General features: G+C 47.3%; 44 protein-coding genes, 1 tRNA gene and 1 pseudogene. 27 read left to right on the plus strand and 19 right to left on the minus strand.

What is annotated here, in order from left to right:
- The first annotated feature begins 227 nt into the window (after positions 1–227).
- Positions 228–1484: a hypothetical protein gene (locus D8Y20_RS08965; protein ID WP_121542905.1), complete on the plus strand. Its 1257-nt coding sequence runs from the start codon at positions 228–230 to the stop codon at positions 1482–1484.
- A 192-nt stretch (positions 1485–1676) separates the two neighbouring features.
- Complete coding sequence (bamC, locus tag D8Y20_RS08970) at positions 1677–2294, plus strand: outer membrane protein assembly factor BamC (RefSeq protein ID WP_161957609.1); 618 nt, start codon at positions 1677–1679, stop codon at positions 2292–2294.
- A 534-nt stretch (positions 2295–2828) separates the two neighbouring features.
- Here the strand turns inward: bamC and trpC are convergent.
- From trpC to trpE, 5 genes are all read right to left on the minus strand, one after another.
- Positions 2829–3623: an indole-3-glycerol phosphate synthase TrpC gene (trpC, locus tag D8Y20_RS08975; protein ID WP_121542909.1), complete on the minus strand. Its 795-nt coding sequence runs from the start codon at positions 3621–3623 to the stop codon at positions 2829–2831.
- Between the two features lie 40 nt (positions 3624–3663).
- Entirely contained in the window at positions 3664–4113 is a 450-nt protein-coding gene (locus D8Y20_RS08980) for a GxxExxY protein (protein ID WP_121542911.1), read from the minus strand.
- A complete protein-coding gene (gene trpD / locus D8Y20_RS08985; RefSeq protein ID WP_121542913.1) occupies positions 4110–5138 on the minus strand; it encodes an anthranilate phosphoribosyltransferase in 1029 nt (342 codons plus the stop codon). Before trpD ends, D8Y20_RS08980 begins: the two co-directional genes overlap by 4 nt.
- A 175-nt stretch (positions 5139–5313) precedes the next feature.
- Positions 5314–5880 (minus strand): aminodeoxychorismate/anthranilate synthase component II, encoded by a 567-nt coding sequence (locus D8Y20_RS08990; RefSeq protein ID WP_121542915.1) that lies wholly within the window; start codon positions 5878–5880, stop codon positions 5314–5316.
- Entirely contained in the window at positions 5877–7337 is a 1461-nt protein-coding gene (gene trpE / locus D8Y20_RS08995) for an anthranilate synthase component I (RefSeq protein ID WP_121542917.1), read from the minus strand. The genes D8Y20_RS08990 and trpE overlap by 4 nt, the downstream gene beginning before the upstream one ends.
- A gap of 116 nt (positions 7338–7453) precedes the next feature.
- Here trpE and D8Y20_RS09000 point away from each other — a divergent pair.
- Positions 7454–7529: transfer RNA gene (locus D8Y20_RS09000), tRNA-Ala, on the plus strand.
- Positions 7530–7864: 335 nt separating this feature from the next.
- On the opposite strand, the gene D8Y20_RS09005 is transcribed toward D8Y20_RS09000, so the two are convergent.
- Entirely contained in the window at positions 7865–10423 is a 2559-nt protein-coding gene (locus D8Y20_RS09005) for an ATP-binding protein (RefSeq protein WP_161957610.1), read from the minus strand.
- Between the two features lie 215 nt (positions 10424–10638).
- On the opposite strand from D8Y20_RS09005, the gene D8Y20_RS09010 reads away from it, so the two are divergent.
- Together D8Y20_RS09010 and cysE are read left to right on the plus strand one after the other, a co-directional pair.
- Positions 10639–11895: a pitrilysin family protein gene (locus tag D8Y20_RS09010; protein WP_121542921.1), complete on the plus strand. Its 1257-nt coding sequence runs from the start codon at positions 10639–10641 to the stop codon at positions 11893–11895.
- A gap of 145 nt (positions 11896–12040) precedes the next feature.
- Positions 12041–12784, plus strand: coding sequence for a serine O-acetyltransferase (cysE, locus tag D8Y20_RS09015; protein ID WP_121542923.1), 744 nt, complete (start codon positions 12041–12043; stop codon positions 12782–12784).
- Between the two features lie 101 nt (positions 12785–12885).
- On the opposite strand, the gene D8Y20_RS09020 is transcribed toward cysE, so the two are convergent.
- The 4 genes from D8Y20_RS09020 to D8Y20_RS09035 form a co-directional block, all read right to left on the minus strand.
- A complete protein-coding gene (locus tag D8Y20_RS09020; protein ID WP_201265597.1) occupies positions 12886–13158 on the minus strand; it encodes a hypothetical protein in 273 nt (90 codons plus the stop codon).
- A gap of 76 nt (positions 13159–13234) precedes the next feature.
- Entirely contained in the window at positions 13235–13846 is a 612-nt protein-coding gene (locus D8Y20_RS09025) for a hypothetical protein (RefSeq protein ID WP_121542925.1), read from the minus strand.
- Positions 13847–13953: 107 nt separating this feature from the next.
- On the minus strand, positions 13954–14742 hold the full coding sequence (lgt, locus tag D8Y20_RS09030) for a prolipoprotein diacylglyceryl transferase (RefSeq protein WP_370050659.1): 789 nt from the start codon (positions 14740–14742) through the stop codon (positions 13954–13956).
- Positions 14739–15506 carry an undecaprenyl-diphosphate phosphatase gene (locus D8Y20_RS09035; protein ID WP_121542929.1) on the minus strand — a complete coding sequence of 256 codons (768 nt, stop codon included), beginning with the start codon at positions 15504–15506 and terminating at the stop codon, positions 14739–14741. Before D8Y20_RS09035 ends, lgt begins: the two co-directional genes overlap by 4 nt.
- Before the next feature lie 150 nt (positions 15507–15656).
- On the opposite strand from D8Y20_RS09035, the gene sppA reads away from it, so the two are divergent.
- The 16 genes and pseudogenes from sppA (at position 15657) to D8Y20_RS09110 (ending at position 33912) form a co-directional block, all read left to right on the plus strand.
- Complete coding sequence (sppA, locus tag D8Y20_RS09040) at positions 15657–17498, plus strand: signal peptide peptidase SppA (protein WP_121542931.1); 1842 nt, start codon at positions 15657–15659, stop codon at positions 17496–17498.
- Positions 17499–17925: 427 nt separating this feature from the next.
- Positions 17926–18339 carry a hypothetical protein gene (locus D8Y20_RS09045; RefSeq protein ID WP_121542933.1) on the plus strand — a complete coding sequence of 138 codons (414 nt, stop codon included), beginning with the start codon at positions 17926–17928 and terminating at the stop codon, positions 18337–18339.
- Positions 18340–18427: 88 nt separating this feature from the next.
- Complete coding sequence (locus D8Y20_RS09050) at positions 18428–19720, plus strand: TolC family protein (protein WP_121542935.1); 1293 nt, start codon at positions 18428–18430, stop codon at positions 19718–19720.
- Positions 19717–19914, plus strand: coding sequence for a hypothetical protein (locus D8Y20_RS09055; RefSeq protein WP_121542937.1), 198 nt, complete (start codon positions 19717–19719; stop codon positions 19912–19914). The genes D8Y20_RS09050 and D8Y20_RS09055 overlap by 4 nt, the downstream gene beginning before the upstream one ends.
- Positions 19911–21365, plus strand: a complete 1455-nt coding sequence (locus D8Y20_RS09060; protein WP_121542939.1) for an efflux RND transporter periplasmic adaptor subunit — start codon at positions 19911–19913, stop codon at positions 21363–21365. The genes D8Y20_RS09055 and D8Y20_RS09060 overlap by 4 nt, the downstream gene beginning before the upstream one ends.
- 120 nt (positions 21366–21485) lie before the next feature.
- Positions 21486–24707 (plus strand): efflux RND transporter permease subunit, encoded by a 3222-nt coding sequence (locus D8Y20_RS09065; RefSeq protein ID WP_121542941.1) that lies wholly within the window; start codon positions 21486–21488, stop codon positions 24705–24707.
- 125 nt (positions 24708–24832) lie between these two features.
- Entirely contained in the window at positions 24833–25261 is a 429-nt protein-coding gene (locus D8Y20_RS09070; protein WP_370050661.1) for a DUF411 domain-containing protein, read from the plus strand.
- A 70-nt stretch (positions 25262–25331) separates the two neighbouring features.
- Positions 25332–25856 (plus strand): hypothetical protein, encoded by a 525-nt coding sequence (locus tag D8Y20_RS09075; RefSeq protein ID WP_121542943.1) that lies wholly within the window; start codon positions 25332–25334, stop codon positions 25854–25856.
- Entirely contained in the window at positions 25849–26355 is a 507-nt protein-coding gene (locus D8Y20_RS09080; RefSeq protein WP_201265598.1) for a hypothetical protein, read from the plus strand. Before D8Y20_RS09075 ends, D8Y20_RS09080 begins: the two co-directional genes overlap by 8 nt.
- Positions 26348–26479, plus strand: a pseudogene (locus tag D8Y20_RS13930) (YHS domain-containing protein); the annotation flags it as partial. The gene D8Y20_RS09080 and the pseudogene D8Y20_RS13930, both read left to right, overlap by 8 nt.
- A gap of 45 nt (positions 26480–26524) precedes the next feature.
- Positions 26525–26839 carry a hypothetical protein gene (locus tag D8Y20_RS13830; protein ID WP_236075371.1) on the plus strand — a complete coding sequence of 105 codons (315 nt, stop codon included), beginning with the start codon at positions 26525–26527 and terminating at the stop codon, positions 26837–26839.
- A gap of 99 nt (positions 26840–26938) precedes the next feature.
- Complete coding sequence (locus tag D8Y20_RS09090; protein ID WP_121542949.1) at positions 26939–29488, plus strand: heavy metal translocating P-type ATPase; 2550 nt, start codon at positions 26939–26941, stop codon at positions 29486–29488.
- Between the two features lie 26 nt (positions 29489–29514).
- Positions 29515–30279 carry a cytochrome c biogenesis CcdA family protein gene (locus tag D8Y20_RS09095; protein ID WP_121542951.1) on the plus strand — a complete coding sequence of 255 codons (765 nt, stop codon included), beginning with the start codon at positions 29515–29517 and terminating at the stop codon, positions 30277–30279.
- Between the two features lie 34 nt (positions 30280–30313).
- Entirely contained in the window at positions 30314–30946 is a 633-nt protein-coding gene (locus D8Y20_RS09100) for an HPP family protein (RefSeq protein ID WP_121542953.1), read from the plus strand.
- 218 nt (positions 30947–31164) lie between these two features.
- Positions 31165–31620 (plus strand): DUF411 domain-containing protein, encoded by a 456-nt coding sequence (locus tag D8Y20_RS09105; protein ID WP_121542955.1) that lies wholly within the window; start codon positions 31165–31167, stop codon positions 31618–31620.
- Positions 31621–31647: 27 nt separating this feature from the next.
- Positions 31648–33912, plus strand: a complete 2265-nt coding sequence (locus D8Y20_RS09110) for a heavy metal translocating P-type ATPase (protein WP_121542957.1) — start codon at positions 31648–31650, stop codon at positions 33910–33912.
- A 135-nt stretch (positions 33913–34047) separates the two neighbouring features.
- Here the strand turns inward: D8Y20_RS09110 and D8Y20_RS09115 are convergent, their stop codons facing one another.
- Positions 34048–34545, minus strand: a complete 498-nt coding sequence (locus tag D8Y20_RS09115; RefSeq protein WP_121542959.1) for a GNAT family N-acetyltransferase — start codon at positions 34543–34545, stop codon at positions 34048–34050.
- Positions 34542–34922 carry a DUF1778 domain-containing protein gene (locus D8Y20_RS09120; RefSeq protein WP_121542961.1) on the minus strand — a complete coding sequence of 127 codons (381 nt, stop codon included), beginning with the start codon at positions 34920–34922 and terminating at the stop codon, positions 34542–34544. The genes D8Y20_RS09115 and D8Y20_RS09120 overlap by 4 nt, the downstream gene beginning before the upstream one ends.
- Before the next feature lie 41 nt (positions 34923–34963).
- Here D8Y20_RS09120 and D8Y20_RS09125 point away from each other — a divergent pair, with 41 nt between their 5' ends.
- Positions 34964–35320 (plus strand): cupredoxin domain-containing protein, encoded by a 357-nt coding sequence (locus tag D8Y20_RS09125; RefSeq protein ID WP_201265599.1) that lies wholly within the window; start codon positions 34964–34966, stop codon positions 35318–35320.
- 11 nt (positions 35321–35331) lie between these two features.
- On the plus strand, positions 35332–36882 hold the full coding sequence (locus D8Y20_RS09130; RefSeq protein WP_121542963.1) for an FTR1 family protein: 1551 nt from the start codon (positions 35332–35334) through the stop codon (positions 36880–36882).
- Between the two features lie 28 nt (positions 36883–36910).
- Here D8Y20_RS09130 and glgC read toward each other — a convergent pair whose 3' ends face one another.
- From glgC to D8Y20_RS09165, 7 genes are read right to left on the minus strand one after another with little or no spacing between them, the layout of a single operon-like run.
- Positions 36911–38146 carry a glucose-1-phosphate adenylyltransferase gene (glgC, locus tag D8Y20_RS09135; protein WP_201265600.1) on the minus strand — a complete coding sequence of 412 codons (1236 nt, stop codon included), beginning with the start codon at positions 38144–38146 and terminating at the stop codon, positions 36911–36913.
- Positions 38147–38203: 57 nt separating this feature from the next.
- On the minus strand, positions 38204–38671 hold the full coding sequence (gene rimI / locus D8Y20_RS09140) for a ribosomal protein S18-alanine N-acetyltransferase (RefSeq protein WP_201265601.1): 468 nt from the start codon (positions 38669–38671) through the stop codon (positions 38204–38206).
- Between the two features lie 11 nt (positions 38672–38682).
- Complete coding sequence (gene topA, locus D8Y20_RS09145) at positions 38683–40932, minus strand: type I DNA topoisomerase (protein WP_121542965.1); 2250 nt, start codon at positions 40930–40932, stop codon at positions 38683–38685.
- A gap of 54 nt (positions 40933–40986) precedes the next feature.
- Complete coding sequence (gene dprA / locus D8Y20_RS09150) at positions 40987–42090, minus strand: DNA-processing protein DprA (RefSeq protein WP_121542967.1); 1104 nt, start codon at positions 42088–42090, stop codon at positions 40987–40989.
- A 36-nt stretch (positions 42091–42126) separates the two neighbouring features.
- Positions 42127–43200 carry a LysM peptidoglycan-binding domain-containing protein gene (locus D8Y20_RS09155; protein ID WP_236075369.1) on the minus strand — a complete coding sequence of 358 codons (1074 nt, stop codon included), beginning with the start codon at positions 43198–43200 and terminating at the stop codon, positions 42127–42129.
- Between the two features lie 53 nt (positions 43201–43253).
- Complete coding sequence (gene plsY / locus D8Y20_RS09160; protein WP_236075370.1) at positions 43254–43871, minus strand: glycerol-3-phosphate 1-O-acyltransferase PlsY; 618 nt, start codon at positions 43869–43871, stop codon at positions 43254–43256.
- The gene (locus D8Y20_RS09165; RefSeq protein WP_121542971.1) at positions 43868–44821 is read right to left on the minus strand and encodes a complex I NDUFA9 subunit family protein; all 954 of its coding nucleotides are present in this window, start codon (positions 44819–44821) and stop codon (positions 43868–43870) included. Before D8Y20_RS09165 ends, plsY begins: the two co-directional genes overlap by 4 nt.
- Positions 44822–45017: 196 nt before the next feature.
- Between D8Y20_RS09165 and D8Y20_RS09170 the strand changes: the two genes are divergently transcribed.
- The 4 genes from D8Y20_RS09170 to D8Y20_RS09185 form a co-directional block, all read left to right on the plus strand.
- On the plus strand, positions 45018–46793 hold the full coding sequence (locus D8Y20_RS09170) for an ATP-binding protein (protein WP_121542973.1): 1776 nt from the start codon (positions 45018–45020) through the stop codon (positions 46791–46793).
- Positions 46790–47422, plus strand: coding sequence for a response regulator transcription factor (locus D8Y20_RS09175; RefSeq protein WP_121542975.1), 633 nt, complete (start codon positions 46790–46792; stop codon positions 47420–47422). The genes D8Y20_RS09170 and D8Y20_RS09175 overlap by 4 nt, the downstream gene beginning before the upstream one ends.
- A gap of 120 nt (positions 47423–47542) precedes the next feature.
- On the plus strand, positions 47543–49660 hold the full coding sequence (locus D8Y20_RS09180) for a PAS domain S-box protein (RefSeq protein ID WP_161957611.1): 2118 nt from the start codon (positions 47543–47545) through the stop codon (positions 49658–49660).
- Positions 49661–50023: 363 nt separating this feature from the next.
- A partial coding sequence (locus D8Y20_RS09185) for a PAS domain-containing protein (protein WP_121542979.1) occupies positions 50024–51740 on the plus strand: 1717 nt, incomplete at its 3' end.

The raw sequence follows: 51740 nt of genomic DNA on the forward strand, positions 1-51740 counted from the left end.
GATTTTGACCTCTATTATATATAACGTAAAACTCGGTTGAAAAAAACATACTGTGTTAAAAAGACACACAATAAAGTGTGGCGCATTGACCCAGTGATCTGGATCACACTATAGTTCGGCCATCCAGTCCCGATAACGGGCGACTTCGTTAAGAGGTAGCTAGTTAAAGGAAAGGTATTTGCACTGGTCCCACGGGATCAAATTTAATTTTAATAGGAATCTACAACATGAAAAAAATGATTTTTTCTGCTGCTGCTTTCGCTGTTGTTGCTGTATCTGCTGTTGCAGTTGCTCCAACTACTTCTGAAGCTATTCCAGCATTCGCACGTCAGACTGGCGCTGCTTGCTTGTCTTGTCACTTCCAGAGCTTCCCATCTTTGGCTCCAATGGGTCGCGCATTTAAAGAAGGCGCATTCACTGACGTTGGTGAACAGGCTCTAGTTGAAGATGAAATGCTTTCAATCACTTCTTCTGTAAACATGACTATGGTTCTGCGTCCTAACTTCGTATCTCAGTCTGTAAACGGCGTTACTACTAAATCTGCACTGATTGCTGACCAAGTTCTTATGTTTGGTGGCCGTGTAGGTACTAACACTGGTACATTCGTAGAATGGGCTGGTGCTGCTGCTAACTTCCAGTTGCTGTCATCTGTTGATGTTGGCGACATGAAAGCTGGTGTTGACTTCTGGTTCGCTGGTTTCGGCGAAACTTCAGGTATGGAAATCGGTTCTACCTTCGGTCAGCACGGTGGTCTGTTAGGTGGTAAGGCTGTTTCTGCTTCTAACACTATCTCTGCTAATGTTGGTGATATGGCTGGTGTAACATTCTTCGCTGCTAACGACATGATCAATGCTTCTTTCGGTCTGATCACTGCAGGCGCTGCATTCACTGGTGGCTCTAACGGTTGGAAACTGGCTCCTATGGGACGTTTGTTCGTTCATCAGGAAGTTGGTAACTTCGAACTAGGCTTAGGTGCTGGTATTACTTCTGGCCGTACTGGTGATGCTGGTACTGTTGCTGCTGTTGGCGGAGCTGGTGCAGCTATTGGTACTGTTCCTGCATTCAATGCGACTGCTTTAACTACTACTTTGGAAATGAAGAAGTGGATGATTGATGCACAGGCTCAGGGTGAATTGGGCGACATGCAGGTTGGCGTTTATGCCGATTACGCAAAAGCTGGTGCAGGCACTACAACGCGTGCTAACTTGTTCAGTAAGCTTGGTGGCCAGTCTTCCGGTTACTCTATCCGTGCAAACATCAAACCTTTGCATACTGTAATCGTAAATGCTGGTTTCGGCATTCTGCGTGATGCAGACCTTCTTGGTGCTGTAACTAAGACTACACAGTTCCAGGTTGGTGCTGAGTATGAAATCTATCAGAACTTCGTTGTTGCTTTGATCTACAACAACACTAAAAACACTACAGCTGCTAACGTAGTAACTAAGACTAAAACAACTACATTCGATATCGAAGCACTGCTATAAAACAGTACTTCACCTAGTGTGATAAAGAGGGAGGCTTCGGCCTCCCTCTTTTTTTTTGCCCTGAATATAGGTAACTTGTGCATTGTTACTTGACCGCAGGGCTGTGAGCAGTTGGAATTCAGCGCTATGAAGACTCTCATCAAATATTCCTTTTTATGTTCGATACTCTTTTCCATCACTGCGTGCAGTAATATGCCTCAGTTATTCTGGGACACCGATGATGGTAGCGGCAAAAACAGTTCATCCATATATGGTACAAAAACAGAGAAGAAGGCTGAGGCACGTGCGCCCTTGGAGGTGCCGCCTGAGCTTCGGGCTGATATAGCGTTGCCGATGGCTAACGAAGTTAGCACCAATAGCAGTCAAGAACGGTTGCCTGAAAAATATACCAAGGCGGTAGCCGGAAAGGCAGTGGCTTTAGATGCACGCGCCTATACTGCAACAGCAGATCAAGTGTTTTCGGCGGTTGTAGATGCAATGACATCATTAAATATGCCGATAGAATCAGTGGATTCACCCAGTGGCATCGTAACTACCGATTGGGTACAGAGAGGTTTGCACAATAATAATATATTAGGAAGCATGCTTGGGCAGGGCAGTAACGTAACACGCCATCGTTATGTTGTGCGGGTTTATCGTATAAAAACCGGGCAACAAGAAAAAACCCGTTTAGAAGTGCGGGCGCTCTTGCAGCGGTTTTCCAATAGACATTGGGTGAGTATGCCCATGAATCAAAAACATACGGCTGCATTTTTTACAACGGTTGAAGAGCAACTTGGCCGTTTGCAAGGTAATACGGTAGCTCCTTAAGCAAAAAAACATTCACCGCAATCCCCCAGGGGAGTCTCTCTCTCGTAAACTCGATTCACCTTCAGTACGCAGAGTTTGTCCCAGGGCACGTTCTCTTACGCAAGCGCAATTCACCTTGTCGCAGAGTAAGTCAAAAGCAACAAAATAGAGATGGCTGTTGTTAATGATTATGCCGATTTCAGTCTGACAAGATTATTATAGTTAAATACTCTAACTACTAAAGTCTCCACTCCCCTAAGACACACTTCTTCGTGGTGGGAGAAGGTCTAAAACAACGGCGAATGTTATGTTGTTTGTTTTTACTTTGCGTTAAGGTGAATTGCGCTTGCGCAAGAGAGACTCCCCTGGGGGAAAGGTACGCAAAGTAAGTCAACGGCAATTCTTATATAAAGCGAATTCAACGACGATTGTCAGGTTATATGAATGTTTCTCATGGTGCTTAAACCACCCTCCCAACGATGGCTCCTCTTACTTTCTTCGTTTTTGATTTTACTCTGCGAAACTTTGCGTACTTTGCGGTGAATGCTTTTGACTTTAATCGCTCACGCTGATCAATTGTTGAAGTGCAGTGCCCGGGTCAGGTTGACGCATCAGTGATTCTCCGATCAGAAAGCCATATACACCATTGTTATTCATAAGCTGAATATCATGCGGCGTGAAAATACCGGATTCGGTGATCACTGTTTTATCTCCATCTAACTGTTGAAGTAGTGAAATGGTTGTTTCCAAACTTGTTTCAAAGTTGTGCAGATTACGGTTATTGATGCCCATCAGTTGGGTGTCTAAGCGTAAAGCGCGTTCCAGCTCCTCAGCATTATGTACTTCAGGCAATACAGATAAGCCCAATTCATGTGCGCAGGCGGTGAGCTCTGCAGCCAGTGCATCATCAAGCATGGCAAGAATGACCAGAATTGCATCTGCTCCCATCGCCTTGGCTTCAATGATTTGATAGGGATCGAGCATGAAATCTTTGCGCAGAATAGGCAAATCAACGGCCTTTCGGATGGCTCTCACATAATCATCAGCGCCCTGAAAATATTTCACATCTGTGAGCACAGACAAGCAGCTTGCACCACCAGCTTCATATGATTTGGCGATGGCGACCGGATCAAAGTCTGCTCGAATAATCCCCTTGGATGGACTGGCTTTTTTCACTTCAGCAATCACTGCATTCTGCTTGTTATGGATCTTGCAATTTAAAGCGCCAGCAAAATCCAGTGGAGTGGCCTTGTGGGCAAGTTGAACCAGCTCCGCTTCAGACCGCTCAGTTTTGCATCTTGCAACCCAGTCTCGTTTATAAGCAGCGATTTCGTTCAGAATTGAACTCATAATGTATTACCGCAGAGGACGCGGTGGACGCAGAGGAAAATCATAATCGATGTACCATCCTTTTGATGCCATCTTTGAGATGAACAGTATTAAAATTTATCAGCAGTCCCAATGATTTATTGGCTAACTTAAGATATGTGAGTAATTGAGCTTGATGAATCGGTTGAAGTTTATCAACTGACTTGAGTTCGACAATGATGGCATCTTCAACAAGTACATCCAGCCTATAACCGCTATCAAGTGTTAAACCATTGTAGTGAACCGGTAATTGAATTTGAGTTTTAACTTTCAATCCGCGTTGCTTCAGTTCCTGTTGCAAACATATTTCATAAATTCTCTCCATCAATCCTGGGCCCAAGGCTGAATGCACAGCCATTGCCGCATCGATAATCTCGCCACTGATCTCGTTTAACCTCTGCGTCCCTAGCGTACTGGAGGTGAATTGCGTAGCAAGAGATACTCCCCTGGGGGATTGCGGTGAAAGGGTCATGATTGTTGTTGTGTGAAATCAATCAGTGCATTCAGTGTGTGTTGGACCTTGCCGGAGTCGATGGCGTTTGCAGCCATGGCCAGTCCTTCGCCAATACCATTGACTTTGCCAGCCACCCAGAGTGCCGCAGCCGCATTGAGCAGCACAATATCACGGCCTGCTCCTGCCTGGCCTGCAAAGATATGTTTGAGGATGTCTGCATTGGTTGCCGCATCATCGCCAGCCAGGGCTTCAGGTGCAGCGTAAGGCATACCAAAAGCTGCCGGATCAATTTCAAAGTGAATGGGTATCTGACCTGCTTCAATAAGAATGGCGTCAGTGATGTCGGTGGTGGTGATTTCATCAAGCCCATCTCTACCGTGTACTATCAGGGCGCGTTTGCTGCCCAGTTGTAGCAGTGCATTGGCCACCAACTCAAGCTTGTCTTTGCTATATACCCCCAGCACCTGGTAATCAGCGCCGGCAGGGTTGGTCAGAGGGCCGAGCAGATTGAAGATGGTGCGAATACCCAACTCACGGCGCACAGGGCCGGCATGACGCATAGCAGGGTGTAGATGTTGGGCAAAGAGAAATCCGATTCCTGTCTTATCGATACAATCAGCAACCTGTTCCGGGCTGAGTTCAAGGTTCACACCAAGTGCTTCCAATACATCGGCAGCACCGGACTTGGAGGACATGGCGCGATTGCCATGTTTGGCAACTGGCACGCCACAAGCAGCGACAACGATGGAAACTGCCGTGGAAATATTGAATGTTTTGGCGCCATCACCACCTGTGCCACAGGTATCAACGAGGCCGATTGCTTTAGGAACGATCTTGGTTGATGCCGCACGCATGGCCTTGGCTGCACCGGTGATGATGTCGGCGGTTTCACCTCGCATGGAGAGCCCCATCAGAATGGCTGCAATTTGAGCAGGGCTTATTTCGCCATTCATCATAGAGCCAAATACAGTCTCTGTGGTTTCACCTGTAATTGTATTTCCCTGCTGCAAATTCCTGATCATCTGCAATGCCGTATCACTCATGGCAACCTCCAATTTGATTTACCGCAGAGGACGCGGAGGACACAGAGGTAAGAAACATAAGGCCAGGCGCTGCAGTGCTGGTAGAACCGCTCATTACGGTGCAATCAATCTCATTCAATGCTTTTACTCCGCGTCCTTAGCGTCCTCTGCGGTAAATGCTTTTGACTTTGCAGCATTACGCTTTGACCGCAAGAAAGTTTTTTAGCATCTGGTGGCCGTGTTCAGTCAGGATGGATTCCGGATGAAATTGCAGACCAAAGGTCGGGTGTTCCCTGTGGCGCAAGCCCATCAGTTCACCTTCTGCAGTCCATGCTGTGCGCTCCAGACAATCAGGTAGTGGCTCGGGCACAATTAATGAATGGTAGCGTGTTGCCGTGAATGGAGTTGGCAGGTCGGCGAAGACCCCCGTGCCTACATGATGGATGAGACTGGTTTTGCCATGCATTAATCGTGGTGCACGAATGACTTGCCCACCAAAGACGGCTGAAATGGACTGATGGCCCAAGCAAACGCCAAGGATAGGTATCTGACCTGAGAATTCACGGATCACCTGCATGGAAATGCCTGCTTCAGTAGGTGTGCGGGGGCCGGGTGAAATCAAAATACTGTCAGGCTGCATGGTTTCAATATCACCCAGACTGATTTTATCGTTGCGAAATACCTTTGGCGTTTCGCCCAATTCCCCTAGATATTGCACTAGATTGAAGGTGAATGAATCGTAATTATCAATGACCAGAATCATGCTGTAGTTCCTTCTGTTGTGTCTGCCGGTTTGTTGTCAGGTGTGCTGGCGGACTGGGCTTCGGCCAGTGCTACGGCGCGGAACATGGCGGTGGCTTTATTGACACACTCCTGATGTTCTTTTTCAGGTACGGAGTCTGCCACAATACCAGCCCCGGCCTGAATATGTACCTGACCACCATGAATAACGGCCGTACGAATGGCAATGGCAGTGTCCATGCGTTGTCCACCAAAGCCGATGTAACCAACCGTGCCAGCGTAGGGGCCGCGGGCGACAGGTTCGAGTTCATGAATGACCTGCATGGCACGTACTTTGGGCGCTCCGGATACGGTGCCTGCCGGGAACGTTGCCGCTAAGAGATCAAGTGTATCGGCATCATCATGCAGATCACCCTCAACCTGAGAGACAATATGCATCACATGCGAATAGCGTTCGATCATCATCGATTCGGTGAGTTCGACACTGCCGTAGCGGCATACGCGGCCCAAATCATTGCGGCCCAAATCGACCAGCATGACATGTTCAGCCAGCTCTTTGGCATCGGCCAGCAGATCAACTTCGAGTGCTTTGTCTTCTGCTGCTGTTTTGCCGCGTGGGCGGGTGCCGGCAATAGGGCGAACTACAGCTTTCTCTTTTTCACGGCGTACCAGAATCTCGGGAGATGAGCCCACCAGAGTAGTCTCTCCAATATGCAGATAAAATAGATAGGGTGATGGATTAATGTGGCGAACGGCGCGATAGATATCAAAGGGAGCACAGGCGAGGGGTTTAGAGAAGCGCTGACTTAATACCACCTGAAAAATATCACCGGCAAGAATGTATTCACGAGCTTTGGATACCGCCGCTTCAAAATCAGCCTGTGATGTTTGCGCAACAGGGGCTTCGCTGAGTGTAGTGTCTGCATCAAGGTTGAGTACTTTGGCCATCTCGCCTTCCGACAGGCTGGTCTCCATACCGTTTAGTACCGTTTCTGCCGCATCGGCCTGATCGGCGGGCATGCGTACACAACAGGTTAGTGTGCCTTTAAGGTTATCAAAGACCATAAAACGATCGACCAGTAAAAATGCAGATTCCGGTGCATTGACTGGATCAGGCAGGTCTGCCGGAATATCTTCAAAGTGGGAAACCAGTTGATAACCAAAATATCCTACTGCTCCTCCGGCAAAGGGCAGGTCATCGGCAGCGATATATTCTTGTGAAATGACCTGCTCACGCAACCAGTCAAGAATGCCACCTTCAAAGGTCTCTTCGTGGCCATCACGAAAGCATAAGGCGGTTTGAGCACCATTGGCGGTTGCACGACAGGCAGGACTGATGCCTAAAATGCTGTAACGACCCCATTGCTCACCACCTTCGGCGGATTCAAACATGAAACAGTCGCCACGATTGACCAGGCGTGAGAAGACACCCGGTGGTGTTAAACAGTCAGCCGAAAGGGTGCGGCGAAACAGTTGCATCGCGTTTTGTGCCGAAGAGGGGGGAGAAATTGATGAGCTCATGTTGACAAGGTTACCTTGCTGTGGCGAAATGCGCGGCGTTCGGGACAAGGTAGTGATGCTTTGTTCAGAATCATGGGGCCATAGCTCAGCTGGGAGAGCGCTACGCTGGCAGCGTAGAGGTCAACGGTTCGATCCCGTTTGGCTCCACCAATTACTTGTAAAGCCTTATTCCGAAAGGAATTCCTACAGATGGTAAAAAAGTCAGCGCCCGCTCGTACAGAGTGGGCGTACTTATTTGTGCTACAAGATATCGTCTTATAGCTAAGGGAAAATGGAAGTTTCTTCATCGTAGCGAACAATATATTTATTACTATCGACGGGCTATACCTGAATTGCTATGGCCAGCCTTCAACCATAAGTGGAATACTAAAAAAATATCTGCTTATTCTTCGGTATCGCCCTTTTAACACAAACATTAAGAAGTGCTCTTGTTGGCAGTGATAGTGGAAGTTGTTTTATTTATTGAGAAGCACTGCAGCTATTTTCTAGGTTTTTAGTTTGTGGGCGAGCAAGGCATAAACGGCATGACTTAAATCAGTGAGCTTAAATGGCTTACTTATCAGCTTCGTGTTTTCATCAAGTTGTAACTTCTCCATGGATGAAGATTTGTCATAGCCCGTTATATAGAGGACAGGTATTTGAGGTTTAATCTCTCTTATCTCTTTTACCGCCATATAACCATTAATATTTGGCATGACAATGTCAGTTAGCATAAGACTGATTTCGTCTTGATGGCTTTTAAACACTTCTATGCCTTGTAAGCCATCATGGGCAGTAAGTACATGATAGCCGAGGCTAGATAACAACTGCTCCAATGTGGTTAGGACAGAGTTATCATCATCAACCACCAAAATGGTATAGTGATCTGTAGCTTGTTGAATGGATTCAATTTCAGGAGACTCGATAGCTTCAATCTCTATGGTTGGCAGACAGACTGTAAATGTTGTGCCTTTACCAGGTTTGCTTTTTACGGTGACAACGCCGGCATGACTTTCGACAGTGCCATAAAGTGTTGATAAGCCCAGGCCTGTCCCCCTTCCTACTTCTTTTGTTGTGAAAAAAGGTTCAAATATATGGGGAAGGTTTATGGGGCTTATTCCATTTCCGGTGTCTTCTACGACTAGCGTTGCAACTTGTGATGTACAAATCTTACAAATGTCCTTTTGCGCACAGTTATTTATTGACGATGCCTTTAGGCTTACAGTGATTGTCCCCTGTTCTTGATTGGAGAGGGCATCGCGAGCATTACTGACTAAATTCATCAGCACTTGTTGAAGCTGTGTTGCATTACCGTGCACAATGAGTCGTTCGTGCGTGAAATTAATGATGAATTTAATATTTTCAGGCACACCAATTTGAGCCGTTTTTGCAGTTTCTTTCATCAAATTTGTGAAAGGAATGTTTTTCATCTCTACCTGGGCTTCCCGCGAAAACATTAATAGCTGACTGACCATGTCGGCTGCGCGATGACTTAATTGCTCAATACTGGAGAAATATGCCTTAACTTTTTCGGGTGAAGATGCCTTGCTTTTTCCGAGGTAGGCTTTCCCCATAATGCCTGCTAGAAGGTTGTTAAAATTATGCGCGACACCACCGACCAGTGTGCCAACAGCTTCCATTTTCTGGGCTTGATGCAGTTGCTCTTCGAGGTGTTTTTGAGCACTTAGATCTTCATTGGTTCCCACAAAATGTGTAATTTTACCATCAGAATTAGTGATGGGTGAAATGGTCAGTGAGGCGGGGTAAAAGCTACCATCCTTACGTCTGTCAACAATGTTACCTCGCCAGGTTTTACCAGACAGGATGGTGTGCCACATGTCTTCGTAAAAGGAAGGGTCCTGTTGGCCGCTGCCAATAATTTTTGGGTTTTGTCCCAATGCTTCATTCGCCTCAAATCCGGTAATTTTAGTAAAAGCAGGATTGACGTATTCAATGATGCCATCGCTATTGGTAATAAGGATGGCTTGCCCACTTTGTTCAAGGGCAGTGGATAATTTGCGTTGATGCGTCTCGATATGTCGTTTTTCATGCAGGTATGCAAATAATAGCGTGAAGAATATGGTGAGTAGTATTGATGCAAAGAGAATAACCCAACGAAGCTTGGTGCTATGCATATTTAAAAATGCCGAGGAGGCACTAAAGTGTAATTTTACCTTACTGTCTATAAATACAAATGATTTCTCCATTGATATGGGTGATTCAGTTAGCGTTGTTTTATAGGAATAAACTAAATGTTCTTTGCCATTGTGCGTGTCGAAAACCTGCAGATGGATTCCATGTTCAGGATAATCGCGGAGTGAATTTTCAAGCATGGCTCCCACATCCATATCAACGACGATAAAGCCCAGGTGCATCTTGGTCTGATTTCTTGAATCTAAACTCTTGAGGTGTGGCAAAAAAATAGGTGAAACAATACTGAATACAGGCATGTTATCATCGTAATCACCATCGTGGTGTATGGTCGTTGGTTCATCCGTCATGATGGCTTTTGAGAAGGCATCTGAAAATTCTGGTATTCGTGATAAATCCAGACCGGGAATCATATCTGGAGATTTTACAATTCGACTCAAATAAATGGGGTAATGGTTATGATCCTCTGTTGTGTTCTGAATATTTTCATCGTCATTGTCATTGTTTGAACGGTCATGGATATGGAAAGAGCTATCCGGTGATTTTTTAACCAGCTTTTCAAAATCTTCTCGCTGTTCAGGTTTGATGAGGGGTACCCAAGCGAGCGCAAGTGTTGCTTTCTCCTTCCAGGGTAGCATGTTTGCAAGCGTATTAAATGTTTGTGGGGACACTGTGTTCTTTTGTTCAGTTATCAGTATATTTTCCAGGGCCTGTTTAAAATTGCTGACATTTTTGTATGCGGAGTTCCATGCATGGGAGATCAGAATAAAATAACTATTGGCGATGGCGTCAAATTCGCTTTGAAGTCTTTTGTCTTCGGCTTGTTGTACTTGGATAAAAAGTAAACCGGAGAATATCAAGCCAATGAGGAGTGGAATAAGAGTCCGTTTGCTAAATTTAAACTTATTCTTCAAAGTCTTTCTCTCCCTTACATAATTGAAATAATGAATAGTCAGCATAAGCTATGCCATCAATTCATGACATTTGAAACAGATGCATGCAACAGCTACAAATCGCGGCTCACCGGCGGGATGGTGTTTTAGAGAATAGTGAAGAGGTATATCTGCGAACATAGCTGCCTCTATCGAATACTGTTTTTTTAGATGATATATATTTTGAAGGGGCACGAATGAATCATTCCTTTTATAGTGAAACACAGATTGACAATGGGCCACTGGTGTTAAGTCATGCCATGCCGCATAGCCAGAGTGTGGCACTGGGCATTTTTATCAATGTTGGCAGTCGCGATGAAATCGAACGGTTATCTGGAATAACCCATGCATTGGAACATATGTTGTTCAAGGGAACAGATCAGATGGATGTGCATCAGTTGGCAGAGAAGTTGGATGATCTGGGTGGAAATGCCAATGCCTTTACATCACGCGAACGCACCTGTTTTCACCTGCATGTGTTGCATGAACATTGGCTTGAAGCACTCGATATTCTCATGCAAATGGTGCGTGAGCCGGCTTTGCCGGAAGCTGAATGGCAGCGCGAACGCGAAGTGATTTATGCCGAAATGGCCATGGTTGAAGATACACCGGAAGAGTGGGTGATGGATCAGCATCTGGAATCGCTGTTTCCAGATCATAGTCTTGGTCGGCCTGTTTTGGGCACGCATGCCTCACTGTCATCGTTTTCTACTGAAGATTTATCGAATTATTTGCAGCATTGGTACAATGCTCCGCGCCTGTTGATCGTCGCAGCAGGAAACATTGATCACAATGCCTTGATTGATGCGGTCGGAGACGTTTCCTGGGGGGGGAAATCAGAAGCTGAAGCGCGCATTGCTGCAGTCCCGATGGCTTCAGGCGTACAGGCTCTGCCTCGCGCCGGAGAACAGGCTCAAATTATTGCATCCTTTCCGGGCATTGTTGCGGCATCCGAGCAGCGACCTGTTGCATGGTTGGCTAATCAGGTGCTGGGGGGAGGGATGAGCTCAACCCTGTTTCGTGAAATCAGGGAAAAGCGTGGTTTGGCCTATGGTGTGGGGTCGCATCTTAATGCGTTGAGTGATACTGGTACCTGGAGCATTACTTGTGGCACAGAGCCAAAGCGGGCTGCTGAATGTGTCGATCTATTGTCCGGCTTGCTGCACGGTTTTGCATCACAGATCAGTAGTGATGAACTCGAGCGTTCCAAACGTCAGCTGCAGGTGCAGTTTCGTATGGGACTGGATTCGGTTGAGGGTCAGATGCTTTATCTGGGCTCACGACTGGATGAACAGCATCTGCTTTCTCCTAGGCAGTGGTTGGAACGGGTGCAGGAGGTGGATGTTGAAGCGGTGCGTTTGTGGGCCTCGGAGCAGCTTTCAACATCGGCATTATGGAGTGTTGCTGCCCCTGAGCAGTCGCTGGCTCAAATTTGTGATAGAATTCGCTTGTAGCACTCAATTTGCCAGCAACTTTTCAGATGATTGCGTTGAAAAATGCTCACTTACAAAAGTAAGCTGCGCTTTTCTGCCTTGTCCTCTGAGAACATCCGGCAATCTGAATGGCTACAATGTTATGTAAAGGATCGTGAAAACTAAGATGATGAAGATGATTAAAGAAGATATTCGCACGGCCTTTGACCGTGATCCCGCTGCACGTTCGTCGTGGGAAGTGCTCACATGCTATCCTGGGTTGCATGCTATCTGGATGTACCGTCTGGCCCATCACTTGTGGGCCGTATTTGGCTGGCGTTGGTTGGCGCGTTTTGTGATGCATCTGGCGCGCTGGTTTACAGGTATTGAAATTCATCCGGGTGCAACTATCGGGCGTCGTTTTTTTATTGATCACGGCATGGGGATTGTGATTGGTGAAACCACGGAGATTGGCGATGATGTGACACTCTATCATGGTGTTACCTTGGGTGGGACGACGTGGGAAAAGAAAAAACGTCACCCTACCTTACTCGATGGTGTCATTGTCGGAGCCGGTGCGAAGGTGCTCGGTGCGATTACGATCGGGAAGCAGTCGCGCATAGGTGCGAATTCGGTGGTGTTTCGGGATGTGCCCGAACATTCCACCGTGGTGGGTATTCCCGGCACCGTAGTGGCGACGACTGAATCGCTGATTGAAGATGGTAAAATTAATCTGGATCATCATCTATTGGCTAACCCGGTGTCGGAAGCGCTGGGGCATGTGTTGAAAATGATTGATGATGTGAATGCGCGTGTTGATACTTTTCATCCGAAACCTGAAGGTGAAGAGGCGGATACTGTGGATGAACTGGATAAAGATCGCCTGTCCGAGCAAGAAAAGCTGGAACGTTTTTTAGGTGGTGGAATTTAACAAGTCTGTCTTCAGTTTGACGTTTTCACAGCCATAGTTTGATTAAAAAAAAGAGGGCGAGACTAATGTCTCGCCCTCTTTTTTTGTTCTAAACGGTGTGACTAGCGTGGTAAAATATTGTCGCCTTTACCTGCATCTGCCGGTGCATCATCACTGTTGATAAGCACAGTGATAGCGCCACGAAGTGCTGCACTCATGGTGTGATCCACAATTGCATTGGCGGTAGTTTTACCCTTTGGAGAAACGATATCCATGGCGGAAGCTGATGCCACAGGAAGCCCGTAAGTCTGCATGTCATACAGTACATTTTTCGGACTACCATTTGGATAAACGCGATCCCAGATGCCTGCAATTGGAGGTGCAGCAATTGGCATATTGATGTTGGTTGTCAGGATTTTTTATCGGAGAATGTAGATAAATAACGTTTGGAGATGGTGAATTTATTCGTGCTTAAGCCCAATGGTCTGTGCTATTTTTCACTTCGCCAGCCATGGTTTGCCATTTATATTGATCCACTCCTGTCTGTATTCTCGATGGGTCTATGGCGGGTAGAATTTCAGTGTGTTGCCTTGCCACTGTTGCGGATGTCGGAGGCGTTGAACTTATCTGGGTAGGCGCGGGCATTGCCCTTGTGGTGATCGTGGTTGATTGAACAGGCGTTTTTGAAGGAGCAACGGCCGCCATCACATGGGCTCCAATATCTTTACCTGTAGTGGAGTCCACAAACACATTGGCAACGGCAGAAACGAGGCTGGAAAGCATATTACCAAGTACGCCTCCATACAGCGTGTCACCAGCAATACGAGAGGCATAGCCCATTTCATCACCAGTAATCTTTCTGTAAATAGTCGAAATAATCGGGATATGTTGCAGTGGGTTAATCGCGTCAATGATGTCCCAAAAGCTAAAAGATTCTTTTTCCCACACGCCAGATGTTGCACTGGATGTGTTGTTCAATGTTTGCGGTGAAACGGGTTCCGGCACTGCTTTGGCAGTGTGTGGCTGCGTATTGGAGGCCCTGATGGGCGCGAATGTCCCTGTGGAATGGGAAATGGCTTGCATGCAAAACTACTCGCATAGTTGATGCCATAATAAACTATAAATATTTCAATGACTTGAGATGTTTGTTGTTCAAGCGAAGGGCAGCTTTTTCCGGATGTTGGTAATTCTTACCGCTTATCCTTAAAGAGCAACCGCAGCCAGAGACTACCTGCCATAATCATGGTTGAGGATAATAGCATGCCCATGGTGACAGGCCCGAACAGGAATCCGAGTTGTTCATCCGGTTGTCGAAAGTTTTCGCAGATGATGCGGGCAATAGCATAACCAATCAGGAAGATGGCAACACGAGCACCGGCCGGCCATTCTTTATTGCGCAGTGACCACATGACGATAAATAGTACGATGCCTTCCAGCGCCATTTCATACAGTTGGCTGGGATGACGAAGTTCAGGGCCGACATGAGGAAACACCATACCCCAGGGCACATCAGTGACTCTTCCCCATAGTTCGCCATTAATGAAATTCCCGATACGACCAAACATCAATCCAAGTGGTGCGACGGTGAAAAATCGATCTGCCAGACCTAAAAAAGGTAGATCATGTTTTCGGCAATAAAACCATCCGGCAATGACCGGGCCAACCATGCCACCATGAAAGGACATACCGCCTTGCCAGATATACAGAATTTCAATCGGATGACCGAGGTAATAACTGAAATTATAGAACAACACATAACCGATGCGGCCACCAAGTACGACACCGAGAATAAGTGTAGTGAATAAGCCTTCATAAGCATCGCGTGAGATGCGGGTTTCCCATAAACCAGCTGTTTGCAGTTGTCTGCGCACCAGATACCAGGTGCCAAAAAAACCAGCGATATACATCAGTCCATACCAGTGAATGGCCAGAGGCCCCAGTTGAAGGGCGACAGGGTTAATGCCGGACCAGACCATTATAGAACCACCCATAATAGGAATAGACCGAACAGGATACGATACACGCCAAAGGCGACAAAGGTGAAGTGTTCAAGGAATTGAATAAACAGACGCATCACCAGCCAGGCAGAGATAAATGCCACTACAAAGCCAACGCCCAGCACCAGTAAGTTGGCGCCGGTGAAATCCTGATAGTGCTTTAACAGATCAAAGCCGCTGGCCGCGAGCATGACTGGCAGCGCCAGCAGGAATGAAAATTCAGCACTGGCTTTGCGTCCTAAGCCAATCAGTAAACCACCAATAATAGATGCGCCTGCTCGGCTGGTGCCGGGAATCACCGCGAAGACCTGTGCAATGCCAATCCATAAGGCATGTTTGTACTGGATATCTTCGATATGCTGGATCGGGTACGCTTTGTCGCGGTGTAAGTATTCAACAATAAGAAAAATAATGCCGCCGATAATAAACATCGGAGCCACAACTTCGACGGTGAACATAGATTTGATCTGTTTATGAAATAGCAGGCCAACAAAGCCGATAGGGATAAACGCCAGTGTTACCTTTAACCATAAATCAATATGTTTCAAACTGAATTTATCACGGTAGTTGGCCACAACAGCAAGAATGGCGGCCAATTGAATAATCACCTCAAAGGCCTTGTTCGCTTCAGTGTCTGGTAAATGCATCCACTGGCTGGCGACAATCATGTGGCCGGTGGAGGAGACGGGCAGAAACTCGGTCGCACCCTCGATAATCCCCAAAATAATTGCCTGTATGAAATCCATGATTAAAACCCTTTTTATTGCCGTAAACATATTGATCGCAGCTGTTGCGCAGCGACTCTACGGCTTGGTGGGCGCAACACAACGTCGTACCCATTCGTTATTGCTGCTACGGTTTGGGCTTAACGATGTAAGGACAACACAGGATTTATTATGAAACAGTTCTTTTCCACATTATTTCTCTGGCTTGGTCGGATACGCAATGTGCTGATCAATGGCATATTTATTATATTTTTATTGTTGTTTGTATCTGCAATGTATGCTGGTCAGCCAAAAGTACCTGATAGTGCTGCACTGGTGATTGATCCGCATGGTCAAATCGTGGAAGAACTGGAGCTTCCGACACCGGGTTCGCTGCCCTTTGATTTTAGTTTTACCGCACCAAATCAGACAAACCTGCATGAACTGGTTGAGGTGATTGAACATGCGGCTGCCGATGATCGTATTCGTTTATTGGTACTGAAATTGAATGATATGGAAAAAACGTCGCTGCCTAAGTTGCAAGAATTGCGTCGGGCAATCACGGTGTTTAAGTCATCCGGTAAAATGGTGATCGCTGTTGGGCCGAACTATTCACAATCGCAATATTATCTTGCAGCTATGGCTGATCAGGTTTTTCTGGATCCTATGGGCGTAGTGGCGCTGCAGGGTTTTAGTATTTATCGTAATTACTTTAAAGCAGCCTTGGATAAATTGTCAGTTGATGTGCAGATATTCCGTGCCGGTAAATACAAAGCCGCCATTGAACCGTTAATTCGCAATGATATGTCCGGGGAAGATCGATCTGCCAATCAGGCGCTGCTGTCTGTTTTGTGGGGAGCATATAAAGATGATGTGGCAGATATGCGTGGTATTAAAGCGGCTCGTTTGCAGGCTTTACTGGATAAACCCGCATCATTTTTAGCCAAGTATGATGGTGATTACTCGGCCCTCTTCAAGGCGGAAGGACTGGTTGATACGTTGGCTGATTATCACACCATTGAAAATTATATCGCCGGAGCAATGGGTATAACATCAGGTAGTAGCAGTGATTATGCGAGTATCGATTTTCATCAGTATCGTGCTGCAACGTTATCCGACTTGCCTGCTGCGAAAAACAGACAGGTCGGTGTGATTACCGCTAGTGGTATGATTGTTGATGGTGAACAGCCTCCCGGCATGGTAGGCAGTGAATCGATGATTGAGATGCTTGAACGAGCGAGATTAAATCCACAAATCAGAGCGGTTGTGCTGAGAATAGATAGTCCGGGTGGTAGTGCTCAGGCCTCTGAAGCGATTCGTAGTGCGATTGTGCATCTGAAAGCGTCTGGAAAGCCTGTCGTGGTTTCGATGGGGAGTTTGGCTGCGTCAGGTGGATATTGGATGGCAGCACCCGCGGATGAAATATGGGCCTATCCTACGACAATTACGGGCTCGATAGGTGCTTTTGGTGTGATGGCCAATGTTGAACAGGGATTAAAGAAGCTGGGGATTCATACCGATGGTTTGGGCACAACGTCGATTGCTGCCGGTATTCGAGCGGATCGATCTATGCCAGCGCAGTTGAACGAAGTGATGTCGTTGGCCATGAAACATACCTATAGGCGTTTTCTGGGCATTGTCTCTGATGGTAGAGGCTTGTCTATTGATGAGGTGGCCAAGTTGGCTGAAGGGCGGGTCTGGACCGGTGTGGATGCACAGCGTCTGGGATTGGTAGATGACTTGGGCGGTTTAAAAGAAGCCATTATTGCTGCTGCAAAAAGGGCCAATATTGAGGCAGATTATAGCCCTGTATGGATCAAGCCGCCGCTGAGTATGCGTGAAATGGTATTGCTGAAATTGTTTGGAAATGCGGATACGTTTGCATCAAGGTTGTTGTCGCAAAGTGCATCGGTGTTAGGTCTTTCTCTGCCAGCATCCTTAAAACTGGATATTAATCAGTATGCCCGCATCTTATCGTTGTCATCCGGGCAGCCACACATTTTCACGCTTTGCGATGTGCGGGTGAGTCCTTGATGATGATGTGCCTGTTTGAAGCGTAAATAAGGTTTAAGGCAATGAGGCAGGCCAGACCCACCAATGAAAGATGGGCCTGGTGCGTGTGTATTATTTTGGATTGTTCTTTTTGTTATTATGCAAATGGGCTTTGAAAAAAATGCCTATTAGTATAGCTACACCAACGGCGCCTATGATCGTCATATCATCCATGATTAGACTCCTCCCTTAGATTATCTCCATCGCTTATCAAGTCGTGGTGACAACCTTCTCAGATCGCGCCGTAAGGTATGATTTTGCTGATGTATGTAAACATATTTTTTATATGGGTATCATAGTATTCTCAAGGCATTAAAAGAAAAAATGAATGATATTAAAAAACTACAGAAATATCATAAGAAATAGATATTCATGGTATTTTAATCTTGATCGGCCTACCGTTCGTCGCATGTTGTTTGTTGCCCGGCATATGCGTGTTTATTCCCGATTAATGATCGGGCTATTTGCGATGCAAATTTTAGTGGGCGGTTTTTGTCTGCTGACCAGCGAAGCGCACGCCATGTCGCACTCGGTACAAACGCATGAGATGAGTGCGCATTGCACCAAGTCTGTCGATGGAGATCATCAGCATAGTCAGGATCATGCTGGTAATTGCTATCATTGTGATCAACCTGATGAGTTATCGAATTCTGCATTTTCTTCTACGGTGTCGATGGATTTGACCTTTTCAGATGTAAGCATCTTACCTGCTGCACTATTGAGTATGGCCGATGCCAGCGGTTTATTGTCTACGCGAACGCCGACCGGACCACCGCGCTCTTCAACCCTTCTCTACACCACCACACAACGCATTTTAATCTGATTTAGCCCTTCTTCTGAAACCACGACTCAGCTGAGTTGTGGTGCGCCTGTTTCTGCGCGCGCATTGAAAAGAAGGGAGGCATGTACGCATGCAATATTTACAAAAAGTCCAGCATACGCTGGCAATGATCATCTTGATCGCGATTCCATCCACTGCCACGGCAGCTGCTTCACCACTTATCTTGCAGCAGGCTGAATCACTGGCTCTGCAACACAATCCGGCTTTGGCAGCGGTGGGTAAACAGGCCGAGGCGATGGCGGCTATTCCATCGCAGGTGGGCAGCTTGCCTGACCCTAAAGTGTCGTTAAAAGCCATCAATTTACCGGTAGATTCATTTTCCACCACGCAGGAAAATATGACCCAGATGCAGTTGGGTTTTTCGCAGGGATTACCCTTCCCCGGTAAACTGGGGTTAAAGTCAGAGGCGGCTGAACATATAGCGGCGGCAGCATTGCAAAACAGACAGGAATTCCGACTGGTTTTGTTGCGTAATACACGAATCCATTGGTGGAACCTGGTTTATCTGGACAAGGCCATTTCCATTATTCGTCGCAATCAGGATTTATTGCGTAATCTGGTCAAAATCGCTGAAACCAAATACACAACGGGCAAAGGTTTACAGCAGGATGTGTTGCTGGCTCAGCTTGAACTATCCAAATTGCTGGAACGCGAACTAAAATTACAGGGTGCTCGTCAGCGAGAAGCAGGCACACTCAATGCTTTGTTAGGGCGTGCAGCCAGTACGGAAATTGTGATTGCCAGTCAGCAGCCTGGTGCAGTGACGTTCATTAAAGCCGATGTTGAGGGCTTAAAGCAATGGGCGCGCGAGCACCGTCCAATGCTGTTGGCGATGGATTATCGTGTGCAGGCTGCAGATTCGATGCTGGCTTTGGCGCAAAAAAATTATTACCCCGATTTTAATATTGGTGCTGCTTACGGTTTCCGACAGGGCATCAATCCAGCCAGCAGAAAATCGAGGCCGGACTTTGCTTCCATCATGCTGACTATGACGGTGCCGCTTTATAGTGGAAGCAAACAGGATAAAGCAGTGGACCAGCGCATGGCAGAGAGAGCCCGCGCTCAATTCTCTCATGCCGATGCAGCCAACCGGGTGGATGCGGATATTGATGCGGCGGCCTCAGATTTAAGCATTGCTCACAATCAGGTGGTGTTATTTGAAAAGGGCATACTGCCGCAGGCGCGCCTGACCACAGCTTCCATGCTGGCTGGCTATCAGGTCAACAAGGTGGATTTCCTTAATCTCGTACGCGCCCAGCTCAGTGAATTTAATACCGACATTCAATATTGGCGGCAGATTTCAGCACTGCATCAGGCCGAAGCCCGTCTGGCTGCCGCTGCGGGCAAGGAGTCGCTGCAATGAGTCAAAGTCAAAATCATTTCACCGGCCGTTCCAGTGCATCCATGCACTCACGGTATTCGGGCATCCTGCCCATCACACAGGACGCAAAGGAACGCAAAGGAAAACCAAATCAACAGGTGATGATCTTTAAAGATTCTTCCTCTGCGTCCTTCGCGTCCTTTGCGGTAAGAGAATTTAATGGGAGTAAGGCATGAAGAACACTGGATTAATGATTATGGTGCTTATCGTAGGGCTGGCCGGGGGATATTATTTCTCCGGTATGCAACAGGCATCCAAGCAAGCTACAAGCGCTGTAAAAATCGAAGTCAAAAGCGATGGGCCATGTGCAGGCGGTGCTCAACCACTGACCTGGCGCAATCCGATGAACCCATCGGTTACCAGTCCGAAAGCCACCAAGGATAGTATGGGCATGGATTATATTCCGGTCTGTGCCGATGCTGGCGGCAATCAGGGGCCGGCGGGGACTGTGAGAATTGATCCGACGGTAACACAGGATATTGGTGTGCGTGTCAGTAAAGCTGTTCGCAAAAGTCTATCGCGCGCCATCACTACGGTTGGACGTATCACCTTTGATGAAACCAAACTGGTGACACTGCATCCCAAGGTGGATGGCTGGGTCGATAAATTATTTATCGATAAGACAGGTGAGAGTGTCAAACTCAATACCATGCTGCTTTCCTTTTATTCGCCGCAGCTTGTAGCCACGCAGGAAGAATATCTGCTGGCCTTATCCAACTGGCAGCAATTGAAAAACAGCCCGTACACTGATATTCGTGAGGGTTCGAAACGCTTATTGGAGTCATCACTGGATCGATTGCGTTTCTTTGACGTGGCAGAGCATCAGATTAGAGCACTGAAAAAAACGCATAAAGTGCGCAAGAGCATGCATATTCATGCGCCAGCAGCAGGCGTGGTAACAAAAATAGGCGTGCGTGAAGGGGCGCATGTCACACCGATGTCCGAGCTTTATCAGATCGCTGATCTGTCCCGCGTTTGGGTGCTGGCCGATCTGTACGAGCATGAGATTGGTTGGGTGAAAGAGGGTGATGAGGCGAGATTGAGTATTGCATCCTTGCCCGGTCGCACGTTCACAGGGCACATCACGTATATTTACCCTTATCTCGATCCCAAGACACGCACCAATAAAGTGCGTATCGAGTTTGATAATGCCGAGGGTCTGCTCAAGCCGGATATGTTCGGTGATGTGGTGATTACTGCCAGCACGGCCAAGCCCGGCCTGTTTGTACCAAGAGAAGCGGTATTGATCACCGGCAAAAAAGCCCATCTGTTTGTGCAGGTTGAGCAGGGGCGCTTTGAGCCGCGTACGGTAAAAATAGGCATCAAGGCAGAGGGCTTGGTGGAAATTCTGGACGGCGTGAAGGAGGGCGAACTGATTGTCACCAGCGGCCAGTTCCTGATCGATTCCGAATCCTCCATCCGCGAAGCCGCCGCTAAGATGGTTGCACCAAAATCATTAACCGCTAAGGACGCAGGATTAGGCAAAGAAACGCCCAAAATGGACATGAAAGGCATGGACATGGACGCCATGAAAAAGGCTAGCCCCCAAAAACCGAAACCGATGGATATGAAGGGCATGAACATGAAAGAGATGAACATGGGAGGAACCACAGATGAACGCAGATAAACGCAGATTATTTTCTCTCTTAAAAGGTTTTGACTTTCCTCTGCGTAACTCTGCGTACTCTGCGGTGAAAGCATTTGACTTTGCATTTGATTTTGCCTTTTCTGAACTGCGGAGCCAACCATGATCGCCAAAATCATTGATGCGAGTCTCCGTAATAAATTAATCATCCTGATTTTCACCGGTCTGCTGGTGGCAGCGGGATCGTTTGCGGTGAAAAATATTTCACTCGATGCCATTCCCGATCTGTCCGATGTGCAGGTGATTGTATTCACCAAATATGCTGGTCAGGCACCTCAGGTTGTTGAAGATCAGGTGACCTATCCGTTAACCACATCCATGCTGGCTGTGCCGCATTCGAAAGTGGTACGCGGATACTCCTTTTTTGGGTTTTCTGTCGTTTACGTCATTTTTGAAGATGGCACCGATATGTACTGGGCGCGTTCGCGGGTACTGGAATATCTGAATTATGTATCTGGACGACTGCCTGCAGGCGTGAACCCGTCGCTGGGGCCGGATGCAACAGGCGTGGGCTGGGTGTATGAATATGCGTTGGTGGATAAAACTGGCCAGCATAATTTGGCCGAACTGCGCTCGATTCAGGATTGGTATATGCGTTATGCCTTGCAGACGGTGAATGGTGTCTCCGAAGTGGCCTCTATCGGCGGTTTTGTGAAGCAGTACCAAGTCGAAGTCGATCCTAATGCGCTGGCTGAATTAGGTATTCCATTGGCCAAGGTGAAACATGCCATTAAACGCTCCAATAATGATGTGGGTGGTCGTCTGGTGGAAATGGGCGAAACCGAGTACATGGTGCGTGGCAAGGGTTATCTCAAAGGCATCGCTGATTTGGAGAGTATTCCAGTCGGTGTAGATACGCACGGTACACCGATTCTGTTGCGCAATGTGGCGAATATTCATTTGGGGCCGGAGCTGCGGCGCGGTTTGTCTGAACTTAATGGTGAAGGCGAAGTGGCTGGTGGCGTTATCATTATGCGTTTTGGCGAAAATGCGCTCAAAACCATTGAAGCTGTGCGTGAGAAACTGGATGAATTGAAGTCCGGCTTACCTGCGGGGGTGGAGATCGTACCAACCTATGATCGTGGCGGCTTGATCGAGCGGGCAGTAGACAATCTCAAAGATAAATTGGTTGAGGAGTTTCTAGTTATTTCGTTGGTCTGTATGTTGTTTCTGATGCATGCCCGTTCAGCGCTGGTGGCTATCATTACCTTACCGCTGGGTGTGTTGATGGCATTCATGTTGATGCAGTGGCAGGGATTGGCGGCGAACATTATGTCACTCGGTGGTATTGCCATCACGCTTGGAGCCATGGTCGATGGTGCGATTGTGCTGATTGAAAATGCCCATAAACATCTGGAGCAGGCGCTGCATGAAAAGAAGAGTCAGAGTCAAAATCTTTTATCATCAGAGAATGATGAGGGTAGTGCGCCTGAAAGTGGTGAGGTTGAACTGACTGTTTCCGAGCGTTGGGCGGCTGTGGGCAGAGCTTCGCGGGAAGTGGGGCCGGCGCTGTTTTTCTCGTTGTTGATTATTACCGTTTCTTATATGGCGATTTTCACGTTGGAAGCACAGGAAGGACGTCTGTTTAAGCCGTTGGCATTTACGGCGACTTACGCGATGCTGGGTTCGGCAGTGCTGGCGATTACCTTGGTGCCATTGCTGATGGGCTGGTTTATTCGGGGCAAGGTGATGCCGGAGGAAAAGAATCCGGTCAATCGCGCCTTGCAGTGGGCGCATGGGCCAATGCTGGCAGGGGCGCTTAAACATAAGACGATCACAATTCTTGTCGCGATTGGGCTGCTCTTTTCGATGGCTATTCCAATGGGTAAAATCGGTTCGGAATTTATGCCTCCGCTGGATGAAGGAGATATTCTCTACATGCCAACCACCTTCCCCGGTATTTCGATCACCAAGGCGAAAGAGCTATTACAGCAAACAGACAAGATCCTGAAAACCTTTCCCGAAGTGCAATCGGTATTCGGCAAGGTTGGTCGCGCTGATACGGCGACCGATGCCGCACCGTTGGCGATGATCGAAACCATTGTACGCCTGAAACCGAAAGCAGACTGGCCTGATGCGGAGAAAACCACTCAGGCGCTGATGAAAGAGATGGATAGTGCCATCAAGTTTCCGGGGCTCGCTAACGCCTGGACCTACCCGATCAAGACGCGTATCGATATGCTTTCAACCGGCATCAAAACACCGATTGGCATTAAGGTATCGGGCCCCGATTTGAACGTACTTCAAGAGGTGGGCATATCCATTGAACGGGCCGTGAAAACCTTACCGGAAACGACCTCGGCATTCAGTGATCGTGCTGCTGGCGGTTATTATCTGGATATTGATATTCAGCGTGATCGAGCCGCCCGCTATGGGCTGACGATCGGTGATATCGAGGATGTGATTCAGTCGGCCATTGGTGGCATGAATGTCACCCAGACGGTGGAAGGATTGGAGCGTTATCCAGTAAATCTGCGTTATCCACGTGATTACCGCTCAGATCCAGAGGCTTTGAAGCGGGTGCTGATTCCAACGCCTACCGGGGCCCAGATTCCTCTGGTGTCGGTGGCAAATATCAGTGTGTTGCGCGGGCCACCGGTGATCAAGACAGAAAATGCACGCCCGAATGCCTGGGTCTATGTTGATATTTCGACATCGGATATCGGTGGTTATGTGGCCAGAGCCAAGCAGGTGATTGCTGATAAGGTCACCATTCCACCGGGTTATACGCTGGAATGGTCGGGACAATTTGAATATATGGAACGCGCCTCGGCCAAGATGCGCATTGTGATTCCTGCGACGCTGCTGCTGATCTTCCTGTTGCTCTATTTTAATTTCGGTAATTTAGCGGCCCCCATCGTGGTGATGCTGTCGGTACCATTCTCACTGATCGGTGGTTTCTGGCTGGTCTGGTGGTTGGGTTTCAATTTGAGCGTGGCGGTGGCTGTTGGCTTTATCGCCTTAGCCGGTGTTTCCGCCGAAATTGGTGTGTTGGTGCTCACCTTCATTGATCAGGAAGTATCGCAGTGGCGAGAAAGAGCTGGCGGTGCGTTAAGCCCGGATAGCATGCGAAAAGCTGTGCAAAGCGGTGTGGCCAAACGTGTGCGTCCAATCGCGATGACGGCCACGGCTGTCATCGCAGGTCTGGTGCCGATTATGTTGGGCGGTGGTACAGGCTCGGATGTCATGCAACGCATCGCAGCACCTATGATCGGTGGCATGGTGACAACCACCTTGCTGAGCTTGATCGTATTGCCAGTGATTTACGGTTTGGTATTACAATTTAAAGAAAAGAAATTTAATCAACACGAGGATACAATATGAAAAAACTAAATTCAGGATCAATTAAGCGGGTAAACTCAAAAGGCTTTATCTGGGCTATGGGTTTTGCTGCATTATTGCTCGGCGCATGTGATCAAACGACGGATACAAAGCAAAACACCGCAGCAATGGCCACGACTACTGCTACCGTATCGTCAACCAAGCAGTCAGCGCAACCACTCAAGCCGGAAGTGGTGATGTATAAGCCCCCAACATGTGATTGTTGCACTGGATGGGCTGAGCATTTGCGCAAAGATGGTTTTACAGTCGTGGTGCATAAACGTGACGACATGGATGTGATCAAATCCAAATACGAGGTAACCGATAAACTGGCTTCCTGTCATACCGCTATCGTCGATGGTTATGTCATTGAAGGGCATGTGCCAGCAGCCGATGTTGAACGCTTGCTCAAAGAGCGACCTGATGTTGTCGGGCTGACTGCACCGGGTATGCCGATGAAATCTCCGGGCATGCAAACTGTGGGTCAAAAACCTGAAGCTTATGATGTGTTGGCCTTTGACAAGGATGGCAACACCACTGTGTTTCATAAATATTAAGGATGGGTTGGCTGGCTAAAAGCGCAGCCTATTTGATCATATTGAAGAATAAGGAATATAGGAGAACAGTATGAAAAAAATGATATTAATAATTGCAGGCATGCTGTTGTTGGCATCAGTGCAGATTGCTTCGGCAAATGATGATACAAGGAAAATACATGGTGTTCATTACCATGGGCCATTGCATGGGGATAAAGATTCGCAGCAGATGAGCTCAATGAAGAAGGGCATGTTCCTTGAAAAAAAGGATATTGATGGATATGCCGTCAGCTTTCATGCCATGGCAGTGAAAAAGAATATGCAGCATGGCGGCACGCATAATTATTTGATCAAGGTGGAAAAAGATGGCACGGCTCTTGGCGATTTAACCGTGAATTCAAAGGTGACACACCCCAATGGTAAATCCGAATCAAAAATGATGATGAAGATGGGCGACTGGTATATGGCCGGTTACGATCTGGGACACAAGGGCGAGCACCAGTTAATGGTGCTGTTTAAAACACCGGATGGGAAAAAGCATTTTGGTGGTGTTCATTATTCAGAAATGATTTCAGTTCATGAAAAAAGTCATTCTCATGAGATGACGCATGAATAAGGTCATTAATAATAGGAGACCAGTCATGAAATATCTTCTTCTCATGGGCTTATTAGTTTCATTTGCAGCATGTTCATTGCAGCAACATGCTCAAACCCCAAAAAGCGAGAAAGCGGCGCATAATTCGATCGCCAAAAGTATGGATCATGAACATAGCTTTTTTGTGACTAGAAAAGGTGTTCGCGATGGCTATGTGTTTATTTTTCATGTTATGCCTGCCCCTGAAGGTGAAGGATTTAGTCGCGAAAATTATCATCTTATGGTGAGCGTTGAAAAAGACGGGCAGGCCATTACTGATCTCACTCTTTACGCCGATGTCAAACATCCCGATGGCACGATTCAGAAAAAAGCGCCGATGATGCAAATGGGTGCTTGGTATATGGCCTTGTATAATCTTAGCCATGAGATGGGGCAGCATTGGTTGACAGTCTCTTTTGAGCATCAGGGTAAATCGTATTCTTCTGGCGTGTATTACCCTGAACGCGTCTATCATGAGTGAACTGCATCAATGCCCAGTTTGTGGAATGGAAGTAAATACTTCCAATCTATGGGCTGATCATCTCGGTACGACGTATTATTTTTGCATTGAACAATGCAAAGAGAATTTTTTAGCACGGCCCAGATTATATCTCGGTAAATCGTCAATCAAAAACGTAGGAAAATGCATCTTGAAACGTCGAACCTTCCTGCTTGCCGAACCCGTGGTAGGGCTTAACCGTGAGACGCTTCTGATGCACTTGAATCAACTGATGAGTGTGCACAATGTTGTGCTTGAAGGTGGCAGAGTTTCTATTGATTATGATTTGCTCGAAGTGCATGCCGAGCAAATTGAAGCGGTCTTGATTAAGGCTGGTGCATCGATGGGGGCAGGCTGGGCTACGCGATTTAAACGTAGCTGGATTCATTATATTGAAGAAACTGAACTGGATAATTTAGCGGCATCGGATGCGGCTTGTTGCAATAAAGCACCAGCAAAGGTTTAGCATAAATGATGTGTTCAATCGTGTGAGGTGGTATCTCTTGTTTCACTTTATTTCACTTGGTGAAGCAGCGAATAGGAAGTAGTAAATGGAGGCAATATAATGAATATTGATCCGGTTTGTGGCATGGAAGTAAATCCAAAATCTCAGGACCATACTGAATTTGATGGTCATACATGGCATTTTTGTAGTGCTTCTTGTCAGGAGAAGTTCGAGGCTAGACCTGAGCAGTTTACGATAGATGTTGTTTGCGGCATGCATGTGAAACCGGAGTCGGTACACCGCGTTAAACATCAGAATATTGCTTACCGTTTTTGTAGTGGGAAGTGTAAAGATAAATTTTCAGTAGATCCGGATACATATACAACCAGCCAGCACGCTTGTGATAAACATCATGAACATAAAACCGACGTTGCTGATAATCCTGATGCCACATACTTTTGCCCGATGTGTCCGGGTCAGGAGCAGCAGGGGCCGGGTACGTGTAAAGTCTGTGGCATGGCTTTGGAGCCGATGGCTGCGCCGACACTGCATGAAAAAACAGAATACGTCTGTCCCATGCACCCTGAAGTGATTAGCGATGTGCCGGGCTTATGTCCCAAGTGTGGTATGGCGCTCGAATCGCGCACCGTGACTGCTGAAGAAGATCATGCCGAACTGGATGATATGACGCGCCGTTTCAAGCTTGCTGCAGTATTGGCTATTCCGGTATTTTTTCTGGCTATGATCGCAGATCTGGCTCCATCTTGGTTGCCGTCCGGTTTAGGAATGGGCACGGTACAATGGATTGAATTTAGTTTGGCGACCCCTGTTGTGCTATGGGGTGGCTGGCCGTTTTTCGAACGTTTTGCTCTCTCTCTGAAAACATGGAACCTGAACATGTTCACACTGGTTGGTCTGGGTGTCGGGGTGGCATGGATTTACAGTGTTGTTGCATTGCTCTTTCCCGATCTGTTCCCTCCTTTGATGCAGATGGAAGGTGGGCTTGTTGATGTCTATTTTGAAGCTGCAGCAGTGATTACAGCGCTAGTTTTGTTGGGACAGGTGCTTGAGCTACGCGCCCGTTCCCGTACCAATGAAGCAATCAAATTATTGCTCGGCATGGCACCGAAAACAGCGCGGCTGGTCAAAGCCGATGGTGAGGAAGTGGATGTGCCGATGGAAGACGTGCAGGTAGGTGACACGCTGCGCATTCGTCCGGGCGAAAAAGTGCCGGTTGATGGCATTGTTACCAAAGGTGAAAGTCTGGTGGATGAATCCATGGTGACCGGTGAGCCTGTTCCGGTTGAGAAATTTGTAGGTGAAAAACTGATCGGTGCAACAGTCAATGCCAATGGTTCGTTGTTGATGCAGGCTAAAAAAGTGGGTGCGGACACCTTATTATCACAAATTGTAAACATGGTGGCTGATGCCCAGCGTTCACGTGCCCCTATACAGAAGATGGCCGATACCGTGGCAGGCTTCTTTGTCCCTGTGGTGATTGGCATTGCGGCACTGGCTTTTACTGTCTGGTTTTTTGTTGGTCCGGAGCCTCGTTTGGCACATGCGATGATTAATGCCGTTGCCGTGCTGATTATCGCCTGCCCGTGCGCCTTGGGCCTAGCGACACCGATTTCAATCATGGTTGGCACAGGTCGCGGGGCGACAGCAGGGGTGCTGATCAAAAACGCCGAAGCGTTGGAGATCATGGAAAAGGTCAATACGGTCGTGGTGGATAAAACGGGTACGCTGACCGAAGGCAAGCCAAGTCTTAGTACGGTACTGGCCACAGCCGATATTGCTGAAGATGAGGTGTTGATGCTGGCCGCAAGTCTCGAGCGAGCCAGTGAACACCCATTGGCAGCGGCGATTGTCGCGGGAGCCGAGCTACGCAAATTGAAATTGCAACGTGTTGAAGATTTCACAGCAGTGACAGGCAAAGGTGTGCAGGCGAACATAGGTGGCAGGAGCGTGTTGCTGGGCAATGCCAGACTGATGCAGGATTATGAGGTTGATATCCAGGCCGTATCATCCGATGTCGAAACACATCAATTATCCGGGGAAACGGTGATGTATTTGGCTGCGGATCATCAGTTAATTGGCTTGATCGGCGTATCGGATCCGATCAAGGCTTCGACACCGGATGCCATCAAAGAGCTGCGCGATGAGGGTATTGAAGTGGTGATGCTGACCGGGGACAATCATCATACGGCAGCAGCGGTTGCTGCGAAATTGGGGATTGAACGTTTCGAGGCTGACGTGTTACCGGATCAAAAAGCAGCCGTAGTGAAAGCCTTGCAGGCGGAAGGTAAAACCGTGGCCATGGCGGGCGATGGCATCAATGATGCGCCGGCTCTAGCACAGGCGCATGTCGGTATTGCCATGGGCACTGGTACGGATGTGGCTATGGAATCAGCCGGTGTCACACTGATTAAAGGTGATTTGACCGGTATTGTGCGGGCGCGCCGTTTATCACGCGCCACCATGAAAAACATCCGCCAGAATCTGTTTTTCGCATTCATCTATAATTCAGCAGGTGTGCCGATTGCAGCCGGTGCACTGTATCCGATGTTTGGCCTGTTGCTCTCGCCGGTGATTGCCGCAGCAGCGATGAGTTTTAGCTCCGTTTCCGTGATCACCAACGCGCTGCGATTGCGTAATACGAAGCTGTAGTGCAAAAATAATAACAGGAGTAGTAAATGATTGAAGTCACATGGGCAGGAGCCCTGCTTGCCGGTTTGTTATCGTTTTTATCACCGTGCGTATTGCCGTTGGTGCCGGCTTATTTGTCGTATATTTCCGGCGTGTCAGTGGATGAATTGCGTCAACATGATGAGGCATCGGCAGGTGTGCGGCGGAGGGCATTGATGCAGTCGTTGTGGTTTGTGTCGGGTTTTAGTCTGGTGTTTATTGCGCTCGGTGCGTCCGCGACATTGCTGGGGCAATGGATGCTCAGTCATATGGATATGCTAGGAAAAGTTGCCGGTGCAATTATTGTGGTGTTTGGTTTGCATTACACAGGACTGATTCGGATTCAATTATTGATGATGGATGCGCGTTTTGATGCTGGAGGCGTTAATTCCAACAAAGGGATCGGCGCGTTGATTTTAGGCTCGGCTTTTGCCTTTGGCTGGACACCTTGCATTGGCCCCATTCTCGGCGCGATTCTTGCGGTGGCTGGCAGTCAGACCAATATGCTAAATGGAATTTTTCTCTTGCTGGCCTATTCGCTGGGTTTGGCGATTCCTTTTTTATTGGCAGCGCTGGCGACCGATTCGTTTTTGCGTTGGTCGCAAGGCTTTAAACGGCATCTGGCTATAATTGAAAAGATATCGGGTGTGTTATTGATTGCTGTAGGTCTATTGATTTTCTTTGGTAGTTTCAGTGTGATCTCGGCGTGGTTGATTGATTGGTTTCCAGCTTTGGCTGATATCGAAGGTGCTTTTTCAGATTTAGCACCATAAGTCCGACAGATTCCTAGCTTAGAGAGGTGTCACGATGTTTACTGTATATGGCCCGGGTGCAACTGATCCTATTCCTTTGGAGAGGCTGTTTGTACGTCCTGCGGTAACGAAACCGGCTGCGATTTCTGCCATGCAAGGGATTAAAGCTAAAACAAACTCCAATGTTCATACAGGAAGCGAATCTCACTCCGCAGCAGGGCTGCAACAGTATCACAGTGCAGAAACGATAAGCGAAAAAAATCCATCCCTTAAAGCTGTGCAAATTATGACTACTTCCGTAGTTTATGTGTTGTCGAGTGCGAGCGTAGCTGTGGCGCTGAAAGAGTTAGAGTCAAGTCAGTTTCGTCACATTCCCGTGCTTTCGGATGAATATCAGCTTGTTGGTATGATTTCGGACAGGGATATTGTGCGTTGCATGTGTGGTTCGGGCAATGTGTGTGTGCACTGCGCCAAGGACAAACAAGAGATAACGGTTGAGACGATCATGAAGGGCAATGTGCTTAGTGCATCTGTGGACACGGATGCACGTTATATCGCCAGACTTTTTGTAGAACAACGTATCGGAGCCATGCCGATCACGGACGAGGGTCAATTGGTTGGTATGATTACGCGAAGTGATATTCTCAAGGCTGTAATGGTTCATTTTGATTTGAACCTTTGGTCATGAACATGCATCCACAGTAACCGGTTTGAGATAAAACAAGGTTGATGGAGTGCTAGCTTGCCGCGCATTATCTTGGCGGTGCTGTTGTTTCCGAAGCTTAGGCCCTGTCATTTTTGGCAGCGGTTGATTTTTATATGAAATGTAGAAGCATCCGCAACAATCTGAATAGTTTTTTATACGATTAGCTTTTTGAAGCTATCGGTTTGATGAAGGAGTGATCAATGAATGCGATAAAAGTGGGCCTTGGAGCCATCTTGATGATTAGTGTTGGATTGTTTGTAGCCAAGATCAATGAGGGTGATGCAACCGAAGTCGTGATGCATAAGTCAGCAAACTGTGAATGTTGCTCAGAATGGGGCGCTCATATGAAGGATAATGGCTTTACAGTCGTTGAAAAGACACATGACAATATGAGCGAAATTAAAAGGACGCTTGGTATGCCTGAAAAATTGGCATCGTGTCATACCGGTGTGATTGGTGGTTATTTGATTGAAGGGCATGTGCCTGCTGCTGATGTACAACGTTTGTTAAAAGAGCGGCCTGATATCATTGGTCTGACTGCACCGGGAATGCCGATGAATTCACCTGGTATGCAGAAAAAAGGTCAGGAACCCAAGGGCTATGATGTGCTGGCGTTGAATCATGACGGCACAACATCTGTTTACGCTCATTATTGATTGTATGTTAGGGCTTAAGTTCTAATCATGAACGAACAGCCTGTCATTCGTCTGTCGGTTAGCGATATGCGTTGTGCCGGCTGTATCAGTAAAGTCGAAGCGGCTATTGATAGTGTTGATGGGGTGGCGCAGGCGAGCGTCAGTCTTGCCGATCACACAGCCATTATCTTTGTCCATGCAGATCACGTAGGCCGAATGCATGAGTTGGGCGATGCTGTCATTGCAGCCATCGCCAATACGGGTAGGGAAGCAACACGCCTGTCTGTTTCTGATGATGTGAATGTCCGGCCCGAGACATCCACAGAGCAGGATGGGCAGAGTAAAAAACGACTATTACAGGTGCTGGTCGCAGGTGTGGCTGGTTTTGGGCTGATGGCCGCCAATATGGCAGGGCTGTTGCCTGCCATAAGCGCAGATCATACTGTTTTCTGGATCGGGGTCGCACTGATCACGGCTATGATCATGCTGGCCACTGGTTTTGATTATTACAGAGGTATGCTGCGTGGTTTTAAATATCGCAGTGGCAGTATGGATACACTCATTGGCCTGGGTACGGCCTCTGCCTGGTGTTACTCGACTGTACTGGTGATCAACCCCGATCTGATTGTTGAAGCCGCCCGCCATACCTATTTTGAAGCTGCTCTGATTATTTTAGCCCTGATCAATCTTGGTCAGTGGTTAGAGTCGCGCGCCAAAGGCAAGACTGGGGAGGCGATTCGCCTGCTCTGTGGACTGCAAGCCAGAGATGCCCGGCTGGTTCGTGATGCCGATGACGGGACAGTCGAGATCGATATTCCCATTTCACAGGTGCGGGTAGGGGATATTCTACGTGTGCGGCCGGGTGAAAAAGTGCCTGTCGATGGGCGTGTGACAGAAGGCCAAAGCGTACTGGATGAATCAATTATCTCCGGTGAGTCCATGCCGGTGCTCAAAAGTGCTGGTGATGCCGTGATTGGTGGCACCATCAATGCCACAGGTTCGCTGCTGATTCAGGCCGAACAGATTGGCCATGATACGGTGTTGGCCCACATTATTGATACCGTGCGCATCGCTCAGGCCAGTAAACCGGCCATTGCCAAATTGGCTGATCGTGTGGCCAGCATCTTTGTCACTGCGATTATCTCTATTGCTCTGCTGACCTTTGTCATCTGGTGGTTTTTCGGCCCTGAACCATCATCTGTTTACGCTTTTACCACCATGATGAGTGTGTTGCTGATCGCTTGCCCATGTGCGCTGGGTTTGGCGACACCGATTTCAATCATGGTGGGCACAGGTCGCGGTGCGACAGCAGGCATCTTAATCAAAAACGCCGAAGTGTTGGAGATGCTGGAAAAGGTCACTACCGTCGTAGTGGATAAAACGGGTACCCTGACCGAAGGAAAACCTAGTCTGAGTACATTACATTCTATTGGCGCTATGGCTGAAGATGATCTGCTGTCGCAGGCTGCAAGTCTGGAGCAAGGCAGTGAACATCCGTTAGCCGCAGCCGTGCTAGAGGCCGCCAAAGAGCGCGAGCTCTCCTTAGAAACAGTGGACGATTTTGCTGCACTGCCTGGAAAAGGCGTTCAAGGTTTGATGAATCAACAAACACTCCTGCTCGGTAATGCAACACTGATGAACGATGCAGACATTAAGATCTGCGAGCATGCGGAGCTGGTTGAACAGCATCAGCAGGCTGGTGAAACCGTCATCTATCTTGCAGTGAATGGAGCACTGGCCGGTTTGATCGGTATCTCTGACCCGATCAAGACTACGACACAGGAAGCCATCACAGCTTTGCATGATGAAGGCATAGAAGTGGTGATGCTGACCGGTGATAACCATCATACAGCTCAAGCTGTTGCTACTAAATTAGGTATTAAACATTTTGAAGCCGAAGTACTGCCAGAGCAAAAGGCGGCAGTCATCAAACAACTACAGGATGAAGGCAATATCGTTGCGATGGCAGGTGACGGTATCAACGATGCACCTGCGTTAGCGCAAGCCCATGTTGGCATTGCCATGGGGACAGGCACCGATGTAGCGATGGAGTCGGCCGGACTCACCCTGATCAAAGGTGATTTGAATGGTATTGTGCGGGCGCGCCGTTTATCACGCGCCACCATGAAAAATATTCGCCAGAACCTGTTCTTCGCCTTCGTCTATAATTCCGCAGGTGTACCCATTGCGGCAGGGATTCTCTATCCCTTCTTTGGCTTACTATTGTCACCCGTTATCGCAGCAGCAGCCATGAGTTGCAGTTCGGTCTCTGTCATCACCAATGCACTGAGGTTACGTTCGACCAAGTTGTAGTGGTTGTCAGGGCCCTCATTCCTATAGCAACAATAAGCTAATACGATAATAAAACACTGATATTTTTGATATGCGGTCAAAAACAGGACAATTAAACATTAAATTGATACCGCATTAGGTAGCCGCTAAATGGAGCTAACTTACTGCCTCTCTTAGGTCGTTGAGTGGAAGTAATAAATGCAATGGGTCGGTAGGAGAGGTTTGCATGCCGAACTGTTGATACCACTGTTTGGTCTGCTTATCTTTGGCATGAACGAGAAATGCCCGACAACCGGCAATATCGGCGACCATTAGGGTTCGCAGCATGGCATCTTTGAGCAGCGCTTTGCCCATACCTTGCCCTTGGTATTGTTGATCAACAGCTAGACGTGCCAGCAGAATGACAGGAATAGGGTAGCGGGGCTGGCCGGCGGTGATGTTGGCGGGTACATGTTTATGGCTGACCGAGGAGAGGGTGATGGTGTAAAATCCGGCCACATGGCCGGCGTTACAGCTTACGTAGGTGGTTGAATTTCCGGATCGCTGATTGATGAAGGCATGTGATTTCAGAAACCGATTCAGATCATAGTTGCCACAATCGAATGCCGCGACATTACTCTGATCCGAAAGCTTTTCCGGTACAGAAAAACTCACTGAAAAAGAGTTTTTTCGTTCATTAGCTTTTTCAGCTTAGCATTCGACTGAACAGGACGTTCCAGTACAGCTTCAAATGCGGCCATCTGTTGATCATCGAGCAGAAATAATCTGCGATCAGCCATCACTTCCACTGCTTCATGGCGGGCACAATCAACAACAAATTCACTGAGCTTTTTACCCATCGCATCAGCCGCTTGTTGCAGCATGCTCTTGATGTCCTTCGACATGCGTAACTCTAATCGAGCATCTCTGGTTTGACTTACAGCCATATTGTTACCTCCAATATGATCGAAAGGTAGCACAATTACTTTTATTCGTACAATAGACGGGATTCCCAACAAGGCATCGCTAATGATAATGATTATCATTGACATGCGCTATTGATAATCATTATCATTCGACTATGAGGTATAAGATGAATATGACTAATGTATATAGCAGTAATATTAAAGGGGTCTTTCTGATAATGGGGCTGCTGGGAAGCTTTGCATTTCCCAGCTTGGTTAGTGCTGCTAATTATGAGATTATCATTGAAAATCACCGTTTTATTCCGAGTGAGTTGGAAATCAGTGCCGATGAGAAGCATCGCCTGATAGTCATTAATAAAGACGCCACACCGGAAGAGTTCGAAAGCTATGAACTTAATCGAGAAAAAATTGTGGCAGGTCACTCCCGTATCACTGTTTTCCTCTCTCCACTGGATGCTGGCACCTACCCCTTCTTTGGTGAATTCAATGCAGAGACGGCCCAGGGCCGCCTGATTGTGAAGTAGGGGGGGCTGTCATGTTATCCACTCTGATAATTGTATTTCGTGAAGTGCTGGAGGCGATGCTGGTGGTTGGTATTGCGACCGCTGCAGCGCGCGAAGTGAATATTGGCGCACGTTGGATTTATGGCGGTCTTCTAGCAGGTCTATTTACTGCAATGATCGTGGCTTTAGGTGCTGAGTTTATCGCTGCATCCATGCAGGGCATGGGACAGGAATATTTCAATGCTACGGTACTACTGACTGCGGCACTGTTGATGAGCTGGACCGCGATCTGGATGGGTAAACATGGCCGGGAAATATCGACACGCATTCGTCAGGTTTGTAAGGCGGATGAGGTCGATAGTTCAAGTGCATGGATATTGGCAACGGTAGTTGCACTGGCGGTAGCCAGAGAAGGCGCTGAAGTGGTGCTGTTTCTGCATGGTGTGGCTGCAACAGGCGGCGCAGGAAGCGTTGCAATGTTAAGTGGAGCAGGTATTGGCATTGTGCTCGGCGTGCTGGTGGCGGTGGTGCTCTACCGCAGTCTGATCAAACTACCGATCAGGCATGTGTTTTCCGTAGTCACGTTTTTGATTGTGTTGTTGGCTGCAGGCATGGCCTCGCAAGGCGTATCTTATCTGGTCATGATTGATGAGCTACCGGCGCTGGGGCAAACAGTCTGGAATACTTCCGCTATGATTTCTGAGCGTAGTGCTCTAGGACAGGTGTTGCATGCCTTGATGGGTTATGATGATCGGCCTAGTGGCATGCAGGTGTTGGCATTTGTGATGACCATCTCTTTGACATGGATGGCGGTGCGGTGGCAGAAGTCAGCGCCGAAAAAAGCACCGCAAAAGGCGGTTGTTACGGCAGCGGTGATGCTCTTGCTTTGCAGTGTTTCTATGTTGCCATCAGATGCAGAAGCGAAGAAAGTGTATTCGCCGATCGTTGAACAGGGTGAGGTCGAATTTGAGTATTCACTGGATTATGATATCGATGCTGATCCGGCCAAGAATACGAATGCGCGTCATCAGTTTGAAATGGAGTTTGGTGTCACTGACCGTTGGATGACAGCCATCTATGGCGATTTCAGAAAGCGACCGGGGCAGGCTTTTGCATATCAGGGCTTAAAATGGGAAAATATATATCAGCTGTTTGAGCAGGGTGAGCGATATCTGGATGCTGGGTTGTATTTTGAATATATCATTCCTCAGGCTTCATTGAATAAACCGGATGCCTTTGAATTTAAACTGCTGCTTGAAAAAGAAAGTGGCCGCCTCAGTAATACATTCAATCTGATTTTAAAAAAGGAGCTGGGAGCGAAGGCTGTGAAGAATACGACCGTAGCTTACAGTTGGAAGAGCAACTGGCGCTGGAAGCGTTATCTTGAGCCGGGTATAGAAATGTATGCAGCACTGGGTGAATTTGGTAATACAAGTCCTTTATCCAGCCAAACACATCAAGTCGGCCCGGTGTTAACGGGTAAATTCCACAACGGGATAAATTATGAAGTAGGTTATCTGTTTGGTCTAACGACAGCCTCAGCGCAAGGATCAGTGAAGTGTATTCTGGGGTATGAGTTTTAAGAGGTCGTTGCTGCTAAATACTATCTAATCAAGTAAATCGATAACCGGCAGGAATAACCGTGATGCCGGATTCGGTTACGGTAAACCGGGCTGAATCACGCTGCCTGTTAAAGCCGATCTGTTCACCGGCAGGAATTCTTACATGTTTGTCCACAATGCAGCGGCGCAGTTTGACCCCCTCAGCAATATGCACATCACTAAAAATAATTGAGCTTTCAATGATCGCGCCGGCCTCTACCTGTACCTCGGCAGCCAGAATAGAATCCTTGATGGTAGCGCCGATGATCAAAGATCCACTGCACATGATAACATTGTTCAACAGCTCATTGATGCCTGTATCTGAAGGGCCGGTGCGGCAGGGAGGATGTTGAGCATTGTAAGTACGGATAGCCCAATCGCTCTGATGTAGGTTGAGTGGGGGAACGTTTTTCAGTAGATCCATATTGGCTTCAAAATAAGCATCCAGCGTGCCGACATCTCGCCAGTAGTTATCAGAAGATACACGACCCATGACGTTATCAAAGAGGTAGGCGTTCACATGACCATGTTCAATCCATGCCGGAATAATATCATGACCAAAGTCATGTTTTGAGTTTGCTACATCCCTGTCAGCCTCAAGTCGTTCGATGAGATTTTTCTTATTAAAAATATAAATACCCATGGAAATTAAGGATTGAGTCGGATCGTCAGGAACAGAGGTTGGATGTTCAGGTTTTTCGGTAAAAGCTGAGATATTCAGCTTCTCATCAACATCCACAACACCGAATTCAGAGGCTTGCTGGCGAGGTACTCTTTTGCAGGCAATACTTACTTCAGCGTCTTGCTCTATGTGATCCTTGAGCATGGCCGCATAATCCATGCGGTAGATATGATCACCGGAAAGAATGATGATGTATTTGGCGCTATTCCAGCGTAGTAGATCGATATTTTGATAGACAGCATCGGCTGTACCTTCATACCAGTGATTGCCATGTTTCATTTGAGCCGGAATGGCCGTGATATATTCACCCATTTCAGGGGTTAAAATATTCCATCCATTGCGCAAATGTTTATGCATGGAGTGGGATCGGTACTGGGTTAAGACCAGAATACGGCGAATATCTGAATGCAAACAGTTGGAGAGTGTGAAGTCGATGATGCGGTATTTGCCGCCAAAGTGGACTGCAGGCTTGGCCCTGTGCTGGGTTAATGGCGCCAGCCTTGAGCCTGTGCCACCGGCGAGCACGATGGCCATGGTGTTTTTCATGATACTGCCAGCAAGCATGCATACACCTCCTTATTGAATACGTGAGGTGACTATAGTCGCTGCATTTTATAAATACTACGCGTTATCAATCTCTCTGGTCATCAATACGGCATCTTCGCAAAAGCCTGATGCATCGGAAGCATAATAATTTTTGCGATAGCCTACCTCTTCAAAGCCGAGCCGTGCATAACATGCTCTGGCTGCATCATTGGAGAGGCGTACCTCCAATATCATGCTGGTAACCTCTGGATGAGAGGCCACAATATTATCTGTCATGCGGCTGGCTAAGCCTTGTCTGCGGTAATCAGAAGACACTGCGATTTGCATGATCTCCACTTGATCTAACACGATCAGGCTAAGCAGATAAGCGATGATACAACCCTGTGATTCACAGAGCTGCAGATCATAACCGGATTCGATAGCTGAATAGATCGATGCTCTTGACCAGCACTCTGAAAACACTTCTCTATTAAGCTGATAAACAGCTTCAACATCCTCGCTATTGCCTGCGCGAAGGGTGATGTGTTCATGCATGCCAGACATACGAAGGGCGATTAATCTTCGATCTGTTCTTTCCAGCCACAACCTTCGGTAGCACAGACATGTTGTTTACCGTGGCGCTTGGTCTCTTTGCGGGTGATGAATGGCGCTTTGCATTCCGGGCAAGGTTGAGGAATAGGTTCATTCCACAGGGCGTTTTTACATTTTGGATAACATGAGCAGGAATAAAATATTTTTCCGCGTTTGGATTTCTTCTCCAAAAATGTGCCTTTTTTGCATTGTGGGCATGGCACTTCGGTATCTTTAGGTTTTTCCAAAGGCTGAATGTTTTTACATTCAGGATATGCCGAACAGCCGAGGAATTTGCCGTATCGGCCTGCTTTAATCACCATGCCTGAACCACATTTTTCACATTTCTGGTCAGTCATTTCCGGTTCGCTTTGCTCGCCCTCTTTACCCGGCAGCGGTCGTGCTTGTTTGCATTCAGGATAACCGGTACAGGCCAGGAATTTACCATAACGGCCAAGCTTGATTGCCATTGGTTTGCCGCATTCAGTACACTTCTCTTCGGTGGCTTCTGATGGTCGTTCGGCATCAGCAGCCAGATCAACAGCGATTTTGAACGGAGCCCAGAACTCACGCAAAACCGGTTTCCAGCCACTATCGCCATTGGCGACCGCATCCAGCTTATCTTCAATGGAAGCTGTGAATGTAGGATCTACGATGGCGCCAAAAGATGAGACCAGGAATTTGTTTACCCACTCACCTGTATCGGTAGGTACAAAGCGTTTCTTTTCCATCTCTACATATTCACGTACACGCAATACATTCAAGATGGAGGCATAAGTAGATGGGCGGCCAATACCATTGGCTTCAAGTTCTTTGACCAAGGTGGCTTCAGAAAAACGCGGTTTAGGTTCGGTGAAATGCTGCTTGGCGTTGGCTTCTTTAATGGTGATGGCATCACCTACGGCGAGAACAGGCAGGAGACGATCATTATCATCTTTTCCGGGTTCATCGGTGCCTTCGATATAGAGCTTGCGGAAGCCGGGAAATGCCAGCGTAGAACCGGTAGCCCTGAGTGTTAAATCATTTGAAGAGATGTCTGCACGTACCTGATCAAGTACCGCCGGGGACATTTGTGAGGCCAGGGCACGTTTCCAGATCAGAGTGTATAGCTTCAACGCATCGGCAGTGAGCTGATTTTTCATCGCATCAGGAGTGCGTAAAATGGAAGAAGGGCGAATCGCTTCATGCGCTTCCTGAGCATTTTTACTCTTGGTTTTGAACTTGCGCGGTTTGTCCGGCATATATTCAGCGCCATATTCGCTGCTGATATGTGCGCGCATTTCAGCTACAGCATCGTCAGACAGATTCACCGAATCGGTACGCATATAGGTGATCAGGCCGACCAGTTCACCGTCAACTTCAATACCTTCATACAGCTTTTGCGCAACCTGCATGGTGGCTCTGGCAGTGAAGCCCAGTTTGCGGGATGCATCCATTTGCAGGGTAGTAGTGATGAACGGTGGTGAGGGCTGTTGTCTGGCCTGTTTCTTCTGCACATCGCTGACTTCAAACGTACCCTTTTCAACACGGCGAGCCATGACTTTGGCGCTGACACCATCAGAGATTGAAAACTTAGTCAGCGCTTTGCCATCCACGGCTTGCAGTTGAGCCTGAAAGGCTGCGTTGTTGACACTGCATTCATTATCAATCGTCCAGAACTCTTTTGGTTTGAATGCTTTGATGAGCTCTTCGCGTTCACAAATCAGTCGTAGCGCAACCGATTGTACACGCCCGGCGGACAGACCACTGCGAATCTTGCGCCATAATAACGGCGATAGGGTAAAACCAACCAGATAATCAAGCGCACTGCGTGCCTGCTGTGCATCGACCATTTTCATATCTATTTCGGTAGGATTTTCTACCGCAGTAGTAATGGCTTTTTTGGTGATTTCGTTAAAGGTAATGCGTTGAATCTGTTTATCTTTTAAAGAACCACGTTCGCGCAAGACTTCAGCTACATGCCAGGCAATAGCTTCACCCTCGCGATCCAAATCGCTTGCGAGAATCAGGGTGTCAGCCCGTTTCATCGCTTTATCTATGGCATCAAGGCGTTTCTTTTTATCATCAATAACCTGGTATTTGATAGCGAAATCATTTTCCGGATCAACGGAGCCGTCTTTCTTTGGGAAAGCACGTACATGACCGTAGGAGGCTAAGACTTTATAACCTTTACCCAGATATTTTTCGATGGTTTTGGCTTTGGCTGGTGATTCCACTACAACAACTGCGCTCATGTATACCGTTACTCCACAGGTGAAATCCACCTCTATCTTGATACGTGACCGATACTATTTTGAGATCGTGCAGGTTAATATATATCGGCTACCCGGCAGGCGTTCTATCACACCCTGCAACTCAAGGCGCAGCAAGATGGGGGAAAGCTCAGGTACGGTCAAGCCGCAAGATTCTGAAATATGATCCAAATGCATACTTTCAGCAGCCAATATTTGTAATAATTTTAGCTCTGCTGAATCGGCTGGATGGTATTTTTTATGCTGGTTTGCGTTTGTTGCATGGACGCCCCACCCCATGGTTTGCAATACCTCTTCAGCATTTTCTATCAGTGCTGCACCGTCACGTATCAGTTGATGACAACCTGCATGTTTGCCTCCCAAGACGGAGCCGGGCACGGCAAATACCTCGCGACCATATTGCAGTGCTTGTCTGGCCGTAATGAGGGAACCGGATCGTACATCGGCTTCCATGACAAGTGTGGCATGGCTTAATCCGGCAATGATTCGGTTGCGGCGCGGGAAATGTTCGGGTCTTGCCGTGGCGGTGGGTAGAAATTCACTCACTACACAGCCTTGTGCAGCAATGGCAGCGACTTGATCTTGCTGTTGCTCGGAGAGTGTGCCTAAACCGCAACCTAGTACGGCAATCGTGGCCGCACTGCCTTCCAGCGCGCCACCATGTGCGGCGGCATCAATGCCATAGGCCATGCCGCTGACAATGGTGGTGCTCTGCTCGGACAGGTAGCGGCACCAGCGCCGTGTTATTAATATACCTTCCCGGCTGGCTCTGCGTGCTCCGACCACTGCCAGTATCTGTTGCGTATTTAAGGCATGCACATCGCCATGGTAGAAAAGTAGTAGCGGAGCATCATCAAGCTGAGATAATGATTCAGGCCATGTTTCATCGTCAGGGCATAGCAGCCCTATGTGATTGTTGTGACAGTACTCCAGCATTTTTTGTGTACTGTCCGGGTGACTTTCACCCAGTGCTGCAAGCACCTGGGGGCTTATACCATTGAGCCGAGTCAGATCTGCGTTTGATAAATGCCATAAGGTATCCATATTGCCGACAGCGTGGATAAGTTTTCGCCCTGTAACCGAACCGATACCGCGCACCATCGATAGCCTGAGCCATTGTATTGCGCGATCAGAAATCATCTTTCTGCTGAGTGTCTATGAAGTAAGTATGTTTACTTATGGCTCAATGATGGTTTGAACCGCATCAGCAATATTCACAGGGGCTGTGGATTTGGTGATCAGGGCAATCGATGCCCGCTGTTGTGGTACAAGAACCAAAAGCTCGCCAACTTTTTCTGTTGGTAGCAGTGCGACACCACCATCAACCTTATTGTTGACCAGGCGACCTGACTTATGCACAGACATAAGCATGCCTGCTTTGATGCCATCATTGATGCCGAGACTGATACCTACGACCTGATTCTGTGCAGCTTCCCGGGCATTGTTGCGGATATACATGATTGAGCCTGTTAAGCGTTGATTGGCATAGCTTGGAGTGATGTGCTGGTTAATCTCACGTGCGGGTTTGAGGCGATCACCACGTGATATTTCTTCAAATGCTTTGATAACCAGGCCGCGATAAATGCCGTTGTCTCCAGAGGTGATGCGAATCTGACCCAAGTGTTCAACCAGTACGCCTGCCGCTTCACCGCTGTTGGGGTCTGTTATAACATCGGCAGTGCGGAACACATCGAACAAGCTACCGGCGTTGGTGGCATGATCCATTTTCAAATAGACATGGTCATTGGCGCCGAAGTTAAGTCGGTCATCTTTTGAGTCGAGCACATGCCCAACCCCCTGCACTTGATCAGGCTGTATAAAGTCCTGACGCTCAAGGGCGGTCAGCATGATAGAGTTATCTGTTATTGCTTCGAGTCGTTCAACCGGTTTGATGATCACTTGCGGTGTCGGTTTGACCAGACTTAGCCCGCCTTGGCGCATGTTTTTACCATCAAACCAGATTTGGTTGCCCGGATAAATGAGATCAGGATTGGTGATATGCATGTTGCGTTCCCACACTTTAAGCCATTTGTGCGGATCCTTGAAAAAGTGGTTGGCAATATCCCAGAGCGTGTCACCCTTTTTTACCACATACGGTTTGCTGATATCGGCTTTCATGCTTTTGTTGTCAGCAGCATCGGTATGTAATGTGGCAGCATGAAGCAGAGCAGGGCTGAGGCAAAAAAGCCCTATCATCAGTGTTAGCATCATCGACTTGTAAGTCGCATATAATATCGGTTTTTTTATCATGCTTGCCTCCCGGCATCAGTGGCTTGCTGCAACTTTAATATCATACCTTTCTGTTAAGAGCTGACATTTTGTTTGCTCTTGGTGGATGACTCCGTGCCATCGATCAACCGTTTGATGTTACTGGAATGTTTGATTGTTACCAGAGATGCAAAAAGCATACCAGTTAGCAGGGCTGGAATAGAATCGTTGGTGCATGCGATCAATAGTGGCAATGCTAATGCCCCTAAAATGGAAGCCAGCGATACATAATGGCTGATTTTGAGGGCGGTAATCCAAATCAATATGCCAAACAGAGCAGCCAGAGGTTGCCATGGCAACATGACACCTAACATGGTGGCGACACCTTTACCGCCCTGAAAGTTTAGATATACGGGGAAGATATGGCCGACAAAAGTGGCTACAGCAATGGCCGCAATCCATGCTTCAGGCAGTTTGAATATAATGGCCAGCGCCACAGGTAGTGCTCCTTTGGCGATATCAGCCAGTAGGGTGAGTGCCCCCACCAGCTTGCCACCGGCACGCATGGCGTTTGTAGCGCCAATATTGCCGCTGCCATGTTGGCGTGGATCCTGCCCACTGATTAATTTGGATAGCAGTAGTCCGAAAGGGACTGCACCTAACAGATAGGCTGCGAGTACCGCCCCGGCCAAATCCAGCATTGGAAGGTTCAAATGCCACCCTTGCGATAATGCTGGCGGCTACTGTCCAAGCGTTGCTGAAGTTCTTCAGCTTGAGATTGGCCGATATAGCTTGGTAATATCTGCTCAAGAGCAGATGCTGTGCCGAATTGAGTCGGGAACGCTTCACCATCAATGGTATTATCATGGCTCAGTAATTTAAGTTGATCCAGCGTGATAGGTGGTGTTGGTAGTATGCCGGTAAAGGTAGCCATGAGTTTGGCAGCAAAACCAGGTACTGGAATGAGCAGGCGATTGCGATCCAATGTGTTCATTAAAAGCTCTAACATCGCTTGGAAACTATACGCTTTAGGGCCACCTAAATCATAACGTTGACCGGATACATGTTTATTGCCGATGCTGCATACAAATGCACGTGCTACATCTTCAACCCATATTGGTTGAAATAGAGAGCTACCGGAAATTACAGGCATGATCGGCAGCAGGGCTGACATGGCTTTGAATTTATTGAAAAAATTATCGCCTGCACCATAAATGATTGATGGGCGGAAAATGGTCCAGTTCAGGCCTGAATCACGCACCAGTGATTCGGCTTCACCTTTCGTAGAGGCATAACTGCTTTCGATGACATCGCCTGCACCTAATGCGCTCATATGAATATACTGTTTTATGCCAGCCTGTTTACAGGCTGTAATGGTACGCGCTACACCATCAACGTGTGCAGAAGCAAAGTTTTGACGGCCTTTCTCAAACAGCAAACCAACCAGATAAATGACGACATCCTGATTTTTTAGCGCTGTATCCATGCCTCGCCCGTCAGTGACATCGACAGCATGCAGTTTGACACCTTTAATCAGTAAATCACGAGCTCTTTCCGGGTGTCTGCATGCCACACTAACCTGATGACCGGCAGCAATGGCCTGGTCAACAATGGATCGCCCTACAAACCCGCTGCCGCCAATAATACAAACACGCTTTCCCATGGTTTAACCTCCCACTTACTAACGTGTAATTATGAGGCCCGATGCGCCAAGGTCAATGTGCGTGCTGATCTATTGTTCTTTATATAAGCGTCGATTGCTAATCCCTCCTCAATATATGATAAGTACCAATGTTATGTAGAGAAGTTTTTTCATACGGCGTTATCAATCTCGTGTATGATATGGTAGCAATGGAGTTATGAATAAGGCATCTGATCCTGTTGCACATGTGAAAAAGATCCGATCTATGTGGTGTCGGTTTTTGTTGCTTACCTTACCTGTGCTTGGAATCATTGTGTTGAGCGGTTATTTTCTGTTTGAGTCAGAACAACAGACGGGTATGGATGCCACGCGTTTGGAGACGGCCCATCATATTGAAAGTCAGGCCGATAATATCCGTGCAGAGATTATGCAGGCGGTATTGCATGTAAAGTTTCTGGCCAAGCACAGTGAAGTAGTGGATGTGTTGGAAGGCGCTGATGGATATACTCTGGATGAGTTAAGCGGAGATTTCTATCTGTTTGCCAAATATATGGGCGTGTATGATCAGGTTCGGTTGTTGGACAGTCATGGTTATGAAGTTGTGCGGGCGAACTTTAACAATGGTCAATCAACATTGACTGTCAAAGAGGATCTGCAGGATAAAAGTGCATATGCATATTTCAGACAGACAATAGATATGCCATCCGACTTTGTTTTTATCTCCAAATTCACACTGAATGTTGAGCAAGGTCATATTGAGCAGCCCTATAAACCTGTGATCCGCTATGCATCACCAGTGATTAATGAAGAAGGTGCAAATGTTGGTGTGGTCGTGCTCAATTTTCTCGGTAATGTGTTGATTAAACGTTACCTGGATGCCACGGATGTGAGTGGTGAAAATATGCTATTGAATGCGAATGGCTATTTTATTCATGCCGCTGATGAAAAGCTCACCTGGGGTGAGTTGATTGAACAGCGCAAACATTCTAACTTAGAAGCGCTTTTCCCGGGTGTGTGGAAGAGTATTGTTAAACAGCGCAATGGGCAGATTCTGAGCGAGCATGGTCTGTTTACATTTGCTACAATTTCGCCTTATGCGTTGATTGATCAGGAGGCACCGAAACAGGGCGGTGCGGATGACTGGATTATTGTCTCTTATGTCTCTTGTGATGAGCTGAATGCTCGTACGGGTAACGTTTCGATTGCATTTATTGCCTTGAGTCTGTTCCTGCTGTGTGCATGGGTTGTGTTGGCATGGCTTTGGGTGAATTCAGAAGAAAAGCGGGAAAATGTGTACCAAAAGCTACAAATCTTACATGAGAGTAAACGTTATTTACTGCGCAGCCAGATGAATATTCAGGAAGAGGAGCGTCGGGCTCTGGCGCGTTCAATGCATGATGATATGGGGCAATCGTTAACGTCGATTCAAGCATATTTAGGTGCCGTAATGAAAGGTGTAGCACAGGGCCATTTTGAAAAGGTGGCTGCGGATATTCATCAGGTTCGAGATATTACCAGCCATATACAGCGGTCGGTACGCAGTCATTTGCATATTTTGCGGCCAGCCAGTTTAGATAGGCTGGGTCTCTCTGCCGCGATTGAAGATATGTTGAGCGAGTTTGCTAAACGGGAAAACCTGGCGTATGCGTTTAGTTGCGAACAGACACTGCCCGACTTGAATGAGATGCAAAATATTCACCTGTTCCGCATCGTGCAGGAAGCGTTAACAAATACAGCCAAATATGCACAGGCAACCCAAGTCTCTGTCTCTCTGGATATGTTAGACGTTGAAGGCAGAGGTGTGAGTGCATCCGTTCTGCATTTGCAGATTAGTGATGATGGTTGTGGCATGGCGGTCATTGAAGAGACTGGTTTGGGTCTGCTTGGTATGCGTGAACGCACAGATTTGTTGCATGGAAAGATCAGTATTGTGTCTAACGTAGGTCAGGGTGTGCATATTGATGTGCTTGTTCCTGTGCAGGAGGAGAGATGATTAGCGTCTATCTGGTTGATGATCATGCCGTAGTGCGTGCAGGATTTCGTAGTATGCTTGAGTCGGAACTCGATATTACTGTTGTTGGAGAAGCTGCTAGTGGTGTAGAGGCCTACAGTCACTATTTGGATTTACAGCCGGATGTTGTGGTTACTGATATATCGATGCCGGGTGAGGGTGGCCTGGGTTTTATGCGTCGCCTGCTAAAGCGTGATCCTGATGCCAAAGTGTTGGTGATGAGCATGTTTGACGATGTCGCTTTTGTGAAGCGTGCCATGGAATATGGGGCGATGGGCTATATCAGTAAATCAGATGATCCTGAGCTGTTGGTGCAGGGCGTGCGTGCTGTGGCAGCTGGAAATACATGGGTTGCCCCCATGTTGGCACAAGAGATGGTTGGTAGTATGCGGGCAGGAGAAGGGACTCCTCAGGCCTTGTTGACTGACAGGGAGTTTGAAGTGTTTGTGTTATTGGCTTCGGGCAAAGATGTCAAAGAGGTAGCCGATGTGTTGCATCTGAGTCCAAAAACCGCGGGCACACATCAAACGCGGATATATAATAAATTGGGTCTGAATACAGGGGCAGAATTGGCTCGTCTGGCCATTCGTTTGAATATCATTAACGCTTAGCATCTGCAGTCGCACATTACGTTGTTGGTGTTGCAATCTCACCAGGTAAGGAAATTCCTTACACTTGCAGTGAAGGTTTACCCATATAGATAATATGGCTAAGTCATGATCATTGGGCTCATGAATATATCTCAGTTTAAACCGGTGATGAAGTTATTGGCCGTTGTTATGGGTTCAGAGTTGCTGATTATGATCGGTTTTCAGCTACTGCCTGCATCGGTGCCGCCTGAATGGGTGAATTTGCTTGATGTACTGCTTCTCGGTCTGATTACGACGGCTGTAGCACAGCTGTGGATTGTGCGGCCTTTGCAGCAGGCAAGAGAGCAGGATGCTCTGTTTCGATGCGTTGCTGAACATTCACATGCTGGCCTGGTTATTACCGATCCGACACAGAATCATGCCATTATTTTCACCAATGATGCATTCACAGACATTACCGGTTATTGCCTGGATGAAGTGAGAGGAAAAGATCCGATCTTTTTAAGTGAAGGCCTTGGGTTTCAGCTAGGACAAAGTAAAATTATTAATGCGCTAAATGAGATTAAGCCAGTTAATGCGATATTAAAAAACAAACGTAAAGATGGCACAGAATTCTGGAATGATATGCACCTTAGTCCAATCAGTATTGGTGGTGAGCCACGCTATTGGCTGGGATTATTGCATGATGTGACAGAAACCAGAGCGTTGAATCTACAGATCGAACATTTGGTCAGTGCTGTGGAGCAAGCCGATGATATGATCTGTATATTTGATAAGCAGGGCTGTATCGATTTTGTAAATCATGCCTTCACGGAGCAGATGGGGTTAGATAAAGAGCAGCTTAAAGGTGCGCTGATCTGGCATTATTGGAGTGATGAAGCATGGAGCGCGGAGCGTGTCCAGAATGTTTTGAAGGAATATGGGCAATGGTCCGGGCGTAATCAGTGGTCGCGGGACAAACAGGGGCCTTATGCGGCGATGACTACTATTTCCATGGTTGAAGGTGATGATGGAGAGCAGATGTATCTCGCCGTGATTCGTGATATGACTGAATCCATAGAGATGGAAACTAAACTGGCCCATGCCCATAAAATGGAGGCAGTTGGTACACTGGCTGGTGGCATTGCGCATGATTTTAATAATATGCTGGCCGCAATGATGGGCAATTTGTATCTGTTGAAAAAAAATATGCTTGAAAATGACAATGCAGTGCGCCGTATTGAAGCGATTGAGGAGCAGGGCTATCGCGGTGCTGATTTGATTCGTCAGATGCTGGTCTTTGCTCGCAAGCAGACGCTCGACAGACATGATTTCGATTTGCAAATATTGGGCAAAGAGACCGTTAAATTACTGCAGACCAGAACACCTGAAAATATCAGCCTGCATACGGATATTGATCCTGTGAAAATGATGCTGCATGGTGATCCATCGCTGTTGCAAAGTAGCCTGTTTAATCTGGTGAATAATGCTATTCAAGCGATTGAAGAGGTACAGGAGCAAACGGAATGTAGTGGCATCGTGAACCTATCGATCTATGCCGTGGATATGGAAAGCCTGTCTCCTGAAGTGAAGGTAGCGCTCGCCGCCAGCGACAATGAAGCCGCTGAGCAGTGCGTGCATATTTCGGTCTCTGATAATGGTTCAGGTATGGATGAAAATACCCGGGAACGCATCTTTGAACCCTATTTCACCACCAAGGTACAGGGTAAAGGCACTGGTCTTGGTATGTCTATGGTGATGGGCTGTGTAGAGATTCATAATGGCTGGATTGGTTTGACAAGCGCTCCAGGTAAGGGTTCCAGTTTTGATATTTATTTGCCAATGAGTTGTACAGCTGTTGAGTCTGTTGTATCGCATGATATTGAAATGCATCCGGGTCATGGTGAATTGATTCTACTGGCAGATGATAATACTACCTTGTGTGAATCGATGCGTGAAATGTTGGAGGATGCCGGTTATCAGGTACTGATTGCCTATGATGGTGAGCAGGCTCTACAGCTATATATGGAACAAAAGGATCGTGTGAAGATGGTGATTCTTGATTGTGTGATGCCCAAACTTGGCGGCGCTGAGGTTGCCGAGACCATTTGGTTGTACAGCGGCGACTCGGTGAAAGTTGTATTGATGACGGGTTATGATTTGGGTGACTCTTTAACGCAGAAAGGGATATCGGGAAGGCGTCCATTGGTGCTGCATAAGCCCTGGAATATGGAGCAGCTGAACGGAGTGTTGAAATCCATGTGCGAGGCTGTGGATTAAGGTCGAAAAAGATCAGGCAAGCTGAGTGGGCGAGAGTATCGGGCTATTGTTAAAGCACGCCTTAGCACCCGTAAGGGTGGACACAAAGAGGCAGGACAACTGATTTGGATAAGCGCAGCTCGCCGTTATGGTGAGAAAACAGATAGCTTTAAAGAGTGTGCTTTTCAATAAAAACTTGATGAATAAGGGCCCATTGAAGTGTGGTGGTTCTTATCGGTTTCTTACTGGCCTCTTACGGTAACTGCTGCCAGTATGAAATATCAAAATATGACAGTCTGCCTCTATTCAGGGTTAATGCTCGTAAAGGCTGGTGTCTCTTTTAGCAGTTGACGAAAAAGACCCTTTGATTATGTTCAAATTAACATGATTGTAGGGAAGGATGAAACAGAATATATAAGTGATATTCGATCATTGGAAATTGACATAATAAAACAAACTGTTCGTTTGAACAGTGGGAATTACAGGGGCACTGGAAAGCCTCCTCAATCGGTGAAACTTACGCTTAACGCATACATAACAAGCATTCATCCTAAGGACAGGAACAAGTTCAATGGTTACATTGATGGGTTATGCTCTGGCGTTGAAGATGATGAGCTTTGTGTCCGTTGTGAAGCTAAGCATGATTCATATCAATATGTGCTGATAAGAGGGAAAGCCATTTTCGAAGATGAACAGGCAATAGGCATTATTGCCTCGGTCGAAAGTCTCATGGCACGCAGTAACCACTTAGAAGATCTTGAAATTGCTTTGGAGGCAGCAGGCCTCGACTTTTGGGAAAACAATTTATTAACGGGAGAAGTCGTTCGAACTGCAACTAGGTTTTATATTGATGAACTTGGTTATCATGAGAGCGACGTGGTATCTTCAAAGGAAGATTTCTACTCCATCGTTCACCCGGATGATGTTGCCAAGCTTCGATCTGCCATCAGCCATCATATGGCTGGTGAAACTAAAGATGCTGGGTGCGAATTTAGAATTAAATCCAAAGCAGGGGAGTGGGTCTGGTATTACAGTTTCGGCAAGATTTTAGATGATGGTTATGGTGAGAGGGGGGAACGATTTCTCGGAGTAACTTACAATATCCATGAGAGAAAGAGTAAAGAATCAGAGCTTTACCATATCAATGAAAAAATAACTGAGCAGAATACCTTGCTAGAAGAGGCAAATGTTCATCTGAAAGAGAAAGAATCAGCGTTACGTGAAAGCCAGCAAATCTTAAAGTTTGCGCTGGATGGAGCAGGCGAAGGGGTTTGGGATCATTATTTTCAGACTGGGACAAATATCGTTTCATCGCGCCTTATGGAGATGTTTGGTCTCAAAACGCAAGTTGGTAAAGATCGATATGAGTTCAATGATTGGTCTGAATACCTTCATCCAGATAGCATTGATTCAACCATGTTGGCCTATGAGTCGATGGCTAATAATCGCTCGAAATTTTACAATGTAGAACAACAGTTGCGCAGTATAGATGGCAGTTACAAATGGTTCCTGACCCGAGGAATGGTTGTGGAATATGATGATGCTGGAAACCCTCTACGTGCAACTGGCACGAGTGTCGATATAACAAAGCGAAAACGTATGGAAGAATTGAATGCATGCAGCGCTGAAATATTGGAGATGGTCGCTGAAGGAAAACCTTCGAAACAGATCTATGAAACTATCTGTCTGTTGCATGAAAAAATGAACCCCGGCATGCATGCAACTATTTTAGCATTACGGGGTAATCAACTGCACCATGTTTGTGCGCCAAACCTTCCAGAAGCATATTTGAAAGCTATTGATGGGGTGATTATCGGACCTTCGGTTGGATCATGTGGAACTGCAGCTTTTACCAGAGAAGAGGTGATTGTTGAGGATATAGCAAGCGATCCTCTATGGGGTGATTATAAAGAATTGATCCTAAAACATGGGCTGGTTACTTGCTGGTCTGAGCCTGTTATAGGGCAGGATGGTAATGTGATCGGTACCTTTGCCATGTATTTTGATAAGCCTACCAAACCTAATGATTACCAGTTAAATGAAATTAGAAATGCTTCTAAACTTGTTGCGATCACAATGAACAGAGAAAATCGTGAATCCA

This window comes from Mariprofundus sp. EBB-1, assembly GCF_003665155.1.
In the GTDB taxonomy this organism is placed as follows: Bacteria; Pseudomonadota; Zetaproteobacteria; order Mariprofundales; family Mariprofundaceae; genus Mariprofundus.

Coding starts and splice junctions, on each gene's coding strand:
- D8Y20_RS08965 (WP_121542905.1), top strand. CDS start 228: ATGAAAAAAATGATTTTTTCTGCTGCTGCTTTCGCTGTTGTTGCTGTA.
- bamC (WP_161957609.1), top strand. CDS start 1,677: ATGCCTCAGTTATTCTGGGACACCGATGATGGTAGCGGCAAAAACAGT.
- trpC (WP_121542909.1), bottom strand. CDS start 3,623: ATGAGTTCAATTCTGAACGAAATCGCTGCTTATAAACGAGACTGGGTT.
- D8Y20_RS08980 (WP_121542911.1), bottom strand. CDS start 4,113: ATGACCCTTTCACCGCAATCCCCCAGGGGAGTATCTCTTGCTACGCAA.
- trpD (WP_121542913.1), bottom strand. CDS start 5,138: ATGAGTGATACGGCATTGCAGATGATCAGGAATTTGCAGCAGGGAAAT.
- D8Y20_RS08990 (WP_121542915.1), bottom strand. CDS start 5,880: ATGATTCTGGTCATTGATAATTACGATTCATTCACCTTCAATCTAGTG.
- trpE (WP_121542917.1), bottom strand. CDS start 7,337: ATGCAACTGTTTCGCCGCACCCTTTCGGCTGACTGTTTAACACCACCG.
- D8Y20_RS09010 (WP_121542921.1), top strand. CDS start 10,639: ATGAATCATTCCTTTTATAGTGAAACACAGATTGACAATGGGCCACTG.
- cysE (WP_121542923.1), top strand. CDS start 12,041: ATGATGAAGATGATTAAAGAAGATATTCGCACGGCCTTTGACCGTGAT.
- D8Y20_RS09020 (WP_201265597.1), bottom strand. CDS start 13,158: ATGCCAATTGCTGCACCTCCAATTGCAGGCATCTGGGATCGCGTTTAT.
- D8Y20_RS09025 (WP_121542925.1), bottom strand. CDS start 13,846: ATGCAAGCCATTTCCCATTCCACAGGGACATTCGCGCCCATCAGGGCC.
- D8Y20_RS09035 (WP_121542929.1), bottom strand. CDS start 15,506: ATGGATTTCATACAGGCAATTATTTTGGGGATTATCGAGGGTGCGACC.
- sppA (WP_121542931.1), top strand. CDS start 15,657: ATGAAACAGTTCTTTTCCACATTATTTCTCTGGCTTGGTCGGATACGC.
- D8Y20_RS09045 (WP_121542933.1), top strand. CDS start 17,926: ATGTTGTTTGTTGCCCGGCATATGCGTGTTTATTCCCGATTAATGATC.
- D8Y20_RS09050 (WP_121542935.1), top strand. CDS start 18,428: ATGCAATATTTACAAAAAGTCCAGCATACGCTGGCAATGATCATCTTG.
- D8Y20_RS09055 (WP_121542937.1), top strand. CDS start 19,717: ATGAGTCAAAGTCAAAATCATTTCACCGGCCGTTCCAGTGCATCCATG.
- D8Y20_RS09060 (WP_121542939.1), top strand. CDS start 19,911: ATGAAGAACACTGGATTAATGATTATGGTGCTTATCGTAGGGCTGGCC.
- D8Y20_RS09065 (WP_121542941.1), top strand. CDS start 21,486: ATGATCGCCAAAATCATTGATGCGAGTCTCCGTAATAAATTAATCATC.
- D8Y20_RS09070 (WP_370050661.1), top strand. CDS start 24,833: ATGGCCACGACTACTGCTACCGTATCGTCAACCAAGCAGTCAGCGCAA.
- D8Y20_RS09075 (WP_121542943.1), top strand. CDS start 25,332: ATGAAAAAAATGATATTAATAATTGCAGGCATGCTGTTGTTGGCATCA.
- D8Y20_RS09080 (WP_201265598.1), top strand. CDS start 25,849: ATGAATAAGGTCATTAATAATAGGAGACCAGTCATGAAATATCTTCTT.
- D8Y20_RS09090 (WP_121542949.1), top strand. CDS start 26,939: ATGAATATTGATCCGGTTTGTGGCATGGAAGTAAATCCAAAATCTCAG.
- D8Y20_RS09095 (WP_121542951.1), top strand. CDS start 29,515: ATGATTGAAGTCACATGGGCAGGAGCCCTGCTTGCCGGTTTGTTATCG.
- D8Y20_RS09100 (WP_121542953.1), top strand. CDS start 30,314: ATGTTTACTGTATATGGCCCGGGTGCAACTGATCCTATTCCTTTGGAG.
- D8Y20_RS09105 (WP_121542955.1), top strand. CDS start 31,165: ATGAATGCGATAAAAGTGGGCCTTGGAGCCATCTTGATGATTAGTGTT.
- D8Y20_RS09110 (WP_121542957.1), top strand. CDS start 31,648: ATGAACGAACAGCCTGTCATTCGTCTGTCGGTTAGCGATATGCGTTGT.
- D8Y20_RS09120 (WP_121542961.1), bottom strand. CDS start 34,922: ATGTCAATGATAATCATTATCATTAGCGATGCCTTGTTGGGAATCCCG.
- D8Y20_RS09125 (WP_201265599.1), top strand. CDS start 34,964: ATGAATATGACTAATGTATATAGCAGTAATATTAAAGGGGTCTTTCTG.
- D8Y20_RS09130 (WP_121542963.1), top strand. CDS start 35,332: ATGTTATCCACTCTGATAATTGTATTTCGTGAAGTGCTGGAGGCGATG.
- glgC (WP_201265600.1), bottom strand. CDS start 38,146: ATGCTTGCTGGCAGTATCATGAAAAACACCATGGCCATCGTGCTCGCC.
- rimI (WP_201265601.1), bottom strand. CDS start 38,671: ATGTCTGGCATGCATGAACACATCACCCTTCGCGCAGGCAATAGCGAG.
- topA (WP_121542965.1), bottom strand. CDS start 40,932: ATGAGCGCAGTTGTTGTAGTGGAATCACCAGCCAAAGCCAAAACCATC.
- dprA (WP_121542967.1), bottom strand. CDS start 42,090: ATGATTTCTGATCGCGCAATACAATGGCTCAGGCTATCGATGGTGCGC.
- D8Y20_RS09155 (WP_236075369.1), bottom strand. CDS start 43,200: ATGATAAAAAAACCGATATTATATGCGACTTACAAGTCGATGATGCTA.
- D8Y20_RS09165 (WP_121542971.1), bottom strand. CDS start 44,821: ATGGGAAAGCGTGTTTGTATTATTGGCGGCAGCGGGTTTGTAGGGCGA.
- D8Y20_RS09170 (WP_121542973.1), top strand. CDS start 45,018: ATGAATAAGGCATCTGATCCTGTTGCACATGTGAAAAAGATCCGATCT.
- D8Y20_RS09175 (WP_121542975.1), top strand. CDS start 46,790: ATGATTAGCGTCTATCTGGTTGATGATCATGCCGTAGTGCGTGCAGGA.
- D8Y20_RS09180 (WP_161957611.1), top strand. CDS start 47,543: ATGAATATATCTCAGTTTAAACCGGTGATGAAGTTATTGGCCGTTGTT.